The sequence below is a fragment of the Pseudoxanthomonas sp. Root630 genome, from assembly GCF_001427585.1.
Lineage (GTDB): Bacteria > Pseudomonadota > Gammaproteobacteria > Xanthomonadales > Xanthomonadaceae > Pseudoxanthomonas_A.
The window spans coordinates 398,757-440,862 of record NZ_LMGY01000017.1 but is presented as its reverse complement, the minus strand read 5'-3'; the positions used below and the strand labels follow the sequence as shown (position 1 = coordinate 440,862).

Sequence of the window (42,106 nt, the reverse complement as noted above, 5' to 3'; positions counted from 1 at the left end):
GTGCAGCGCGTGACCGACATCATGGCCGAGATTTCCGCGGCTTCGCAGGAACAGTCGGCCGGCATCGAGCAGGTCAACCAGACCATCACCCAGATGGACGAGACCACCCAGCAGAACGCCGCGCTGGTGGAGGAAGCGTCTGCCGCAGCCCGCTCGATGGAAGAGCAGGCGCAGGCGCTGGCCGACGCCATGTCCACCTTCCAGTTGGGCGACGGTGGCCAGGTGGCGCGGCTGGTGCAGGAACGCGTGACCCGCATCGCGGCCAGCGCGGCACCCCGTTCCACTCCGGCCCACCCTCCCTACTGACCCGCTAAAGAAACGCCGCCCGGGGCCGATCTAGGCCGTGACAGGCCCGCCCGGGCAACCCCACCCTCTTACCGGCTGCAACAGGAGCCCGACGAATGAGCGACAAGAAGAGCCAGGCCACGGCGACCGCCGAGGAATTCCTCAGCTTCACCCTGGGAGACGAGCACTACGGCGTCGATATCCTCAAGGTGCAGGAAATCCGCGGCTACGATTCCGTCACCCGCCTGCCGGATGCGCCGGACTACATCAAGGGCGTGATCAACCTGCGCGGCACCATCGTGCCGGTGATCGACCTGCGCCTGAAGCTGCGGCTGAAGGAAGCGCGCTACGACGCCTTCACCGTGATGATCGTGCTGAACGTCGAGGACCGCGTCGTCGGCATCGTCGTGGACAGCGTCTCCGACGTGATCGCCCTGGCCGCCGAGCAGATCCGCCCCACGCCCGAGTTCGGCGCCAGCGTCGACACGCGCTTCATTTCGGGCATCGGCACGGTGGACGACCGCATGCTGATCCTGCTCGACATCGAGACGCTGATCGACAGTGCCGATTTCGGCCAGCCGCTGCCGGATCAGGCCGCCGCCTGAGCCCGCCGCACCGCTGCACCCAGGGGGACCGCGGGCCGCGAGGCCCGTGGTCCCTTTTCGTTTGCGCCGCGGCAGTGCGCCGCGCATGCGTCTTTGGTCGTAATGGCCGCAAACACCCCTGAATTTCCTGCGACCAGCGCCGCTATTGCAGGTACGGGCAATCCGCCCGCGCAGGCCACGCGCCTGACCCCCGAGATCCCGCATGAACATCAACGCCAAGCTCGCCCACGCCCTCTCCAACGTTCCGCTCAAGCGCAAGTTCTTCCTCCAGACCCTCCTGGTCGCGGTCGGCACCATCGCGCTGGCCGTCGTCGCCGCCCGCATGCAGTACCTCGATCTGACCGGCACCCGCCAGGCGGGCCTGAAGGCGCAGACGGACATGGCGCTGGGCGTGATCGAAGGCTATGCCAAACAGGTCGAAGCCGGCACGCTGGACGAGGCCGCCGCGAAAGAGGGCGCGCTGGCCACGCTCGCCACCATGCAGGCGAACCAGGGCGTGGACTACTTCTTCGTGACCGACGAAGCGCCGGTGATGCTGATGCACCCCACCCGGCCGGACCTGATCGGCAAGCCGCTGCAGGATGTGCTGAGCCCGGACGGCAAGCGCATCTTCCCCGAGTTCGTGCGCGTGGCGAAGGCCGGCGGCGGCCACGTCGATTACAGCTGGGCCAAGGCCGGTGAAGAGGATCCCGTGCCGAAAACCTCGTACGCGGCGATGTACCAGCCGTGGGGCTGGGTCATCGGTACCGGCGTGTACATCGACGACACCCAGGCGCAGGCACTGCAGTTCACCTTCATCATGACCATCGCCGGCGGTGTGCTGGTGCTGCTGAACATGCTGATCGGCTTCGTCATCGGCCAGTCCATCCTGCAGCCGGTGTCCCGCGCGCTTGCCGCGATCAAGGGCGTGTCGCGCGGCGACCTGAGCGTGCGCATCGGCCAGCACGGGCGCGACGAAGTCGGCCAGATGCTCAAGGCGACCGACGAGATGGTCCACATGCTGGAGCGCTTCTCGCTGGAAACCCGCGAGATGATCCGCCTGCATGAAGCCGAGGACATCAGCCACCGCATGCCGGAGGATTTCCCGGGCGTGTACGGCGAACTGGCCACGGGCATCAACACGATGATGTTCGAGCACCTGGATGCCTTCCGCGATGCGATCGGCATCCTGCAGCGCTACGCCAATGGCGACCTGAGCCAGGATGCGCGCCGCCTGCCCGGCACGCGCGCCTTCCTGCACCAGGCCATGGACACGGCGAAGGCCAGTCTGCTGGCCATCAATGCCGAGATCAACCGGCTGGCCCAGGCCGCGGCGGCCGGTGATTTCGGCGTGCGCGGCGACGAAGCGCACTTCCGCGACGATTTCCTGGCGATGGTGAAAGGCCTGAACGCGATGATGGCCACCAGCGACCGCAACCTGGCGCAGCTGTCCGCGCTGCTACGCGCGATCGCCGACGGCGACCTGACCGCGCGCATGGAAGGCGACTTCCATGGCGTGTTCGCCACCATGCGCGACGATGCCAATGCCACGGTCACCCAGCTGACGGAGATCGTCGGTGGCATCCAGATGGCCGCCCTCAGCATCAACACCGCCGCGGGCGAAATCGCGTCGGGCAACAACGACCTCTCGCGCCGTACCGAGCAGCAGGCYGCCAAYCTGGAAGAAACCGCCGCCTCGATGGAGGAACTGACCTCCACCGTGCGCCAGAACGCCGAGTCSGCCCGCCAGGCCAACCAGCTGGCCATCGGTGCCGCCGGTGTCGCCTCGCARGGCGGTGAAGTCGTCGGCAAGGTCGTCTCCACGATGACCGACATCGAACAGTCCTCCAAGAAGATCGCCGAGATCATCTCGGTCATCGACGGCATCGCCTTCCAGACCAACATCCTGGCCTTGAACGCYGCGGTGGAAGCCGCCCGTGCCGGYGARCAGGGCCGCGGCTTCGCCGTGGTCGCCTCGGAAGTGCGCACGCTGGCCCAGCGTTCGGCCAGTGCGGCCAAGGAGATCAAGGGCCTGATCGAGACCTCGGTGGACAAGGTCGCCCCGAGATCATCTCGGTCATCGACGGCATCGCCTTCCAGACCAACATCCTGGCCTTGAACGCCGCGGTGGAAGCCGCCCGTGCCGGTGAGCAGGGCCGCGGTTTTGCGGTGGTCGCGAGCGAAGTCCGCACGCTGGCCCAGCGYTCGGCCAGTGCGGCCAAGGAGATCAAGGGCCTGATCGAGACCTCGGTGGACAAGGTCGCCGATGGYTCGGCCCTGGTGAACCAGGCCGGCGCCACGATGGGCGAGATCGTTGCCTCGGTGCAGCGCGTGACCGACATCATGGCCGAGATTTCCGCGGCTTCGCAGGAACAGTCGGCCGGCATCGAGCAGGTCAACCAGACCATCACCCAGATGGACGGTGCAGCGCGTGACCGACATCATGGCCGAGATTTCCGCGGCTTCGCAGGAACAGTCGGCCGGCATCGAGCAGGTCAACCAGACCATCACCCAGATGGACGAGACCACCCAGCAGAACGCYGCGCTGGTGGAAGAAGCCACCGCCGCCGCGCGCAGCATGGAAGAACAGGCGCAGGCSCTGACGGCGTCGGTGTCGGTGTTCAAGCTGCAGGCGACGGTGAGCGCCCCGGTCCGTCGCGTCGTTGCCGAGGCCGCACCGAAGGCCGCCGCGCCCAAGGCTGTGGCCCGCAAGCCGGCCCCGCGCAAGCCCGAGCCCGCCTTCGCCGACGGCGACTGGCAGGAGTTCTGAGCCTCTCCGGGGTGGTCGCGGCCCGCCGTGCCACCCCGCCGTCCTGTGACCGCCTTCAAGTAACGCCCTACCCGGCCGATATGTCACCAGAAGGCACTCTTCCCTGGCCCCCGATGATCGTCGCAGTTCCCGCCACCGCCGACGCCAGCCCCCCACGCAAGGACCTGCCATGCTCCGTCGCACGCTGACGTCGCTGACATCGTTGCGCGATGGCCCCGCGGCACCTGCGGAAGCGCCGCAGGGCAGCCTGTGGCAGGTGCTCGAGCAATCGGTGGATGCCGCGTTCGTCATCGACGGGCGTCACCGCATCGTGCTGTTCAACCCGGCCGCCGAAGCGCTCTGGCGGTGCCGTCGCGAAGACGTGCACGGCACCCCCTTCATGCGCCTGCTGTCCAGCCCGCAGGTGGACGCCAACGCGGCCCCGGAGGCGACGCTGGCGCAGCTGATGGGCAGCCACCGGGATGCGGTGATCCACCGCCCCGATGGCAGCGAGGGCGCGTGTTCGGTCTCGATGTCGAAGATGGTCGTCGACCAGCAGGTCTTCCACACCGCCTTCGTCCGCGACACCAGCGACCAGCAGCGGCAGCTCGAGCGCCTGCGCCAGTTGTCCATCGTCGTCGACAAGAGCGACAACGCGATCTTCGTCAGTTCGCCGGAGCGCGAAGTCGTCTACGTCAACAGCGGCTTCACCCGCATGCTGGGTTATCGGCTTGAGGAACTGCGGGGCATCAAGCCCGCGGAACTGTTGTCCGGCCCCCATACGGACGGAACGCTGGACGAACGCATCGGCCGTGCCATGGCCGCGGGCGAAGGCCTGCAGACCGAGGTCCTGCTCTATACCAAGGCGGGCCGCCCCTTGTGGCTGTCGGCCGCGATCAATCCCGTGCACGACGAGGACGGCTCCCTGCTGGGCCTGGTGAGCGTGCTGAGCGACATCACCCAGACCAAGATGCACCAGGTGCTGCACAACAAGGTGCTGGACGCGCTGGTGCACGAATGGAGCGTCGCCGACGTGATGACGCTGATCTGCCGCGAGGTGGAGCACATCGCGCCGGAGCTGGTGGTCTCCATCATCACGGTCGACAACGAGGGCCTGATGCATGCCCTCGCCTCGCCCAGCCTGCCCGAAGCCTGGGCGCGCAAGATCGACGGCATGTCGATCGGTCCGCGCGCGGGCATCTGCGGCGCCGCTGCGTGGCGCGGGCGCACCGTGCTGGTGAAGGACATCGCCAGCGACCCGCTGTGCGCCAACACGCGCCACCTGACCACCCCGCTCGGCCTGCGCGCCTGCTGGACGCATCCGATCAAGTCCAGCAGCGGCCGCGTGCTCGGCACGCTGTCGTTCTACTACCGCGAGAACCGCGGCCCCGACGAATTGCACGAACGCCTGGCGGACACCTGCCTGCACCTGTGCTCGCTGACGCTGGAACGCGAACAGACCAACGAACGCGTGCACCAGTTGGCGTTCTACGACACGCTGACCGGGCTGCCCAACCGCATCATGTTCAGTGCCAAGGCCGAACAGGCCCTGGCCAACGTCGCCCAGGCCAATGGCACGGCGGCCGTGCTTTTCATCGACCTCGACCGCTTCAAGCGGGTGAACGATGCGCAGGGCCACTCGGCCGGCGACGGACTGCTGCGCGACATCGCGGCGCGCCTGAGCGAGGAACTCGGCGGCGTCAGCATCGTCGGCCGCCAGGCCGGCGACGAATTCGTCGCGGTGCTGCCGATGTGCAGCGCCGAACAGGCCGGCAGCGTCGCCGAGCGCCTGCTGGGCGCCGTTGCCGCACCCACCGCCGCCGGCCTGATGACCCTGCATCCCAGCGCCAGCATCGGCGTGGCGATGTTCCCCGACGACGGCCGCGACATCGACCTGCTCGTGCGCCACGCCGACATGGCGATGTACCGCGCCAAGAGCGATGGCGGCGGCGGGTTCCGCTTCTTCAGCGTGGACATGAACCGGCTGGCGCAGGAACGCGTATCGCTGGAAACCGCGCTGCGCGAGGCCCTGCGCCTGGACCAGCTGCAACTGCAGTACCAGCCGCAGGTCGGCGGCTGCGACGGCCGCCAGCTGTATGGCGTGGAAGCCTTGCTGCGCTGGCACCACCCCGACCTCGGGGTGATCCCGCCGTCGCGCTTCGTGCCGGTGGCCGAAGAGTGCGGATTGATCGCCGACCTCAGCCTGTGGGTGCTCCGCCAGGCCTGCGTGCAGATGGCGGACTGGCGCCGGCGCGGCGTGGACATTCCGCGCGTCTCGATCAACGTCTCCGCCATCAACTTCCGCGACCCGCAGCTCTCGCTGCAGATCTCCGAACTGCTGGACGAACACGGGCTCGAGCCCCATCACCTGACGCTGGAGATCACCGAAAGCGTCATGCTGGACCCGGACCCGGACGTGCTCGAGAACATCGAGGCGATCTACGTGCTGGGCGTGCGCCTGTCGCTGGACGACTTCGGCACCGGCTATTCGAGCCTCAGCCATCTGCACCGCCTGCCGATCAGCGAGCTCAAGCTCGACCAGAGCTTCGTCCGCGACATCGACACCAGCGCCATCGCGCGCACGCTCACCACGTCCGTGCTGCGCATCGGCGAAAGCCTGGGCATGAAGGTCGTCGCCGAGGGCGTGGAGACCGAATCGCAGCATCGCTTCCTGACCGAGCAACGCTTCCCGGTGCTGCAGGGCTATCTGTTCTCCCCGCCGCTCCCGCCCGGACCGCTCGAACAATGGCTGCTGGCGCAGCAGTACACCGCGGCGCGCGAGGGCACCGCCGAACCCGTCGCCGCCGCCTGAACCTGGCGCCCGCACGAAAAACGTGACGCGTTTCGCAATCGAACCCTCGCCGCCCGTATCGGGCGAAAAGCGCTCTCAAGTTTGCGCCGTGCCCGCCGATCTCAGGCCTTGAACCCTTACCTGCCTTCTGGCCCTCCGGAGACACCACCATGAAAACCGCTTCCGCCCTGACCCTGTCCCTCGTCGTCGTCGGCGCCGCCCTGCTGATGCCGGCATCCCCGGCGAACAGCCAGTCGCAGGTCGACAATGCGATCCCGGCGGACATGGCCACCCGCTTCACCGGCAAGAGCGGCACGGTGTGCGGCAAGGTCGGCAAGGCGCGCTTCGCCGAGAACACCGAAGGCACCCCGACCTTCCTGTACATGGGCGGCAACTTCCCGCGCCACACCTTCACCGCGCGCATCCCGGGCGACGCCCGCGCCAAGTTCAAGCCGGCCCCGGAAGAACTGGAAGGCAAGGACGTCTGCGTGATCGGCACGATCGAGCGCGACAGCTCGCGCGCGGAAATCGTCGTCAACTCGCCGTCCAACCTGAAGCTGGCCACGATCCGCTGATCCGCTTCGCCGACGGGGCGCACGCGCCCCGTCTTGCCCTGGTCGCACCTGAGAGAGGCGCGTCGCGCGCCCGGTAAAGGACACAATTCCCATGCAGCGGATCAAGAACTTCAAACTGACGACGAAGATGATGCTGGCGTTCGGCGTCGTGCTGGCGCTGATGCTGGTCCAGGGCATCACCGCCTTCATCGGACTGAACTCGTTGAACGGCGCGACCACGCAGGTCACCGGCAACGTCCTGCCCAGCGTGAAGGCCGCGGGCGATCTGCAAAGCATGCTGGGCGAATACCGCACCAACTCCTACCGGCAGCACGTGCGCGCGAGCGATGCGGTGAAGTCGGAAGCCAAGGCGCTCGCCGCGACCACCGAGAAGAAGATCGAGCAGTCCATCAAGGACTACGCGAAGCTGATCGCCAGCGCCGAAGAGAAGAAGGCGTTCGACGCCTTCACCAAGGAATGGAAAGCGGCGCAACAGTCCTACACGGACGTGCAGGAAATGCTCGACCTGGGCCTGCCCGACGACGCCGTCGATACCTTCATCGGCGCCACCCGCGACCAGCACCGCAAGGCGACGGCTGCGCTGAGCACCCTGATCAATGTCGTCGACCAGCAGGCCAAGGCCGCCAGCGCCGACGCCAGCAGCACCTTCACCGCCTCCAGCACGCTGATGATCGTGATGCTGCTGGCCGGCATCGTGGGTGGCCTGGCCTTGGCCTGGTTCTTCGCCCGCGCGATCGCCAATGCCGTGGGCGAGGCCGTGCGCGTGGCCAACGACGTGTCCGCCGGCAAGCTCGACGGCAAGATCGACACCAGCCGCCAGGACGAAGTGGGCCAACTGCTCACCGCGATGCAGCGCATGCAGACGCAGGTGCAGTCGGTCATTTCCGCGCAGAGCGAAATGGCCACCCGCCATGACGAAGGCCAGATCAGCTACCGCATGGACGACAGCCGCTTCCCGGGCGAGTACGGCCGCATGGTGCGCGACACCAATGCCCTGGTGGCCTCGCACCTGCAGGCCATCGGCGACGCGCTGAAGATCATGCAGCGCTACTCCGTCGGCGACCTGAGCCAGGACATGCCGAAACTGCCCGGTGAGAAGGCCAACCTCACCGAGACGATGGACGCCACCAAGGCCAACCTCTCGGCGATCAACGTCGAGATCAAGCGCCTGGCGATGGCGGCGGCGTCCGGCGACTTCACCCAGCGCGGCGACGTCGACAAGTACCAGTACGACTTCCGCGAAATGATCGACGGTCTGAACCAGCTGATGGAGACCACCGACGAGAACCTGGGCGAAGTGTCCGAACTCCTGCAGGCCATCGCCCGCGGCGACCTGACCGCGCGCATGGAAGGCGATTTCCACGGCGTGTTCGCCACCATGCGCGACGACGCCAACGCCACCGTGGCCCAGCTGACCGACATCGTCGGCCGCATCCAGGATGCCTCGACCTCGATCAATACCGCCGCCGGCGAGATCGCGTCGGGCAACTCGGATCTGTCGCGTCGCACCGAGCAGCAGGCCGCCAACCTGGAAGAAACCGCCGCCTCGATGGAGGAACTGACCTCCACCGTGCGCCAGAACGCCGAATCCGCCCGCCAGGCCAACCAGCTGGCCATCGGCGCCGCCGGTGTCGCTTCGCAGGGCGGCGAGGTGGTGGGCAAGGTCGTCACGACGATGCGCGATATCGAGCATTCGTCGAAGAAGATCTCCGACATCATCTCCGTCATCGACGGCATCGCCTTCCAGACCAACATCCTGGCGCTGAATGCCGCGGTGGAAGCCGCGCGTGCCGGCGAACAGGGCCGCGGCTTCGCCGTGGTCGCCTCGGAAGTGCGCACGCTGGCCCAGCGTTCGGCCGGTGCGGCCAAGGAGATCAAGGGCCTGATCGAGACCTCGGTGGACAAGGTCGCGGACGGCTCCAAGCTCGTGAACCAGGCCGGTGCCACGATGGGCGAGATCGGCTTCGCAGGAACAGTCGGCCGGCATCGAGCAGGTCAACCAGACCATCACCCAGATGGACGAGACCACCCAGCAGAACGCCGCGCTGGTGGAAGAAGCGTCCGCCGCCGCCCGCTCGATGGAAGAGCAGGCCCTGGTGCTGTCCGAATCCGTGTCGGTCTTCAAGCTGCACCATGCCGCGGCGCCGCTGGCGGGCAAGCCTGCTGCCGCCAGCAGGCCGGCCATCGCCGTCGTCAAGCCGGCCGCGCGCCCCGCCCAGGCGACGCTGGAACCGGCCCTGGCCGATGGCGACGACTGGCAGGAATTCTGAGGCACACCGCTTGCATCGCTTCGAGCCAGCAGTCCCGGTTTCCTGTCCCCGCGACAGGGAACCGGCCATGGACCGGCCCTAGCCCTACCGTCCCGAGAATCCGATGTCCGTCAGTACCCGCCCCTCTCCCCCGGCTGCCACGACCCGACGGACGACGACCCCGCCCCTCCGTGACGGCGACGCGCCGTCGGCCGCGCGCGACTTCGAATTCGACGACCGTGATTTCCGTCGCGTCGTCGACCTGATCCGCCAGCGCGCCGGCATCGCCCTCGCCGACGGCAAGCGCGACATGGTCTACGGCCGGCTGTCGCGGCGCCTGCGTGCCCTGGGCCTGCGCAGCTTCAAGGATTACCTGGACCAGCTGGAACGCGATGGTGGCGACGAATGGCAGGCGTTCACCAACGCACTGACCACCAACCTCACGTCGTTCTACCGCGAACCGCACCATTTCGAACGGCTGCACGAGGAACTGCAGCGGCGCGCCCACGACGGCCCGCTCAAACTGTGGTCCTGCGCGTCGTCCACCGGCGAAGAACCGTATTCGATGGCGATCACGGCCTGCGAAGCCTACGGCACGCTGACGCCGCCGGTCCGCATCCTCGCCACCGATGTCGACACCCAGGTGCTGGCGACCGGCGAACGCGGGGTCTACCCCGTCGAACGCATCGCCAGCCTCGATGCCGGCCTGAAGAAGCGCTATTTCCAGCGCGGCACCGGGCCCCATGAAGGTTTCTGTCGCGTGCATCCCGCGCTGCGCCAGCTGATCGACTTCAGGCCGCTCAACCTGCTGTCGTCGCGTTACGAAGTCGCCGGGCCGTTCACCGCGGTGTTCTGCCGCAACGTGATGATCTATTTCGACAAGCCGACCCAGCGCGCGATCCTGACGCGACTGGTGCCGCACCTGGCCGACGACGGCATGCTGTACACCGGCCATTCGGAGAACTACCTGCACGCCGCGGACATCATCCAGCCCTGCGGGCGCACGCTGTACCGTCGCGCGACGAAGGCCGCATGAGCGCCGCCGCCGCCGCGATCGCCGAAGGCAGCGTGATGCGCTATCACGATGCCCGCTTCAAGACCGAAGCCGCCAAGCTGCTGCCCACCCAGTACCTGGTGATCGACAACGACACCGCGCTGGTCACCGTGCTGGGTTCGTGCGTGGCCGCCTGCATCCGCGACCCGCTGCTGAAGCTGGGTGGCATGAACCACTTCCTGCTGCCCGACGGCAACGTCGGCGATGGCGCGCCCGCGCGCTACGGCAGCTATGCGATGGAACTGCTGATCAACGACCTGCTGAAGCGCGGCGCGGCGCGCAGCCGGCTGGAGGCCAAGGTCTTCGGTGGCGCCAACGTGCTGAAAGGCTTCACCAGCAATCCGGTGGGTACGCGCAACGCGGAGTTCGTCCGCCGCTACCTGGATGCCGAGCGTATTCCCGTCGTCGCCGAAGACCTGCGCGGGATCCATCCGCGCAAGGTCTGGTATTTCCCCAATTCCGGGCGTGCGGTCGTGCAGCGGTTGCCGCATGCCCACGATGCCGAGGTGTTGGCCGCCGAGTCGGCCGCCCGCGCCCGCCTGTCCAGGGCCCCCGTCACCGGAGGCGTGGAGCTGTTCTGATGAGTAGTGCCTCTCCCTGCCGCGTCCTGATCGTCGACGACTCGGCGGTCGTGCGCCAGATCCTGACCGAGATCCTGTCGCGCGACCCCGGCATCGAGGTCGTCGGTTCCGCCGCCGATCCGTTGCTCGCCCGCGACAAGATCAAGCGCCTCAATCCCGACGTGATGACGCTCGACGTGGAAATGCCGCGCATGGACGGCCTGGCGTTCCTCGAGAACGTCATGCGGCTGCGTCCGATGCCGGTGGTGATGATCTCCTCGCTGACCGAACGCGGCGCCGACACCACGCTGCAGGCGCTGGCCCTCGGCGCGGTGGATTTCGTCTCCAAGCCCAAGCTCGATGTGGCCAGCGGGCTGCAGGCATACGGCGAGGAGATCATCGCCAAGGTCAAGGCCGCGTCGAAGGCGCGCGTGCGTCCGCTGGCCCGCACCAGCGCGCCGCGCGTCGATCTGGAGACGACGCTGCCGGCGCCGCCCGCCCTGCGCTTCCGCACCACCGACCGCCTGATCGCGATCGGCGCCTCCGCGGGCGGCACCGAGGCGCTGCGCGTCGTGCTCGAACAGATGCCGGCCGACGCGCCCGCCATCGTGCTGACCCAACACATCCCGGCCGGCTTCAGCCGCGCCTTCGCCGAGCGGCTGGACCGGCATTCGGCGATGGCCGTGCGCGAAGCCAGCGATGGCGAAGCCGTCCTGCCCGGCCACGCCTATCTGCCGCCGGGCGGCCAGCACATGCGCATCATCCGCGACGGCGCCCGCTGGCGCTGCCGCATCGACGACGGCCCGGCGGTCAACCGCCACAAGCCCGCCGTCGACGTGCTGTTCCGTTCCGTCGCCCAAAGCGCGGGCGGCAACGCGGTCGGCGCGATCCTGACCGGCATGGGCGATGACGGCGCACGCGGCCTGCTCGAGATGAGCCAGGCCGGCGCGCCGACCCTGGTCCAGGACGAAGCCAGCAGCGTGGTCTGGGGCATGCCGGGCGCCGCCATGCGCCTGGGCGCCGCCAAGGAAGCGCTCCCGCTGGAACGCATCGCCCAACGCCTGCTCGACCTGGCGGCGCAGATCGCCTGAGCCCGTCGCTCCCCTGTAGGAGCGACGTAAGTCGCGACCGCACGCCCTGCCCCCCCCCTTGCACCCACTACCTGCACGAAGCGTGGCGTCGGAGAACCAACGAATCTCCCAGCGCTCCGGACCCGTCGCCGCCACGGTCGCGACTCACGTCGCTCCTACAGAGGTTACGCATGCACCAACGCCCATCACAGTTCCCTTACCCGCGCAAAAACGCCGGGTTTCCTGCCTAAAGAGCCGTTGGCCACGGCCGATACTCACAGTGAGCTTCATCAGAGAGCATCCATGTACTCGCGCATCCTGGTTCGTCTGGCGGCACCCCTCATCCTGACCCTGCTGTTCCCGTTGTCGGTCGGCTTCGACTGGCCCAATGCCCTGCAATGGGCCCTGTTGACGTCGCTGACGCTGGCCTGGCTGATCTTCGCCTGGCTGACGGCGGTCAACAGCCATGTCGTGTCGCCGGAACACGCCTCCGTGATCCGCGAGCAGGACGCGCTGCTCACCGAGCTGCGCCGCTTCGTGAACAACGAGATCGAAGGCTCGCGCCATGAGATCGACCGCGCCCGCGAACTGATCCGCGAAGCGGTCAACAGCCTGGGTGGCAGCTTCGACGCCATGAACCGCAAGTCGCGGGAACAGAGCACGGCGATCTCCCGCATCATCGACCGCAACGGCGACGGCGACCGCGCCGGCGTGGACGTCGCGCGCTTCGCCCAGAACGCCAGCCAGCGCATGGAGCAGCTGGTCGAGGCGCTGGAACAGGTCGCCGGCCAGAGCGGCACGACGGTGCACCACATCGACGACATGGCCCAGCACCTCGATGGCATCTTCTCGCTGCTGGAGGACGTCAAGTCGATCGCCGACCAGACCAACCTGCTGGCGCTGAACGCCGCCATCGAAGCCGCCCGTGCCGGCGAAGCCGGTCGCGGATTCGCGGTGGTCGCCGACGAAGTGCGCAACCTGTCCGAGCGCTCGACGGCCTTCAACGAGCAGATCCGCAAGCTGGCGCACAGCTCGAAGGAATCCATCGCCAAGGTGCGCGATACCGTCTCCAACATGGCCTCGCGCGACCTCGACCGTTCCCGCGAGGCACGTTCCGAAGCCGCCGGGATGCTGAACCAGGTGGCCGCGATCAACGCCTCGCTGGGCGACGGCATGCGCGAAGTCTCGATGTGCGGCCACGCCATCGATGCCAGCGTCGCCGATGCGGTCCGTTCGCTGCAGTTCGAAGACATCGCCACCCAGTCGCTGGGCAGCGCGGTAACCCACCTGGACCGCCTGACCGCGATCAACAAGGAAGCGCTGGCCCTGCAGGAGCTGCTGCACCGCTCCGGCGGCGCGACCGACAACGAGCTGCTCAGCGCGCTGCGCCTGATCGGCAACCGCCTGCGCGACCAGCGCACGGAGTGGGAGCGTCCGCCGCACAAGCCGGTGGCGCAGCAGAACATGGGCGCGGGCACGGTCGAACTGTTCTGACCCCAGCGCCACGATTCGGCTGGAACCTCCACGGGGCGATCGCGATGCGGTCGCCCCGTCTTCGTTCCGGGACCGCGGTTTCGCATGCCTGTGCGGCACGGCTGGCATACTGCGGCGACTCTCCCGTCGTTCCCGCCGATGCCCACGCCACCGCCGCCTGCGCTGCTGCTCCAGTTGTTCCGCCTGCAGGAAGCCGAGCGCGCGCGTGTCGGCCGTGCCCTGCACAACCAGGTGGGCCAGGCGCTGTCGGCGATCAAGATGGGCGCGCACCTGGTGCAGTCCGAGGACGATGCCGCGACGCGCGCCGAGGACCTGAGCGAGATCATCCGCGCCAGCGACGAGACGGTGGCGATCCTCCGCGACCTGCACGCCACCCTGCATCCGCCGCAACTGGATGCCATCGGCCTGGACGCGGCACTGCGCGCGGAGATCGAGCGCACGTTCGCGCCCGGCACGGCGTCGTTCCAGCTCGATCCGCTGCCGCGGGCGCCCGATGCCGGGATCGCACTGGTGGCCTTCCGCATCGGCCAGGCGTTGATGCGTCAACGCGGCAGCATGCACGTGACCCTGGACGATGACGGCGACGGGTTCGTGCTGACCTTGCAGGACGTGGCGGGCGATCCTGCCGATATCGCGCTGTGGCAAGCCCTGGCGACCGCTGCTGGCGGACGCCTCGACGGGGAAGGCGGCACGCGCTGGCGACTTCGCCTACCCTATGGCCCCACGTCCGTCATGCCCGCCGATCCCGCGTGAACACCGAGCACGCCCACCTGCCCCGCCTGCCGCGCCTCGGCGCCGGCGAACCCGACCTGCAGCGGATGATCGATGCGGCGAACGCGGGCGGCACGCCGTTGATGTTGCTGTACCTGGACATCGACCATTTCCGCTCGATCAACGAGAACATGGGCGTCGAGGTCGGCGACGAAGCGCTCGCCATCCTCAGCGACCGCCTGCAGCGCGCGCTCGGCCCCGAGGCACGCGCCTGGCGCCATGGCAGCGACGAATACATCGTGGCGGTGCCGCGCCAGCCGGGCGCGCTGGCGCCGGAGGCGTTCGGCGATTTCCTGCGCGAGCAGATCGAACTGCCGATGACGGTGCTGCCGTACACGCTGTTCCTGACCGGCACGCTGGGCATCGCGCTGTGCCCGGAACACGCCGACAACGCCTCCAGCCTGCTCCAGTGCGCCGAAAGCGCCATGGAACAGGCCAAGCACGAAGGCATGAACCTGGTGCGCCTGTACCGCCGCGGCGCCGCGATCACCGCGCGCAGCGACAGCATCATCGCGCGGCAGATCGTCAACGCCATCCAGCACAACGAACTGCGCCTGTTCTACCAGCCGCAGATCAACGCGCACGACGGCCGCGTGGTCGGCATGGAAACCCTGCTGCGCTGGTATTCGCCGGCGCTCGGCCTGCTGGTCCCGGAGCGCTTCATGCACGTGGCCGAGAAGCTCGGCGTGATCGTGCAGATCGGCGACTGGGTGCTGCGCAATGCCTTCAAGCAGGCGCGGGTCTGGCGCGACTGGGGTTTCGACGACTTCGAGATCGCAGTCAACGTCTCCACCCTGCAGCTGCTGCGCCCCAGCTTCGTCTCCGAAGTGCTGGAAGCGCTGCAGGAGGCCGGCATTCCCGCGCAGATGGTGGTGCTGGAAGTCCGCCAGAACGCCCTGGCCAAGGACATGAACCTGGTCCACCGGACCCTGGCCCAGCTGCATCGCGAAGGCGTGCGCCTGACCCTGGACGATTTCGGCATGGGCGATTCCAACCTGGATTCGCTGGTCCGCTTCTCGGTGGACAAGATCAAGATCGACCGCAATTTCGTGAAGGGCGTGCCCTCGGGCAACCGCGAGGTCGCCATCACCTGCGCCATCATCGCGATGGGCCACCAGCTCGGCATGAAGGTGATCGCGCACGGCGTGGAGACCGACATGCAGCTGGGCTTCCTGCGCCGCAACCAGTGCGACATGTTCCAGGGCCACCTGTTCGGCGAACCGATGACGGCCGAGGACGCGGGCGCGGTGCTGCGCCGCCGCTACCTGCGCGCGGACGCCTTCGCCGCGACCAAGCCCGACCGCACCCTGTTGCTGCTCGACGACGAAGAAAACATCCTGCGCTCGCTGGTGCGCCTGTTCCGCCGCGACGGCTACCGCATCCTGGCCGCCAGCAACGTCACCGATGCCTTCGAACTGCTTGCGACCAACGACGTGCAGGTGATCCTGTCCGACCAGCGCATGTCCGACATGAGCGGCACCGAGTTCCTCGGCCGCGTGCGCATGCTGTATCCGGACACCGTCCGCCTGGTGCTGTCGGGCTACACCGACCTGGCCACGGTCACCGAGGCGATCAACCGCGGCGAGATCTACCGCTTCCTGACCAAGCCGTGGAACGACGACGACCTGCGCGAACACATCCGCCAGGCCTTCACCACCCACGAGAACCTGCCGCACCACCGCGCCCATGCCTGAGGCGGCACCCTGGTGCCTGTACCTGCTGGAGTGCCGCAACGGCGCGTACTACGCAGGCATCACCAATCGGCTGGAAACGCGTTACGCCGCGCACGTGGCCGGCACGGGCGCAAAGTACACGCGGGCGAATCCGCCCGTGCAGGTGCTGGCCAGCCGCACGTATCCCGACCGCAGCGCGGCATCGCGCGCGGAAGCGCAACTCAAGCGATTGCCGCGGGCGAAGAAGCTCGCGTTTTTCGAGCCCGACGTTTCCCCTCTCCCTGCGAAGCGGGGAGAGGGTGCCGAAGGCGGGTGAGGGGCGAACGGAGACGATAAGCTCTGCCCGCCTACTGCTCTACGAGAAGCGCGATCACGCTCGCCCCTCATCCGCCCTCCGGGCACCTTCTCCCCGCCCCGCGGGGAGAAGGATCTCAAACCACGCGAGCCCGACGTTTCCCCTCTCCCTGCGAAGCGGGGAGAGGGTGCCGAAGGCGGGTGAGGGGCGAACGGAGACGATAAGCTCTGCCCGTCTACTGCTCTACAAGAAGCGCGATCACGCTCGCCCCTCATCCGCCCTCCGGGCACCTTCTCCCCGCCCCGCGGGGAGAAGGATCTCACGCCGCGTCGGTGGTCGGCTGGCGGATCGGCAGGGTGATGCGGAAGCACGCGCCGGCGCCGGGGATGTTGCGCGCCTCGATGCGGCCGTTGTGCTTCTTCACGATGCCGTAGGAAATCGACAGGCCCAGGCCCGTGCCGCTACCGACCGGCTTGGTGGTGAAGAACGGGTCGAAGATCTTCTGCAGGATCTCGTCCGGGATGCCGTGGCCGCTGTCCTGCACGTCGATCCACACCTCGTCGCCTTCCACGCCGGTGCTGACGGTGATGGTGCCGCGTTCGTCGATGGCGTGGCTGGCATTGAGCAGGATGTTCATGAACACCTGGTTCAACTCGGAAGGACGGCACTGCACCAGCGGCAGCTTGGCATAGTGCTTCTCCAGCGTGACCTTGTACTTGAGCTCGTTCCAGATGATGTTGATCGTGGAATCCAGGCCCGCGTGCAGGTCGGTCGATTTCCAGCTGTCGTCGCGGCCGGAATAGGAGAAGTCCTTGAGGTTGCGCACGATCGCGGTAACGCGCTCGATGCCCTCGCGCGACTCCGACATCAGCTGCGGCAGGTCGCCGGTGATGAAGTCGATGTCGTAGCGGTCCCGCATCTCCTGGATCTCGGGCAGCATCACTTTCGGGTCGGGCAGGCGCAGGGCGCGCTCGTAGACTTCGATCAGCGAGAACAGGCTGTGCAGGTACTCCTGCAGCGAGCCGAGATTGGAATGGACGTAACCGATCGGGTTGTTGATCTCGTGCGCCACGCCGGCCGCGAGCTGGCCGATGGAGGCCATCTTCTCGGACTGCACCAGCTGTTCCTGCGCGCCCGCCAACCGCACCAGCGTCTGACGCAGCTGTGCGTGACGGCGCTGCAATTCCTGCTGGCGCGCATGCGCTTCGCTGACATCGTGGAAGACGATCAGGCAATAGCCGCCGTCGCCGGTGTCGTGGCAGTACGCGCGCACCTGCAGGACCAGGCCGTCGGCCAGGGTCAGGTCGCCGTTCCAGCGACCCTCTTCGCGGGCCACGCGGATCGCCTCCGGCGGCAGCAAGGCCACCAGTGCGGCGAGCGCATCGCCCTGCTCCGGCACCAGCGCGCGGGCCGATGCATTCGCATGCATCGGACGGCCATCGCCACGGCACAACAGATAGCCGTCGTCCATCAGCTCGCCCAGGGCCATCAGGTCGGCAAAGCGCGGCGCCCGCTCAGGCGGGAAGGCGTCATCGGAAGGTTGCGGGGTCGGTGCGGTGGCCACGGTCGCGATCGGCGGCGGCGATGGGGGGCCAGTATCGTGCGGTGCCGGGGAGCCGGCAAGTTGCGGCGTCGCAGTTCGCGATGCCGGAGGTACGGTGCTCAGGCGACGGCCAGCGGACGGACCGCGGAGACCGCCGTGGTCTGGCCCTGCGCGTCGTAGGCGCCGGTGCTTTCGCTGCGGCCCAGGTGGCGCAATGCCCAGTTCACTTCGCGGCGGCGGCGCGCCAGCAGGATGCCGTTGGCATGGTTCAGTTCGGCCAGTTCGGCCAGGCGCGCCTGCAGTTCGGCGGGAAAGCCGAAGCCTGCGGCGGCGGCTTCCAGTGCACGCAGGGCATCGAGCTTCTCCTGCGTGGAGCGGACGAGCGCTTCCACGTCGTGCTCGACGATGGCGCGACGCTCCTCTTCCAGGGCCGCGGACAGTCGCTGGAGGGGCGCAGTGCTCATCCGGTTCAGCCGCCCAGTTGGTCTTCCAGGCCAAGCATGCCGTCGGCGATGGCCTCGGCATTGATCTGGTACGTGCCGGACTGCAGCGCTTCACGCACGGCCTGCACGCGGGCCTGGTCGATCGCCGGAGCGGTCGACAGTTCGCGCTGCACGGCCTGGAGGCTGGCGGCCTCGCCGGTCAGACGCAGGCTGTCGCTGCCGCCGCTGGCTTCCACCGGCTGCGAACGGTCGGCACCCGCCGGGGCGACACGGCCGCCCACGGGACCGGTGCTGCGTACGGCGGCGGGGGGAGTGCCTTCGATTTTCTGGCTCATGTTGGTTCACCTGTAACAGGGTTCATCGAGGTTATCGGCTGCGGCCACGCCAACTTTAGTGACGGATTCCACAGTTCCGCAGAAGGCCGGATTGTCGCCGGTTCTTCCACCCGGCGTCGGTATCGGCCCCCCGCCGGACAACTTGAGGGGACATGCGATTTTTTTTCATCGGCTGACCCAGACGTCGCCGCCCGGCCCCACCACGCCCTGCACGACCCGGCGGGACGACAGGTTTTCCACGGTCACCCGTTCGTTCTCGCCTGCATCTCCGAGCGCCTTGCCGACCACGCGCACTTCCACCCCGCCGCGGCGGGACACCAGGGCGACGTTGTCGCCACGGCGGATCAGGCGTTGCGCGACCAAGTCGGACGCCGACAGCACGGCACCGGCCGACAACGTGCGGCGCGCCACGCGGCCGACGGCCTGGGCGGGATCGGCCACGGCCGCACCGACGATGCGCGAAGCGTCGCGGGTTTCGGGAATGAAGGCATCGGCGGTGATCGTTTCGCCCGGCGCGATGCCACGGCTCAGCACCAGTACGGTCTGGCTGCGGCGCACGCGCACGGGTACGAACAGGCGCCAGCCGTCGGGACAGCTGACCTCCACGCTGTTGCTGCCCTGCACGCGCGCGACCAGCGACCCGCTGCAACGCGGCAGGCGCAGCGCGGGATCCAGCGTCGCTTCGGCGTCGGCGCCCGCGGGCATCGCCCCGAGCGCCGCGGCCTTGATGCTGTCGACCGGCTGGAAATCCGTCGCCAGGACGGCGCACGCGGTCAGTCCGCCGATCAGGGCGGTGGCGAGGCGCAGCAGCATGGGCGGGCTCCGTCGGTTCATCGGCGGAGGAGGTGCAAGGGGTGTGCCAGTTCACTCCCCTCTCCCCGCGTGCGGGGAGAGGGTGCCGAAGGCGGGTGAGGGGCGAGCGGAGACACGCTGCACGCGTGATCGATCACGGACAACAAGAAGGATCGCGCGCGCCCCTCATCCGCCCTTCGGGCACCTTCTCCCCGCTTGCGGGGAGAAGGAAACGATGTGCCTCCCCGCTGCGTGGAGTAAGGAAGCGATGCGCCCCCCGCCCGCTTGCAGAGAGAAGGGACGTTGCGGTGCCCTCAAGGGGTTGCCCTGGAGGCCGATATGCTGGACATGACCCAGGACCTGCTCAACCGCATCGACCAGCGCACCCGCCTGGCCGGCCACAACCGCCTCGCCCTGCTGCTGTTCCGCCTGGGCGGGCGTCAGCTTTTTGGCGTCAACGTCTTCAAGGTGCAGGAAGTCCTGCGCCGGCCCGAGCTGTTCCAGCTGCCGGGCCTGCCCACCGAATTCGTCGGCGTCGCCGATGTCCGTGGCCGCTCGGTGCCCGTGCTGGACCTCGGCCTGAGCATCCGCCACCCCGAGCGCGACCCCAGCCCCGAGAACGCCCCGAACTACCTGGTCGTCACCGAGTTCAACCGCTCCATCCAGGGCTTCCTGGTCAGCGGCGTGGAGCGCATCGTCAACATCGCGGTGGAAGACATCCATCCCCCACCGGAACTGGGCGCGGAAAACAGCTTCCTGACCGCCGTGACGCGCTTCCAGGGCGAACTGATCCAGGTGATCGACGTGGAAAGCGTGCTGGCCGACATCTGCCAGTCGCGCATGGATGCCACCCTCGCCCCCGAAATGGCACTGTCGCCGGATGCCCCGCCGATGCAGGTGCTGGTGGTCGACGATTCCCGCGTGGCACGCTCGCAGATCCGCAGCGTGCTGGAGCAATTGGGCGTCACCGCTACCCTGCTCTCCGACGGCCGCCAGGCGTTGGACCACCTCTTGCAGGTGCACGCCGCCGGTGAGAACCCGGCCGAGCGGTATGCGATGGTCATCTCCGACATCGAGATGCCGGCCATGGACGGCTACACCCTGACGACGGAAATCCGGCGCCACCCGGGCCTGGCCGGCCTGTACGTGCTGCTGCACACCTCGCTGTCGGGCGTGTTCAACAACGCCATGGTCGAGCGCGTGGGCGCCAATGCCTTCGTGGCGAAGTACAGCCCGCACGAGCTGGCCGAGCACGTGCTGTTCCGGCTGAACCAGGTGGCCGCCGCGCAGATGGCGGCGTAAAGCGCCCCTCATCCGCCCTCCGGGCACCTTCTCCCCGCACCGCAGGGAGAAGGAAGAACACGTTCTGGCACACGCCTTGCAGCATCCCCGGCAACGGTCTGCCGGAGCGGTGCCATGTCCAATCCCATCTCCAATTACCTGGGCGTCCATGCCGCGGCGCTGCCGCTGCGTGAGCAGCGCATGCAGCTGATCGCCAGCAACCTGTCCAACGCGGACACACCCAACTTCAAGGCCAAGGACCTCAACTTCCAGGCCGCCCTGGAGCAGGCCGCCGCCAAGGCCTCGCCGCTGCAGACCACCCACGAGCAGCACCTCACTCTGCTCGATGCCGGCCCACGCGTGTTCGAGCGCGCCGGCGTACAGCCCAGCCTGGACGGCAACACCGTCGATGCCGACACCGAGCGCGCCGCCTATGGCCGTGCCGCGCTGGAGTACCGCGCCTCACTGAGCTTCATCGAATCCAAGGTGCGCACGATGCTCACCGCCATCACCGGCCAGTAAGGGGACGCGCCATGAGCAACCTGCCCATCTTCGACGTCGCCGGCTCCGCGCTGCAGGCGCAGTCGGTGCGCTTGAACACGATCGCCAGCAATCTTTCCAACGCGGATTCCATCGCGTCTTCGCCGGAAGCGGTCTACAAGCCGCTCGAACCGATCTTCCAGGCCCGCCCGCTCAACGCGGACGGGTCGCTGACGTCGGTGCAGGTGAAGGAAATCACCCAGAGCGACGCACCGCCGATCAAGCGCTACGAGCCCGGCCACCCGATGGCCGACGCCGATGGCTATGTGTATGCGCCGGACGTGGATCCGGTTGCGCAGATGGTCAACCTGATCTCCGCTTCGCGCGGTTACCAGGCGGGCGTGGAAGTACTGAACACCGCCAAGGAACTCGCCCTGGCCACCCTGACCATGGGCCGCTGACGCCCCGCCGACTGAGCGAACACGCACATGACCACCGTCAACGGCGATCCCTTCGCCGCGATCAACACCAGCACCACCGGCACCGCGACCACGGCGAAGAAAGCCGACACGCTGGGCCAGGCCGACTTCATGCGGCTGATGACCCAGCAGCTGGCCAACCAGGATCCGCTGAAGCCGCTGTCCAACAGCGAGTTCGTCGCCCAGTTGGCGCAGTTCTCCACCGTGCAGGGCATCAGCGACCTCAATTCCACCGTCACCGGCTTCACCGCCGCACTCACCGGCGACCAGGTGCTCAAGGGCGCCTCGCTAGTGGGCCACTCCGTCGTGGTGCCCTCGGATTCGGTGGCCCTCCCGGCCACGGGCACGACCACCGGCCTGGTGATGGCGCCGGGCGCCGGCAAGGTGACCTTCGAGATCACCGACGCCAGCGGCGTGGTGGTGGACACCATCGAAGTCGATGCCACCGCCAAGGGCGAGACCGCGTTCTCGTGGGATGGCGTGAAGGCCAACGGTGAGCGGGCACCCGAGGGCACCTACTCGATCAAGGCCACCCACACGGCCACCGACGGCACCGCCACCGCACTCAACACCTACGTCGATGCCACCGTCGACAGCGTGACCATCGGCTCCGATGGGCTGTACCTCAACCTGCCCGGCCTGGGCACCGCCCCGCTCGACTACGTGCTGCGCATCGGCAAGTCGGCGATCTGACACCCACGCTCCCACCGTACCCCGCAAGGAGTCTTCCATGGCATTCAACAGCTCGCTGTCCGGCATGAGGGCGGCCAATGCCGACCTCAACGTCACGTCCCACAACATCGCCAACGTCAACACGACCGGCTTCAAGGAGTCGCGCGCGGAGTTCGCCGAGGTGTTCTCCACCACCGGCTACGGCCTGACGCGCAACAACATCGGTGCGGGCGTGCGCCTGTCCAACGTGGCCCAGCAGTTCTCGCAGGGCGACATCAACCAGACCGGCCGCTACCTGGACATGGCGATCGACCGCGAAGGCTTCTTCACGGTCAGCAACAACGGCACCAACGTCTACACGCGCGCAGGCAACTTCCAGCGCGACCCCAACGGCTACGTCACCACGCCGGAAGGCTACCGCCTGCAGGTGTTCCCGCCGCGCGCCGACGGCGTGGGTTTCGACACCGGCAACATGACCGACCTGCGCCTGCTGACCACCGACAGCCCGCCGTCGCCGACCACCAACGTCGAACTCGGCGTCACCCTGCCCGGCAACGCCGCGCAGCCGACGATCACGCCGTTCTCGCCGACGGACAGCGCCAGCTACAACGAGACCACCTCGGTCACCGTGTACGACTCGCTGGGCGTGGCCCACCAGCAGACCGTCTACTACGTGAAGACGCCGAACCCGAACGAATGGAACATGCACGTCTACGTGGACGGCACCTCGATGGGCGCGGCGACTCCGGTGCAGTTCGACAACAACGGCGCGCTCACCGCGCCGACCAACGGCCAGGTCGCACTGGCGCCGTTCACGCCGAGCACCGGCGCGGGCGTGCTGAACATGACGCTCGACATCAGCGGCACCACCCAGTACGGCGAGCAGTTCTCCAAGCGCATCCAAAACCAGGATGGCTACGCCACCGGCAAGCTCAACGAATTCAGCGTGTCGGAAACCGGCGTGGTCTACGCCCGCTACTCCAACGGCGTGGACCGTGCGCTGGGCCAGGTGGCGCTGGCCAACTTCTCCAATCCGCAGGGCCTGGTGTCGCAGGGCAACAACACCTGGACGCACAGCTACGCCTCGGGCGAGCCGCGCATCGGTGCGCCGGGCACCTCCGACTTCGGCCAGGTAGCCTCGGGCGCGCTCGAAGCCTCGACGGTCGACCTGACCGAGCAGCTGGTCAACATGATCGTGGCGCAGCGCAATTTCCAGGCGAACTCGCAGGCGCTGTCCACCCAGGACCAGATCACCCAGGCGGTGATCAACATCCGTTGATGACAAGGGAACGGGGAACCGGGAACCGGGAATGAAAGTTTCCGGAAGTCCTTGAGTACACCGACCCCGTAACGGTTCATTCCCCGTTCCCTGCTCCCACCCCATCACTCTTCCCGGACCCTCGCTGCCATGGACAAAGCCCTCTACGTCGCCATGACCGGCGCCCGCGCCTCACTGCAGGCGCAGGGCACCGTGTCGCACAACCTGGCCAACGTGGACACCAAGGGCTTCAAGGCCCCGCTGGCCGGCACCGAGGCGTTCAAGATCCAGGGCGAAGGATTCCCTTCACGCGTGGACGCGGTGTTGATCGATCCCGGCTTCGACGGCCGCACCGGTTCGCAGATGGTCACCGGCCGGTCGCTGGATATGTCGTTGCAGCCGAACCGCTGGCTGGCCGTGCAGGCCGCCGACGGCGGTGTGGCCTATACGCGCAACGGCGAGCTGAGCGTCACGCCGAACGGCCAGCTGGTCACGGCCGGCGGCCGCGCGGTGCTGGACGACAACGGCAATCCGATCGCGGTGCCGCCGGCGCAGTCGATCGATGTCGGCGCCGATGGCACGGTCTCGATCGTGCCGCAGGGCGAAGGCCCGCAGACGATGGCGATCGTCGGCCGCATGCGCATCGTGGAAGCCGCGCAGTCGCAACTGGCGCGTGGCGGCGATGGCCTGATGCGGCCGTCGGATCCGCAGGCACCGGCCCTGGCGCCGGCGACGGGCAACAGTCTGACGGTCGGTGTGCTGGAAGGCAGCAACGTGGATGCGGCCGGTGCGCTGGTGCAGATGATCCAGTTGCAGCGGCAGTTCGAGATGCAGGTGAAGGTGATCCGCACGGGCGACGAGATGGCGCAGTCGTCGAACCAGTTGCTGCGGTTGGGTGGTTGATCAACAAGCACCATGAGCGCGATGCGCTCATGGATTCTGAGCGCACGACGTTCGCTCGTTGGATGCGTTCAGTCGGTTCAAGCATGGTGCCGCTCGCCGCGGAGGCCGCCGCGGAGGCATTCTTTCTTTGCTTGTGCAAAGAAAGAATCAAAGAAACACACCCCAGGCGGCACGCCCTGCGCTTCGCTCCGGGTCCGCGAGCGGGCCGGGAATTTCCGTAAGGCACATCCATGTGCCATACGGAAACGCCGTCATCCATGACGGCGCCCTTCGGGTTTTACCCGCCCCACTCGCCGTGCCTCATGGGGACCCGAAGGCAACATCAACGGCAAAGACACGCGCTGATCTTTCAGTTGCGGCTCTCGGGGCCCCTGAGGTCCGGCAGTCACGGCGGGTAAAACCCGCAGGGCGGCGCACAGGACGTGCGCCGTTTTCGTATGGGGCAGGATGCCCCTTACGAAAATTCCCGCCGGGACTGCGCACCCGCCGCATGCGGCGGGCGGACCGCCGGGGTGTGTTTCTTTTGCCTACTTTTCTTTGCACAAGCAAAGAAAAGTAGGGCCCCCGCGGCCAGCGGCGCCATGCCAGCCCGCCAATAAGCTTACCGGCCCCGCCGCCCGCCATCTTTCCGCCACACAGGCCCGGCGCCTGCGCCGGACTTACGGCGCCCGTTTCGGCACAGGACTTGCCTGAGAGGGGGCGAGGAACCGTATCGCGCGGTTCCACCCCTTCACCCGCGAGGAACCACGCCATGAACCAAGCCCTCTGGGTCGCCAAGACCGGACTGGACGCGCAACAGACGCGCATGTCCGTGGTCTCCAACAACCTGGCGAACGCCAACACCAACGGCTTCAAGCGCGACCGCGCCAGCTTCGAAGACCTCCTGTACCAACAGGTCCGCCAACCCGGCGGCTCCACCTCCTCCCAGACCCAACTGCCGTCCGGCCTGCAACTCGGCACCGGCGTGCGCGTCGTATCGACCTCCAAGGACTTCCAGCAGGGCAACCCGCAACAGACCGGCCGCTCGCTGGACGTCATGGTCAACGGCCGCGGCTTCTTCGAAGTGCTGCTGCCCGACGGCTCGCCGGCCTACACCCGCGACGGCTCGTTCCAGATCAACGCCCAGGGCGAACTGGTCACCAACAGCGGCTACCCCGTGCAGCCCGGCATCCAGGTGCCCGAAGGCGCGCAGTCGATGACCATCGGCAACGACGGCACCGTCAGCGTAACGATGGCGGGCCAGGCGCAGGCGCTGGAAATCGGTTCGCTGACGCTCACCGACTTCGTCAATCCGTCCGGCCTGCAGGCCAAGGGCGAGAACCTCTACGTCGAGACCACCGCCTCCGGCCCCGCGCAGAACGGCACCCCCGGCCTCAACGGCCTGGGCAGCGTCGTGCAGGGCTCGCTGGAAGGCTCCAACGTCAACGTCGTGGAAGAGCTGGTGAGCATGATCGAAACCCAGCGCGCCTACGAAATGAACGCCAAGGCCATCTCCACCACCGACTCCATGCTCGGTTACCTCAACAACAACGTCTGATCCGCCTGACGCTCCCTTCATCGAGGCTCGCCATGAAGCGCTCCACGTCCGCCACCACCCTCGCCTGCGCCCTGGTCCTGTTGCCCGGTTGCGCGCGCTATTACGGCGACGTGCGTCCCTACGCACCGATGCAGCCCATCCAGCCGGTGGTCGCCGCGCAGGCGCCGGCCACGGGCGGTTCCATCTACCGCGCGGGTCCCGGCCTGAATCTGTACGCCGACCGTCGCGCGCGCGACGTGGGCGACCTGCTGACGATCAACCTGGTGGAGAACACCACCGCGCAGACCTCGGCCACCACCTCGGTGGACAAGCAGAGCGAAGTCAGCCTGGCCGCACCCAACATCGCCGGTGCACCGCTCACGCTCAACGGCCGCGACCTGCTCAGCGCATCGATCAATGGCGACCGCGGTTTCAGCGGCGCCGGCAACAGCGCGCAGAGCAACAAGCTGCAGGGCAGCGTGACGGTCACCGTGATCCAGCGCCTGCCCAACGGCAACCTCGTCGTGCAGGGCCAGAAGAACATGCGCCTGAACCAGGGCGACGAGCTGGTGCAGATCCAGGGCATCGTCCGCCCGGCCGACATCAATCCGGACAACAGCATCTCCTCCGGCAAGGTCGCCGACGCACGCATCGCCTACGGCGGCCGCGGCGCGATCGCGCAGTCCAACTCGATGGGCTGGCTGGGCCGCTTCTTCAACTCTCCGATCTTCCCGAACTGAGCATCGTGATGGACGCCAACGAAGCCAACCGCGCTGCACCGGCACCCGCGAAGAAGCCGCGCCGCATCGACACCTACACGCTGCTGGGCCTGCTGGCCTGGATCGGCCTGGTGCTGATCTGCCTGGCACCGGCTGCGCGCGCCGAGCGCATCAAGGATCTTGCCCAGGTCGGCGGCGTGCGCAGCAATCCGCTGGTCGGCTACGGCCTGGTCGTCGGCCTCGACGGCACCGGCGACCGCACCAGCCAGGCGCCCTTCACCGTACAGAGCCTGAAGAACATGCTGGGCGAACTGGGCGTCAACGTCCCGGCCAACGTCAATCCGCAGCTGAAGAACGTCGCGGCGGTCGCCATCCATGCCGACCTGCCCGCCTTCGCCAAGCCGGGCCAGCCGATCGACATCACCGTGTCTTCCATCGGCAACGCCACCTCGCTGCGCGGCGGCAGCCTGCTGATGGCGCCGCTGCGCGGTGCCGACGGCGAGGTCTACGCGATCGCCCAGGGCAACCTGGTGGTCGGCGGCTTCGGCGCGCAAGGCAAGGACGGCTCGCGCGTGTCGGTCAACGTGCCCAGCGTGGGCCGCATCCCGAACGGCGCCACCGTCGAGCGCGCGATCCCCAATGCGCTGGACAGCGGCGAAGGCACCATCACGCTGAACCTGCACCGCGCCGACTTCACCACGGTGTCGCGCATGGTCGCGGCGCTGGAGCAGAACTTCGGCGCCGGCAATGCCTATGCGCTGGATGCGGTCACCGTCGCCGTGCGCGCGCCCGCCGACATCTCGCGCCGGGTGAATTTCCTCGCCCAGATCGAGAACCTGGAACTCACCCCCGGCAGCGCGCCGGCCAAGGTCATCGTCAACGCGCGCACCGGCACCGTGGTGATCGGCGCGCAGGTGAAGGTGATGCCGGCGGCGGTCACGCACGGCTCGCTGACCGTGACGATCACCGAATCGGCGAACGTCAGCCAGCCGAACGAATTCTCGCGCGGCGGCACCACCGTGGTGACCCCGCAGTCCAGCGTGTCGGTCAGCCAGGAAGGCAACCGCATGTTCAAGTTCGAAGGCGGCACCTCGCTGGACGAGATCGTCCGCGCGGTGAACGAAGTCGGTGCCGCACCCGGCGACCTGATCGCGATCCTGGAAGCCCTGAAGCAGGCCGGCGCCTTGCGCGCGGAGCTCGAGGTGATCTGACATGGCCAGTGCCCCGCTCAGCGCCCTCACTCCCTCACTGCCGCTGGCCGACGCCAGCGCGAAGGCCGTCAACGCGCGCATCCACGAAGTCGCGCGCAAGCTCGAGGGCCAGTTCGCGCAGATGATGATCAAGTGCATGCGCGAGGCGGGCTTCGGCGATTCGCTGTTCCCGGGCGAGAACCAGGTCTTCCGCGACATGTACGACCAGCAGATCGCCACCGCGATGTCGCAGGGGCGTGGCCTGGGGCTCGCGCCGATGATCGCGCGCCAGCTGGGCGCCACCGATGCGGCCACGCCCGCCGTGCCCGCCACCACCGCGCTGTCGGCGTACAAGCGCCTGCTGCCCGGCACCGACGCCGATTCCATGTTCGACGCCATCGCCGGCCGCGGTATCGGCAGCAGCGCGCAGGCGTCGTCCGGCATGCCGGATACGATCACCCTCGACACCATCACCGTGCGCCCCGATGCGGCATGCGACGACGTCGAACAGGTCGCCTCGGCCGACCCGTCCCAGTACGCCCGCAATACGCCGGAACGCTTCGTCGCCGAGATCTGGGACCACGCGAAGCAGGCCGCGAAGGAACTCGGCGTCGATCCGCGCGCGCTCGTCGCGCAGGCGGCGTTGGAAACCGGCTGGGGCAAGCGCCAGATCAAGACCGGCGACGGCGACAGCGCGCACAACCTGTTCGGCATCAAGGCCACCGGCTGGAAGGGCGAGCGCGCCCGCACCGCCACCCACGAGTACACGAACGGCGTGAAGCACACCGAGACCGCGGACTTCCGCGCCTATGCCTCGCCTGCCGAGAGCTTCGCCGACTACGTGCGGATGCTGAAGAACAACCCGCGTTACCAGCAGGCGCTGTCGGCCGGCAAGGACATCGTGGGCTTCGCCCGCGGCCTGCAGCGCGCCGGCTACGCGACCGACCCGACCTACGCCAACAAGATCGCCTCCATCGCCAACGGCCCCACGCTGGGCAAGGTGCTGTCGACGATCGGCACCACGGTGGCCGGCCCGGTCGGCAATGCCGTGGGCAACGCGATCGGCAACGCGCTGCGGCGCTGACCAGGGGATAACGCATGTCGAACCTTCTCGCCACCGGCAGCAGCGCCCTGATCGCGTTCCAGCGGGCGCTGTCGACCGTCGGCCACAACGTCGCCAACATCAACACGCCGGGCTACTCGCGCCAGCGCACCGAGTTCGAAGCACGTGACGGTACGTACTTCGGATACGGCTACCAGGGCAACGGCGTGCAGATCGTCGATGTGCGCCGGATGGCCGACTCGCTGGCCACCTCGCGCCTGCTCGACAGCGGCGGCGAACTCTCGCGCCTGCAACAGCTGTCGGTGATGTCCACGCGCCTGGACCAGCTGTTCTCCGAGAAAGCCACCGGCATCAGCGCGCCGTGGTCGAGCTTCTTCGATTCGGTCAACGCGCTGTCGTCGAATGCGGCCGGCTCGGCCGACCGCGAAAGTGTGCTCGCGCAGGCGAACGCACTGGTCACCCGCTTCCGCCAGATCGACCAGCACCTCGACGGCCTGGACACCGAGGTCAACGCCGGCCTCACCGCCGCGACGGGCGAAGTGAACCGGCTGGCCAAGGAAATCGCCCAGCTCAACGGCCAGATCGGCGGCAGCAGCAGCCCCTCGGGCGACCTGCTGGACCGTCGCGACCAGCTGATCACCGAACTCGTCGCCTTCACCGGTGGCAATGCGATCACCCAGGACGGCGGGCTGGTGAACGTCTTCAGCGCGGGCGGCCAACCGCTGGTGGTCGGCACCTCCGCCAGCACGCTGGTCACCGTGGCCGATCCGTATCGCCCGGAACGCCTGCAGGTCGCGCTGGAAACCAATGGCCAGCGCGTGACGCTCGACAAGCGCGCGCTCGGCGGCCAGATCGGTGGCCTGGTCGAGTTCCGCACCACCGTGCTGGACCCGGCGATGGCCGAACTCGGCCGCGTCGCCACGTCGCTCGCGCAGACCTTCAACGAAGGCCACCGCGCGGGCATGGACCAGTACGGGCAGATGGGTGCGGACTTCTTCACCCTGCCCGCCCCGCGCATTTCGTCCAACGCCAACAACGCCGGCAACGCCACCCTGACCACCTCGGTCGGCAGCGTGGCCGGCCTCAATGCCCAGAACGTGCTGCTGCGCTTCGACGGCACCGGCTGGGTGGCGACGCATCCGGATACCGGCGCCAGCATCCCGACGACGGGCACCGGCACCGCTGCCGATCCGCTGGTGGTCAACGGCATCGAAGTCGTGCTCGCTTCCGGCACGCCGGCGACCAACGACCGCTTCCTGCTGCAGCCCACCGCCGGCGCGGCCGGCAGCCTGAGCGTGGCGATCACCGACCCCAGCCGCATCGCCGCCGCGACGCCGGTGAAGGCCACCACCGACCTGACCAACACCGGCACCGGCAAACTCAGTGGCCTGAAGGTCACCGACGCCGCGAACGCCGGCCTGCTGGCGCCGGTCGACATCGAGTTCATCGACGCCACCCAGTACACGATCAACGGCACCGGCCCGTTCGCCTACACACCGGGCCAGACCGTCGCCTACAACGGCTGGAGCGTGGTGCTCGACGGCGCGCCCGCCGCCGGCGACACCTTCAGCGTGGGCCCGACCGGCGCCAACTCCAGCGACAACGGCAACGCCAAGCTGCTGGCCAACCTGGACGACGCGCGCGTGCTCAACGGCGGCACGCTGACGCTCAACGGCGCGATCGGCGGGCTGACCACGCAGGTCGGTTCCGCAGCGCGCCAGGCGGATTACTCCGCGCAGGCGCAGCAGGTCATCCACGACCAGGCGCAGGCCGCGCGCGATGCGATTTCCGGCGTGAACCTGGACGAAGAAGCCGCCGACCTGATGCGCCTGCAGCAGGCCTACCAGGCGGCGTCGCAGATCATCGCCACCGCCGACACGCTCTTCCAATCCCTCCTGGCCGCGACCCGCCGATGAACTACCGCATCTCCACCGGCATGATGTACCAGCAGTCGATCACGACGATGCTGGCCAAGCAGGCGAAGCTGGCGCACACGCAGCAGCAATTGGCCAGCGGCCAGCGCCTGGTCACCGCGAAGGACGATCCCGTGGCCGCCGGCACGGCCGTCGGCCTGGACCGCGCCGTGGCCGAACTCGAGCGTTTCGGCTTGAACGCCAACGCCGTGCAGAACCGCCTGGGCTTGCAGGAAAACGCGCTGACCCAGGTCGGCGATGCGATGGCGCGCGTCAACGAACTCGTCATCCAGGCCAACAACGCCGCGATGGGCGAAGACAGCCGCAAGGCGATCAGCACGGAGCTGAAGGCGATCTACGCCGGCCTGCTCGACCTGGCCAACAGCACCGACGGCGCCGGGCGCTATCTGTTCGGCGGCACCAGCGACGGCAGCGCGCCGTTCGCGATTTCCGGCGGCAGCGTGATCTACAGCGGCGACCAGACCCAGCGGCAGGTGGAAGTGGCGCCGGACATGTTCGTCGCCGACACGCTGCCGGGCAGCGAGGTGTTCCTGCGCCTGCGCACGGGTGATGGCCGCATCGACGGTCAGGCCGCCGCGGGCAACACCGGTACCGGCCTCCTGATGGGCTTCAGCGTCACCGATTCCACGGCCTGGGACGGCGGCACCTACACGCTCAGCTTCGGCGCCGGCGACACTTACCAGGTACTGGACAGCGGCGGCAATCCGGTTGCCTCCGGCACCTACGCCAAGGGCGAAAGCATCGCCTTCGCCGGCGTGCAGATGAAGATCGACGGGCAACCGGCCAACGGCGACAGCTTCACCCTCGGCCCGGCCGGCTCGCGCGACATCTTCGCCACGGTGCAGGGGCTGATCACCACGCTGGAGAGCAACCCCACCACCGACGCGCAGCGCGCCGCCATGCAGAACAACCTGCAAGCCGCGATGCGCGACGTGGCCACCGCGCAGAGCAAGATGATCGACGCGCGCGCCAGCGGCGGCGCGCAGCTGTCGGCCATCGACGATGCGGCGGCGCTGCGCGAAGCGAACAACGTCACCCTGCAGGGCACGCTGTCCACCCTGCGCGACCTGGACTGGGCCGAGGCCATCGGCCGCTACCAGATGGAGAACACCGCATTGCAGGCCGCGCAGACGGTCTTCATGCAGATGCAGTCGCTGTCGCTGTTCAAGCTGATGGGCTGACGACGGCGCACGCCCCCCTTTTCAAGCAGTCCTTGCCCTCACGCCGCGATCCCTCGCGGCGATTTTTTCTTTGCTTTCTGTAGGAGCGACGTAAGTCGCGACCGTGCAGCGTCGTGGCCCGGAGTGCGTCTGCAACATGCGCTAACTGACCGTCATTGCTTACCGAGCGTGCGGTCGCGACTTACGTCGCTCCTACAGGGATTCTCCTCAGGCGGGCCGCACCCGGAACACCACACTGATCCTCGCGCCCTGCGCGCGCCGCGTCTTCGGGATCCCATGCTCGTGCGTGGTCTGCGAGGCATGGCTCATCGTGTGCTTTTCCTTCTCCCCGCATGCGGGGAGAAGGTGCCCAGAGGGCGGATGAGGGGCTAGCGCGGTACTGGATCAGGCGCAGGACCCATCATCTCTCCGCTCGCCCCTCACCCGCCTTCGNGGCTAGCGCGGTACTGGATCAGGCGCAGGACCCATCATCTCTCCGCTCGCCCCTCACCCGCCTTCGGCACCCTCTCCCCGCTGCGCAGGGAGAGGGGCGCTATCGGGCCGCACCCGGAACACAACACTGATCCTCGCACCCTGCGCGCGCCGCGTCTTCGGGATGCCATGCTCGTGCGTGGTCTGCGAGGCATGGCTCATCGTGTGCTTTTCCTTCTCCCCGCACGCGGGGAGAAGGTGCCCAGAGGGCGGATGAGGGGCTAGCGCGGTACTGGATCAGGCGCAGGACCCATCATCTCTCCGCTCGCCCCTCACCCGCCTTCGNGCTAGCGGGGAGAAGGTGCCCAGAGGGCGGATGAGGGGCTAGCGCGGTACTGGATCAGGCGCAGGACCCATCATCTCTCCGCTCGCCCCTCACCCGCCTTCGGCACCCTCTCCCCGCTGCGCAGGGAGAGGGGCTCTATCGGGCCGCACCCGGAACACCACACTGATCCTCGCGCCCTGCGCGCGCCGCGTCTTCGGGATCCCATGCTCGTGCGTGCTCTGCGAGGCATGGCTCATCGACAGCACGCTGCCCGGCGCGAGATCCACCGCCAGCGTCTCGCGACGGCCTCCACGGGCGCGGATCAGCATGCGCCGTGGCGCGCCCAGCGACACCAGGGTGATCGGATGGCCCGCCGCCACGGTATGCAGCTTGTCGCCGTGCATGGCGACGCTGTCGTGGCCGTCGCGGTACAGGTTCATGCCGATGCGCGAGTACGGCGCGGGCGCACGCGCCTGCACGCAGGCCAGCAGATGCGTCAGCGGCAGGTCGGCCGGCAGCGCATCGACGGCGTAGTTCGCCAGCAGCCGCGGCACGTCGACGATGCGGTCGTACATCGGGCGCTGCAGGTGCGTCCAGGCCGCGCCCGCGTGCAGCAGATCGAACCAGCGTCGTGCGGTCGCGGCGTCGATGGCGTCCGGCCAGTAACGGATGCCGCCTTCGGCATCGTCCACCAGCGGCACCATCGCGGGGGCGAACAGGTCGTCGGCCAGCGAGGAAAGCGCGTGCATCGTCGTCCTCAGTGGAAATCGCGCGAACTGGTCTGCAGCTCGCCCAGAAGATGACTGAAGTCGTGCAGGTCGTGGGCGATCAGGTGACGCACGCCATCGACGTGCTCCCAGCGTCCCCGCACGCCCAGCAGGCGCGCACCCAGCAGGGCCTTGCGCCGGCGTTCGGCGATGCGGGCCCAGACCACCACATTGACCACGCCATGCTCGTCTTCCAGGGTGACGAAGATGACGCCGCTGGCTGTCCCCGGCCGCTGGCGCTGGGTGACGATGCCGGCCACGTGCACACCCCGTCCGTGTGGCAGGTCCTGCAACTGGCGCGAATCGACCACGCGCTGCTGGCGCAGCCGCTCTCGCAGCAACGCCAGCGGATGCACGCCCAGCGTCAGTCCGGTAACGCGGTAATCCGACAGCACGTCTTCGACCGGGCTCGGCGCGGGGAGCACGATCTCGTCCTCGTCGGGACTTCCGGGCAACAGCGGGCGCTGGCGCTCGACGCCGGACACCGCCCAGCGCGCTGCATGGCGATGGCCGGCCAGCGCCTGCAGCGCGCCCGCTTCCGCCAGCGCATGCCGGGCCTTTTCATCCAGGTTCGCGCGCAGGCAGAGGTCGCGCACGTCGGCGAACGGCCGCTGCGCGCGGGCCGCGACGATCGCATTCGCCGTCGCCTCGGACAGGCCGTTGACCTGGCGCATGCCCAGCCGCAATGCGGCCTGCCCGCCATCGTCCTGTCGGATGCGCGCATGCCCGCCTTCCAGCGTGTTGTCCCACGCGCTGCAGGTCACATCGACCGGGCGCACTTCGATGCCGACCCGCCCGCCCTGCCCTCGACGCGCGTCCTGCACGATCTGGCTGGCCGAATAGAACCCCATCGGCTGCGCATTGAGCAGCGCGCAGACGAAAGCCGCCGGCTCGTGCCGCTTCAGCCAGCAACTGATGTAGACCAGCTTGGCGAACGAGGCCGCGTGGCTTTGCGGGAAGCCATAGGAACCGAAGCCCTTGATCTGCTCGAAGATCTGGTCGATGAAGTCGGATGAATAGCTCTTCTCTTCCATCAACCGACGGATCTTGTCGCGATGCGGCGCCATGTCGCCGCCCCTGCCCCAGGCCGCCATCGAACGGCGCAGACCGTCGGCTTCGGACGGTGTGTAGCCGGCATGGATCACCAGTTCCATCACCTGTTCCTGGAACAGCGGAATGCCGAGCGTGTTGCCGAGGATGGCCTCGATGCCCTCTGACGGATACGTCACCGGCTCCTTGCCCTGCCGTCGCCGCAGGTACGGATGCACCATGCCGCCCTGGATGGGGCCGGGGCGCACGATGGCCACTTCGATCACCAGGTCGTAGAAATTCTTCGGCTTCAGCCGCGGCAGCATGCTCATCTGCGCGCGCGACTCGATCTGGAACACGCCGACGGTGTCGGCGGCCTGGATCATGGCGTAGGTGGGGCCGTCCCCTGCAGGCGGCGCATGCGCCAGGTCGATCGTGTAACCGCGGTGCTTCGCCACCAGGTCCACGGCCTTCTGGATGCAGGTCAGCATGCCGAGGGCCAGGCAATCGACCTTGAGCAGCTTCATCGTCTCCAGGTCGTCCTTGTCCCACTGGATGATGGTGCGGTCGTCCATCGCCGCGTTTTCCACCGGCACGACCTCGGACAGCGGTCCGTCGTTGATGACGAAGCCACCGACATGCTGAGAGAGATGGCGCGGATGCCCGCGCAGCTGCGTCGTCACCGCCAGTACGCGGTGGATCAGCGGGTTCTCCGGATCGAACCCGGCTTCGCGCAGGCGCTGTTCCATCGGCGTCTCGCCATTGCCCCAGCCGAAGCATTCGGCCAGCAACGCGATCTGGTCCGGCGGCAGGCCGAATGCCTTGGCCACGTCGCGCACCGCGCTCTTGCCGCGATAGCGGATGACGGTGGCGGCCAGCGCCGCACGGCGGCGACCGTACTTGCCATAGACGTACTGCAGCACTTCCTCGCGCCGCGCGTGTTCGAAATCGACATCGATGTCCGGCGGTTCGCCGCGTTCCTCAGACAGGAAGCGCGCCATCAGCAGCCGGCTTTCGGCCGGATTCACCACGGTGATGCCCAGTGCGAAGCAGACCGCCGAATTGGCCGAGGAACCACGGCCCTGGCACAGGATGTCCTTCGACCTGGCGAAGCGGACGATGTCCTCGACCGTCAGGAAGAACGCTTCGTACTTCAACCGGGCGATGAGCGCGAGCTCCTCGTCGATCTGCGCGACGATCGCCGGTGGCACGCCGTCCTTCCAGCGTTCCCGCATACCCCGCTCGGTCAGCGCGCGCAGCCAGCTGGCCGGCGTGTGGCCGTCCGGCACCAGTTCGGCCGGATAGCGATAGCGCACTTCATCCATCGAGAACGTGCAGCGCCGCGCCAGCGCGGCCGCCCCTTCGAGCAGCGCATGCGGATGGATGTTGCCCAATGCCCGCCGCGTGCGCAGATGGCGTTCGCCGTTGCGGAACAGGTGCCCGCCGCACTCGGCCAGCGGCACCGTATGGCGGATCGCCGTCATCGTGTCCTGCAACACCCGCTGCCGGCGCACGTCCATGTGCACGTCGCCGGCGGCCACGGCCTGCATCGCCAGCCGTGCCGACAGATCAAGCAGTTGCTGAAGACGTGCGGCATCGTCCTGCTCCCGATGCAGCTCCACCGCCAAGTGCGCACGCGCGCCGAACACCTGTTGCAGCCAACGCCCCTGCGCTTCGTCCGGCATGCGCGCCGGCAGCCACAGCGCGAACAGCCCGCCCGCTTCCGGATCGCCCTCGCCCAGCACCCGCTCCACATCCTGTCGGGTCAACGCATACGTGCCCTTCGGGCTCGCGCGGCGCGCGGTGGTGATCACCTCGCACAGGCGCGCATACCCTGCGAGGGTTTCCACCAGCAGCACGCACTTCAGGCCGCACTTCAAGGTGAACTCACTGCCGACGATCAGCTTCAGCCCCGTGGCGCGCGAGGCTTCCAGTCCGCGCACGATGCCGGCCAGCGAGCATTCGTCGGTGATCGCCAGCGCGTCGTAACCGCAATGCCTGGCGCGGACGAACAGCGCCTCCGCACTGGAGGCGCCACGCAGGAAAGAGAAATCCGACAGGCAGTGCAGTTCGGCATAGGCCGGCAGGCCGTCGGCGGCGGGTGCGTCGTCGTTGGCCGCCGCATGCGCGCGCAGACGGTGCGCGGTCTCCCAGGCGCGTGGTACGTGCGCGCCCGGGTAGTCGCCGCGTTCCTCGTCGCGGCTCACGCAAACCACCCGTGCAGCATCCAGCCGGCCTGCTCGCCCGGCGGCGCGAAGGCCCAGGCGCGCTGGCCCTGCGAGGTCTCCAGCACGTAATAGTCGCGGCGCGCGTCCTCGCCGTCCCACCAGCCGCTTTCCAGCCGCTCCGGGCCGGAGACGATGCGCGGATGCGGATCGCGCAGCGGCACCGGTTGCGGCAGCAGCCAGGTCGGTCGCGGCGGACGCAGCGGCGCCTGCTCGATGCGTCCGCCATCGCCCTGCACGCGTCGCCACGCGCGTTCCGGGCGTGGATCGCCGGCCGGTGCCACGCGGTGCACCGCCTCATCGCCCAGGCGCGCACGCAGGCGTTCGCGCAACTGCGGCCACGGCAGTTGCTGCTGCGGTCGCGTATCGAACAGATCGCGCGCAGCCGGCACGAACGGCGGCAGTTCGCGCGCCAACAGGCGCACGCCCACCACCGGCTGCGCGATCTGCACGCGCTCCAGGCGGTTGCGGGTGAGTTCGAACAGCATCGCCGGCTCGCGCTCGGCGGCCAGCAGGCCCACCTCGACATCGGTGTGGCCCTCCTCGTGCTCCAGCCGCAGGACGAAGCGCTGCACGCCCCCGTCGCGGATGGACAGGTAGGTGCACAGATCGCCGATCAGGCGCCGGAGCGGAAACAGCAGCGCCATGTGGCTCTCGACTTCGTAGCCGAGTTCGATGCGCGCATCGAAGTGGTCCGGTGGCGCGTAGTACGCCAGTGCGTCGTCGGCCTGGCCGTACAGGCGATCCAGGTGGTCGAGCACCGGCAGGCCGAAGCGACGACGCAGGCTGTCGCGCGGCAGGCCGCGCAGCGTGCGCAGGTCGCGGATACCCATGCGGTGCAGGCGCTCGCCGGTGTCGTCCGGCAGGCGCGCACGGCGCACCGGCACGCGGTCCAGCATGTCCGCCATCGCCGCCGGCTGCATCACCGCCAGTCCGTCGCGCAGGCCGGCGAACACATGCGCCGCGCGCGGCGTGGGCGCGAGCGCGAGGCGATGCTGGAAACCCAGCAGCCCGAGTTCCTCGCGCAGCCGCGCCTCGATGCGCGGCCAGGGCCCCAGCAAACGAAAACTGGCGCGCACCTCCAGCACCAGGCAGCCCGGCCACTGCGCGCTGACCAGCGAGCTATGGCGATATGCCCAGGCGGCGAGGAAACGCTGCCAGCGCGCTTCGGCCGGCGGATCGTGTTCGACCATCGCGAACTCCGGCAGCAGCGCGTGCGCTGCCGTCAGCCGCATGCCGGCCCGCAGGCCCGCCTGCGCGGCAGCGGCATTCACCGCATGCAGGGTACGCAGTTGCACGGCACCGCCGACCAGCGCCAGCGGCGCATCGGGGTCAGGCAAACGCCGGAGGACGGCGTCCAGCGCCAGCTGCGGCAGCAGTACACAGGCCCAGAGCATATGCGGGCCTCAATGCGCGACCAGCGCGAACGGTTGCGCAGGCGCCGGCCCACCCCGGCATTTGCGTACCTGCCATTGCGTGCCGCCCTGCGCATCGCGCGTGGCTTCCACGCGCAGCGCGGCGGCAGAGGGATTGGCCGCGTGGCGACGGTCGCGCAACGCGAAGCCCAGGCACTCGCCGCTGTCGGCCGCCACCTGCAGCCGGCGCAGCGCAGGCCCGTCGGCGTGCGTGGGCCAGCCCAGCACGGCGGCGCAGGCACCGCTGCGCAGGCATTGCTCGAACGCCCACAACGCATCGCGTGGCGCGGCTTCGACGATCTCCAGCATCGCCAGGTCCACGCCCGCGGCCTGCCAGGCCGGCGCATACGGCACGTAGGGCGGCGCGATCACCGCCACCGCGCTGCCCGCCTGCGTCATCCGCGCCAGCGTGGGCAGCAGCAACGCCAGTTCGCCCACGCCGTCGGCGGGCAGCAGCAGTTCGGTCAGGGCGCGGCGTGGCCAGCCACCTTGCGGCAACAGTGCGTCGAGCGCGGCATGGCCGGTGGGTTCGCCATCGGCGGCGACGGCCGCACTGCGGCCCGCGTGCCACAGCGTGCGCGCGGCCAACAGCGTGTCGAGGGCGACGACGGCGCCCATCTCAGCCGCGACGCACCAGGCCGCAGTACACGCCTTCGATGGCGAAGTCCTGCCCCGGTTGCACGTCGATCGGCGCGTGCGCGGGATTGCGCGGCAGCAGGCGGATGCGCCGGCGTTCGCGTTGCAGGCGCTTGATGGTCAGCTCGCCGTCGATGCGGGCCACGACGGTCTGGCCGTCGCGTGCCTCCGGCGTGCGGTGCACGCCGACCAGATCGCCGTCGACGATGCCGTCGTCGATCATCGAATCGCCCTGCACCTTGAGCAGGTAATCGGGTTGCGGCGAAAACAGCCGGCGGTCGAGCCACAGCTGCTCGTCCAGGCCGATGTCGGCGCCGATCGGCTGGCCGGCGGCCACCCGGCCCAGCACCGGCAACGGCAGCAGATCGGCCATGCCGCCGGGCAGGCGCAGGCCGCGTTTCTGGCCCGGCGCCTGTTCCAGCAGGCCATCGGCGACCAGCGCCTGGACGTGCTTCTGCGCGGCATTGCGGGAGGCGAAACCGAAGGCCCCGGCGATGTCCGCCAGGCTGGGCGCGCGCCCGGCCGCCAGCTCCCGGCGCAGGAAGGCCAGGACGGCGGCACGTTGGGGAGGCAGGTTGACGAAGTTCATGGGTGTACATTTGTACACCCATCCGTCGCGCAAGGCGAGACTGGCGGGGGCGCCGTATATCGGCTAGCGGGCCCCTGCCAACCGCGCGGTCAGGCGGCCTGTTCCTCGGCGCGCTCGACCAGGGTTTCGGCCATCTGGCGCCCGTTGGGCAACGGGTCCAGCACGCCCAGCGACCTCACTGCACGGCACCGGATTCCGCGCCTGGAACTACTCCGATGTCCTTTGCGCTTCAAGTGTTCCGATTACTCATTCGCTATGAATATCGGGATGAGTATGGCTTTCACCGTATTACGAGGGCGCTGGGGGCTGGCTATCACGCTCTTGTTCTGGCTGGCGATGGCGCCTGCCGGCGCACAGAACCTGGTGACCAACGGCTCGATGACTGGCCCGAAGGGGCAGATCATGGTCGTCCCCGGCTGGACTGGGGTGACGGCCACGCCCGACACCAACGATGCGAACGGACCGTTGCAGACCTCGCCGGGCTACATATGGTTTGGTGGCGTCCCGGTCGCCTCGCCCGACGGAGGGACGTGGCAGAACGCATTCTCCACCGAATCCTTCTCGCAGACCGTCACGGGCCTTACCGTGGGCAGGCAGTATGTCTTCAGCTACCACTATGCCTCGCAGGGCATCTATGACCCCACCTGGGGCACCGGCCCCTTTGTGACCCCCGATGTCCCGAACGTCGTTATCACGGGCGCCACGGGTTACGTCAATCCTGGCGCCCCGAGTGCGCTGTTTGCGTGGAATACCTATACCGGCACCCTCACCGCCACCTCGACGTCCATCACCATCCTGATGCGAGGTCCTGTCAACTTCGCCGGTTACATGGCGTATGACGGGGTTGTCTTGCGCGCGGCTGTCAGCGACCTCGCGATCACCAAGACCAGCAACCTGCCCACCGTGATGTCCGGCCAGCCTGTGGAGTTCACGCTATCCGTCACCAACAACGGGCCGTTCGCGGCCAATGGTGCACGGGTGCACGATCCGGCGTTACCAGGTCTGGCGTGCACCGCATTGACGTGCCAAGCGACAGGCGGCGCCGCGTGTACGGCTTCGCCCACGATAGCCAGCCTGCAAGCCTCGCCCGGCCTTGATATACCGGTACTGCCGTCAGGTGGCGGAGTCACCCTGCAGCTCACATGCACCGTAACCGCCAGCCCTTGAGCGTAGCGAATAGCCAGGGAATACGAGCCCGGGCATAGCCGCTGGCCTTGTCTGGGCTATTCGCCGATTCAGGCGGCCTGTTCCTCGGCGCGCTCGACCAGGGTTTCGGCCATCTGGCGCCAGTTGGGCAACTGGTCCAGCACGCCCAGCGACTTCAGGTAGCCCTCGTCCACCGGCTCGTTGCTGGCCAGCGCGCCGGCCACGTGCACGGCACCGGGCACCCAGAAGCTGCGCAGGCTGGAACGCTGCGGCTGGCGGTGGAAGGCGACCGCTTCGACGATCGGCATCGGCAGGCCCCACAGGCCCAGCAGGTAGGCGCCCGCCTCGGTGTGGCCGGGACGGTCGTCGTCCTCGCTCGCCGGGGTATCGCGCTCGTCGCGCACGCCCGGCAGCAGCAGGCCGATGTCGGCCAGCAGCGCCGCGGTGGCGCCGAGTTCGGAGCTGGTGCGCGGCAGGATCTTCGCCGCCAGGCGCGAGGCCAGCAGCGCACGGTTCTGCAGCGCGGCGCGGTCGACGCTGGAGGTGGTCTTCATCGAGAACACCTCGCTGGCCAGCACCAGGTCGCGCAACGTGCCCAGGCCGAGCCGCGTCACGGCGGCGCGCAGGTCGGTGACCGAGCGGCCATTGGAGAAGTAGGCCGAGTTGCACAGCTGCAACACCTTGGCCGCGATGGCCGGGTCGCCCGCCACCAGGGTGGCGATGTCGTTGGCGGTGCCTTCGTCTTCTTCCAGCGCGCGAGTCAGCGCGAAATAGAGATGCGGCGGCGACGGCAGGTGCTCCACGCGGCCGATGGCCCGGCGCAGGCGCGGACTGTCCAGCAGGTCGCGCAGCTCTTCCAGGCTGTGGATCGATTCCAGCACCGTTTCCGACGACAACGGCAGCGGCAGGAAGCGGTGCGCCACGCCGATCAGCTTGATCGGTGCGGACAGGCTGTCGGCGCTACCTTCCAGCAATGCGATGCGGATCGTCTCCGGACGCAGCGTGCGGATCTGGCCCAGCAGCGTCGCCGGCGGCAGGTCCGGCAAGCCGGGGCCGACCATCACCACGTCGACCGGCCCGTTGGCGACCGCGAACATCGCCGATTTGCCGTCGACGACCGTCTCCACGGTCCATTCGTCCCCCATGTCGCCGATGTAGTCGGCCAGGTCGTCAGGCAGGCAGGCGGTATCGCCAACGTACAGAATGCGCAAGGCACGGCCCCTTTTTTCTTGCAGGTTCAATGCGTGCCACGCGGTCGCGGGGCACGGACGGGATGAAATCTAGCAAGGATGTCGGCCGCCCCTGCCGCTTCTTGAACGGCGATGTGGCGGACTGCGCAGCGCTTCACATTCCGCTGTCGGTGGATCCCCGACAGCGCGGCGGTTCAGAACCGCAGCTTCCCCAGCAACTGCGGTCCGCGGTTGTTGAGGTTGAGGTTGCCGTCGAAGCGGGAACGCTCGAAATCGAGGTCCACGTCGTTGTAGTTGTAGCGCAGCGAGAAGCCGAAACGCTCCCACGGGAAGTACTCCAGCTCCACCTGCGCATCCAGCGCATCGCCGGTGACGTTGCCGCTGTTCTTCCGCGTATAGGCCAGCGACGCACCCCAGCGCCAGTGGGCGGACAG

General features: G+C 68.3%; 34 protein-coding genes and 6 pseudogenes (1 of these 40 running past the window's edge). 28 read left to right on the top strand and 12 right to left on the bottom strand.

The genetic code is table 11. The annotated features are described in order from the left end of the window. The 15 genes and pseudogenes from ASD72_RS16720 to ASD72_RS16655 all read left to right on the top strand — a co-directional run. A pseudogene (locus tag ASD72_RS16720) lies at nt 1-306 on the top strand (methyl-accepting chemotaxis protein); the annotation flags it as partial. 95 nt (nt 307-401) lie between these two features. Beyond that, nucleotides 402-890 (top strand): chemotaxis protein CheW, encoded by a 489-nt coding sequence (locus ASD72_RS16715; protein ID WP_056881053.1) that lies wholly within the window; start codon nt 402-404, stop codon nt 888-890. 202 nt (nt 891-1,092) lie between these two features. Then, a pseudogene (locus ASD72_RS21705) lies at nt 1,093-2,931 on the top strand (methyl-accepting chemotaxis protein); the annotation flags it as partial. Nucleotides 2,932-2,984: 53 nt separating this feature from the next. After that, nucleotides 2,985-3,233 (top strand): annotated as a pseudogene (locus ASD72_RS21700) (methyl-accepting chemotaxis protein); the annotation flags it as partial. A 39-nt stretch (nt 3,234-3,272) separates the two neighbouring features. Continuing rightward, nucleotides 3,273-3,639, top strand: a pseudogene (locus tag ASD72_RS21095) (methyl-accepting chemotaxis protein); the annotation flags it as partial. Between the two features lie 169 nt (nt 3,640-3,808). Further along, on the top strand, nt 3,809-6,430 hold the full coding sequence (locus ASD72_RS16700) for an EAL domain-containing protein (RefSeq protein ID WP_081420405.1): 2,622 nt from the start codon (nt 3,809-3,811) through the stop codon (nt 6,428-6,430). Between the two features lie 149 nt (nt 6,431-6,579). Continuing rightward, entirely contained in the window at nt 6,580-6,984 is a 405-nt protein-coding gene (locus ASD72_RS16695; protein WP_056881051.1) for a hypothetical protein, read from the top strand. A 91-nt stretch (nt 6,985-7,075) separates the two neighbouring features. Further along, a pseudogene (locus ASD72_RS16690) lies at nt 7,076-9,254 on the top strand (methyl-accepting chemotaxis protein). A 103-nt stretch (nt 9,255-9,357) separates the two neighbouring features. Continuing rightward, a complete protein-coding gene (locus ASD72_RS16685) occupies nt 9,358-10,269 on the top strand; it encodes a CheR family methyltransferase (RefSeq protein ID WP_081420404.1) in 912 nt (303 codons plus the stop codon). Next, nucleotides 10,266-10,868, top strand: a complete 603-nt coding sequence (gene cheD / locus ASD72_RS16680) for a chemoreceptor glutamine deamidase CheD (RefSeq protein ID WP_056881050.1) — start codon at nt 10,266-10,268, stop codon at nt 10,866-10,868. The genes ASD72_RS16685 and cheD overlap by 4 nt, the downstream gene beginning before the upstream one ends. After that, nucleotides 10,868-11,938 (top strand): chemotaxis response regulator protein-glutamate methylesterase, encoded by a 1,071-nt coding sequence (locus ASD72_RS16675; protein ID WP_056881049.1) that lies wholly within the window; start codon nt 10,868-10,870, stop codon nt 11,936-11,938. The genes cheD and ASD72_RS16675 overlap by 1 nt, the downstream gene beginning before the upstream one ends. A 282-nt stretch (nt 11,939-12,220) precedes the next feature. Further along, nucleotides 12,221-13,411, top strand: a complete 1,191-nt coding sequence (locus ASD72_RS16670; RefSeq protein WP_056881048.1) for a methyl-accepting chemotaxis protein — start codon at nt 12,221-12,223, stop codon at nt 13,409-13,411. A gap of 138 nt (nt 13,412-13,549) precedes the next feature. Then, a complete protein-coding gene (locus ASD72_RS16665) occupies nt 13,550-14,164 on the top strand; it encodes a histidine kinase (protein ID WP_056881047.1) in 615 nt (204 codons plus the stop codon). A gap of 65 nt (nt 14,165-14,229) precedes the next feature. Beyond that, nucleotides 14,230-15,876 (top strand): EAL domain-containing protein, encoded by a 1,647-nt coding sequence (locus tag ASD72_RS16660; protein WP_081420418.1) that lies wholly within the window; start codon nt 14,230-14,232, stop codon nt 15,874-15,876. After that, entirely contained in the window at nt 15,869-16,171 is a 303-nt protein-coding gene (locus tag ASD72_RS16655; RefSeq protein ID WP_056881045.1) for a GIY-YIG nuclease family protein, read from the top strand. The genes ASD72_RS16660 and ASD72_RS16655 overlap by 8 nt, the downstream gene beginning before the upstream one ends. Nucleotides 16,172-16,469: 298 nt before the next feature. On the opposite strand, the gene ASD72_RS16650 is transcribed toward ASD72_RS16655, so the two are convergent. The 4 genes from ASD72_RS16650 to flgA form a co-directional block, all read right to left on the bottom strand. Continuing rightward, nucleotides 16,470-17,639, bottom strand: coding sequence for an ATP-binding protein (locus tag ASD72_RS16650; protein WP_056881044.1), 1,170 nt, complete (start codon nt 17,637-17,639; stop codon nt 16,470-16,472). Nucleotides 17,640-17,812: 173 nt separating this feature from the next. Further along, nucleotides 17,813-18,157, bottom strand: coding sequence for a flagella protein (locus tag ASD72_RS16645; RefSeq protein WP_056881043.1), 345 nt, complete (start codon nt 18,155-18,157; stop codon nt 17,813-17,815). Between the two features lie 5 nt (nt 18,158-18,162). After that, nucleotides 18,163-18,471: a flagellar biosynthesis anti-sigma factor FlgM gene (gene flgM, locus ASD72_RS16640; protein ID WP_056881042.1), complete on the bottom strand. Its 309-nt coding sequence runs from the start codon at nt 18,469-18,471 to the stop codon at nt 18,163-18,165. Between the two features lie 165 nt (nt 18,472-18,636). Then, entirely contained in the window at nt 18,637-19,284 is a 648-nt protein-coding gene (gene flgA, locus ASD72_RS16635) for a flagellar basal body P-ring formation chaperone FlgA (RefSeq protein ID WP_155944705.1), read from the bottom strand. Nucleotides 19,285-19,611: 327 nt separating this feature from the next. Between flgA and ASD72_RS16630 the strand changes: the two genes are divergently transcribed. From ASD72_RS16630 to flgL, 12 genes are all read left to right on the top strand, one after another. After that, a complete protein-coding gene (locus ASD72_RS16630; protein WP_056881101.1) occupies nt 19,612-20,565 on the top strand; it encodes a chemotaxis protein in 954 nt (317 codons plus the stop codon). A 114-nt stretch (nt 20,566-20,679) separates the two neighbouring features. Then, nucleotides 20,680-21,066, top strand: a complete 387-nt coding sequence (flgB, locus tag ASD72_RS16625; RefSeq protein WP_056881041.1) for a flagellar basal body rod protein FlgB — start codon at nt 20,680-20,682, stop codon at nt 21,064-21,066. An 11-nt stretch (nt 21,067-21,077) separates the two neighbouring features. Further along, the gene (flgC, locus tag ASD72_RS16620) at nt 21,078-21,485 is read left to right on the top strand and encodes a flagellar basal body rod protein FlgC (protein WP_056881040.1); all 408 of its coding nucleotides are present in this window, start codon (nt 21,078-21,080) and stop codon (nt 21,483-21,485) included. A 27-nt stretch (nt 21,486-21,512) separates the two neighbouring features. After that, a complete protein-coding gene (locus tag ASD72_RS16615; RefSeq protein WP_056881039.1) occupies nt 21,513-22,196 on the top strand; it encodes a flagellar hook capping FlgD N-terminal domain-containing protein in 684 nt (227 codons plus the stop codon). A gap of 37 nt (nt 22,197-22,233) precedes the next feature. Continuing rightward, on the top strand, nt 22,234-23,454 hold the full coding sequence (flgE, locus tag ASD72_RS16610; RefSeq protein WP_056881038.1) for a flagellar hook protein FlgE: 1,221 nt from the start codon (nt 22,234-22,236) through the stop codon (nt 23,452-23,454). A 129-nt stretch (nt 23,455-23,583) separates the two neighbouring features. Beyond that, on the top strand, nt 23,584-24,336 hold the full coding sequence (locus ASD72_RS16605) for a flagellar basal body rod protein FlgF (RefSeq protein WP_056881037.1): 753 nt from the start codon (nt 23,584-23,586) through the stop codon (nt 24,334-24,336). 751 nt (nt 24,337-25,087) lie between these two features. Then, nucleotides 25,088-25,873: a flagellar basal-body rod protein FlgG gene (gene flgG, locus ASD72_RS16600; protein WP_056881036.1), complete on the top strand. Its 786-nt coding sequence runs from the start codon at nt 25,088-25,090 to the stop codon at nt 25,871-25,873. Nucleotides 25,874-25,905: 32 nt separating this feature from the next. Further along, nucleotides 25,906-26,592, top strand: coding sequence for a flagellar basal body L-ring protein FlgH (flgH, locus tag ASD72_RS16595; RefSeq protein ID WP_056881035.1), 687 nt, complete (start codon nt 25,906-25,908; stop codon nt 26,590-26,592). An 8-nt stretch (nt 26,593-26,600) separates the two neighbouring features. After that, nucleotides 26,601-27,782 carry a flagellar basal body P-ring protein FlgI gene (locus tag ASD72_RS16590; RefSeq protein ID WP_081420402.1) on the top strand — a complete coding sequence of 394 codons (1,182 nt, stop codon included), beginning with the start codon at nt 26,601-26,603 and terminating at the stop codon, nt 27,780-27,782. A gap of 1 nt (nt 27,783) precedes the next feature. Continuing rightward, the gene (gene flgJ, locus ASD72_RS16585) at nt 27,784-28,845 is read left to right on the top strand and encodes a flagellar assembly peptidoglycan hydrolase FlgJ (protein ID WP_081420401.1); all 1,062 of its coding nucleotides are present in this window, start codon (nt 27,784-27,786) and stop codon (nt 28,843-28,845) included. A 14-nt stretch (nt 28,846-28,859) separates the two neighbouring features. After that, the gene (gene flgK, locus ASD72_RS16580; RefSeq protein ID WP_056881034.1) at nt 28,860-30,740 is read left to right on the top strand and encodes a flagellar hook-associated protein FlgK; all 1,881 of its coding nucleotides are present in this window, start codon (nt 28,860-28,862) and stop codon (nt 30,738-30,740) included. After that, the gene (gene flgL / locus ASD72_RS16575; RefSeq protein ID WP_056881033.1) at nt 30,737-31,939 is read left to right on the top strand and encodes a flagellar hook-associated protein FlgL; all 1,203 of its coding nucleotides are present in this window, start codon (nt 30,737-30,739) and stop codon (nt 31,937-31,939) included. Before flgK ends, flgL begins: the two co-directional genes overlap by 4 nt. Nucleotides 31,940-32,146: 207 nt before the next feature. Here flgL and ASD72_RS21090 read toward each other — a convergent pair. From ASD72_RS21090 to lexA, 6 genes and pseudogenes are all read right to left on the bottom strand, one after another. Further along, nucleotides 32,147-32,248: pseudogene (locus ASD72_RS21090) on the bottom strand (alpha-ketoglutarate-dependent dioxygenase AlkB); the annotation flags it as partial. A 537-nt stretch (nt 32,249-32,785) separates the two neighbouring features. Continuing rightward, nucleotides 32,786-33,424 (bottom strand): alpha-ketoglutarate-dependent dioxygenase AlkB, encoded by a 639-nt coding sequence (locus tag ASD72_RS16570; RefSeq protein WP_056881032.1) that lies wholly within the window; start codon nt 33,422-33,424, stop codon nt 32,786-32,788. Between the two features lie 8 nt (nt 33,425-33,432). Beyond that, entirely contained in the window at nt 33,433-36,678 is a 3,246-nt protein-coding gene (locus tag ASD72_RS16565) for an error-prone DNA polymerase (RefSeq protein ID WP_081420400.1), read from the bottom strand. Beyond that, nucleotides 36,675-38,093, bottom strand: a complete 1,419-nt coding sequence (locus ASD72_RS16560) for a DNA polymerase Y family protein (protein WP_056881030.1) — start codon at nt 38,091-38,093, stop codon at nt 36,675-36,677. Before ASD72_RS16560 ends, ASD72_RS16565 begins: the two co-directional genes overlap by 4 nt. A gap of 9 nt (nt 38,094-38,102) precedes the next feature. After that, complete coding sequence (gene imuA / locus ASD72_RS16555; RefSeq protein WP_056881029.1) at nt 38,103-38,729, bottom strand: translesion DNA synthesis-associated protein ImuA; 627 nt, start codon at nt 38,727-38,729, stop codon at nt 38,103-38,105. Nucleotide 38,730: 1 nt separating this feature from the next. Next, the gene (gene lexA / locus ASD72_RS16550; RefSeq protein WP_056881028.1) at nt 38,731-39,336 is read right to left on the bottom strand and encodes a transcriptional repressor LexA; all 606 of its coding nucleotides are present in this window, start codon (nt 39,334-39,336) and stop codon (nt 38,731-38,733) included. A gap of 267 nt (nt 39,337-39,603) precedes the next feature. Between lexA and ASD72_RS16545 the strand changes: the two genes are divergently transcribed. Continuing rightward, a complete protein-coding gene (locus tag ASD72_RS16545; protein ID WP_162250401.1) occupies nt 39,604-40,503 on the top strand; it encodes a DUF11 domain-containing protein in 900 nt (299 codons plus the stop codon). A 68-nt stretch (nt 40,504-40,571) separates the two neighbouring features. Here the strand turns inward: ASD72_RS16545 and ASD72_RS16540 are convergent, their stop codons facing one another. After that, complete coding sequence (locus tag ASD72_RS16540; protein ID WP_056881026.1) at nt 40,572-41,693, bottom strand: HDOD domain-containing protein; 1,122 nt, start codon at nt 41,691-41,693, stop codon at nt 40,572-40,574. Nucleotides 41,694-41,866: 173 nt separating this feature from the next. Next, a protein-coding gene (locus ASD72_RS16535; protein ID WP_155944704.1) for a hypothetical protein crosses the window boundary here: on the bottom strand, nt 41,867-42,106 show its final stretch. The gene runs 582 nt beyond the window's last position; the window shows 240 of its 822 coding nt (coding positions 583-822); its start codon lies beyond the right edge, outside the window — the gene reads right to left on this strand; the stop codon is at nt 41,867-41,869.

What these genes read in the sequence shown, in the direction of transcription:
- flgM (WP_056881042.1), bottom strand. Translation starts at nt 18,471, where the DNA reads ATGAGCCAGAAAATCGAAGGCACTCCCCCCGCCGCCGTACGCAGCACC.
- ASD72_RS16645 (WP_056881043.1), bottom strand. Translation starts at nt 18,157, where the DNA reads ATGAGCACTGCGCCCCTCCAGCGACTGTCCGCGGCCCTGGAAGAGGAG.
- flgH (WP_056881035.1), top strand. Translation starts at nt 25,906, where the DNA reads ATGAAGCGCTCCACGTCCGCCACCACCCTCGCCTGCGCCCTGGTCCTG.
- ASD72_RS16615 (WP_056881039.1), top strand. Translation starts at nt 21,513, where the DNA reads ATGACCACCGTCAACGGCGATCCCTTCGCCGCGATCAACACCAGCACC.
- ASD72_RS16570 (WP_056881032.1), bottom strand. Translation starts at nt 33,424, where the DNA reads ATGCACGCGCTTTCCTCGCTGGCCGACGACCTGTTCGCCCCCGCGATG.
- ASD72_RS16695 (WP_056881051.1), top strand. Translation starts at nt 6,580, where the DNA reads ATGAAAACCGCTTCCGCCCTGACCCTGTCCCTCGTCGTCGTCGGCGCC.
- ASD72_RS16560 (WP_056881030.1), bottom strand. Translation starts at nt 38,093, where the DNA reads ATGCTCTGGGCCTGTGTACTGCTGCCGCAGCTGGCGCTGGACGCCGTC.
- flgG (WP_056881036.1), top strand. Translation starts at nt 25,088, where the DNA reads ATGAACCAAGCCCTCTGGGTCGCCAAGACCGGACTGGACGCGCAACAG.
- ASD72_RS16675 (WP_056881049.1), top strand. Translation starts at nt 10,868, where the DNA reads ATGAGTAGTGCCTCTCCCTGCCGCGTCCTGATCGTCGACGACTCGGCG.
- flgL (WP_056881033.1), top strand. Translation starts at nt 30,737, where the DNA reads ATGAACTACCGCATCTCCACCGGCATGATGTACCAGCAGTCGATCACG.
- flgJ (WP_081420401.1), top strand. Translation starts at nt 27,784, where the DNA reads ATGGCCAGTGCCCCGCTCAGCGCCCTCACTCCCTCACTGCCGCTGGCC.
- ASD72_RS16590 (WP_081420402.1), top strand. Translation starts at nt 26,601, where the DNA reads ATGGACGCCAACGAAGCCAACCGCGCTGCACCGGCACCCGCGAAGAAG.
- imuA (WP_056881029.1), bottom strand. Translation starts at nt 38,729, where the DNA reads ATGGGCGCCGTCGTCGCCCTCGACACGCTGTTGGCCGCGCGCACGCTG.
- flgB (WP_056881041.1), top strand. Translation starts at nt 20,680, where the DNA reads ATGTCCAATCCCATCTCCAATTACCTGGGCGTCCATGCCGCGGCGCTG.
- ASD72_RS16700 (WP_081420405.1), top strand. Translation starts at nt 3,809, where the DNA reads ATGCTCCGTCGCACGCTGACGTCGCTGACATCGTTGCGCGATGGCCCC.
- ASD72_RS16605 (WP_056881037.1), top strand. Translation starts at nt 23,584, where the DNA reads ATGGACAAAGCCCTCTACGTCGCCATGACCGGCGCCCGCGCCTCACTG.
- cheD (WP_056881050.1), top strand. Translation starts at nt 10,266, where the DNA reads ATGAGCGCCGCCGCCGCCGCGATCGCCGAAGGCAGCGTGATGCGCTAT.
- flgK (WP_056881034.1), top strand. Translation starts at nt 28,860, where the DNA reads ATGTCGAACCTTCTCGCCACCGGCAGCAGCGCCCTGATCGCGTTCCAG.
- ASD72_RS16685 (WP_081420404.1), top strand. Translation starts at nt 9,358, where the DNA reads ATGTCCGTCAGTACCCGCCCCTCTCCCCCGGCTGCCACGACCCGACGG.
- flgE (WP_056881038.1), top strand. Translation starts at nt 22,234, where the DNA reads ATGGCATTCAACAGCTCGCTGTCCGGCATGAGGGCGGCCAATGCCGAC.
- ASD72_RS16545 (WP_162250401.1), top strand. Translation starts at nt 39,604, where the DNA reads ATGAGTATGGCTTTCACCGTATTACGAGGGCGCTGGGGGCTGGCTATC.
- ASD72_RS16715 (WP_056881053.1), top strand. Translation starts at nt 402, where the DNA reads ATGAGCGACAAGAAGAGCCAGGCCACGGCGACCGCCGAGGAATTCCTC.
- ASD72_RS16670 (WP_056881048.1), top strand. Translation starts at nt 12,221, where the DNA reads ATGTACTCGCGCATCCTGGTTCGTCTGGCGGCACCCCTCATCCTGACC.
- lexA (WP_056881028.1), bottom strand. Translation starts at nt 39,336, where the DNA reads ATGAACTTCGTCAACCTGCCTCCCCAACGTGCCGCCGTCCTGGCCTTC.
- ASD72_RS16650 (WP_056881044.1), bottom strand. Translation starts at nt 17,639, where the DNA reads ATGGCCCTGGGCGAGCTGATGGACGACGGCTATCTGTTGTGCCGTGGC.
- ASD72_RS16665 (WP_056881047.1), top strand. Translation starts at nt 13,550, where the DNA reads ATGCCCACGCCACCGCCGCCTGCGCTGCTGCTCCAGTTGTTCCGCCTG.
- ASD72_RS16655 (WP_056881045.1), top strand. Translation starts at nt 15,869, where the DNA reads ATGCCTGAGGCGGCACCCTGGTGCCTGTACCTGCTGGAGTGCCGCAAC.
- flgA (WP_155944705.1), bottom strand. Translation starts at nt 19,284, where the DNA reads ATGCTGCTGCGCCTCGCCACCGCCCTGATCGGCGGACTGACCGCGTGC.
- ASD72_RS16630 (WP_056881101.1), top strand. Translation starts at nt 19,612, where the DNA reads ATGACCCAGGACCTGCTCAACCGCATCGACCAGCGCACCCGCCTGGCC.
- flgC (WP_056881040.1), top strand. Translation starts at nt 21,078, where the DNA reads ATGAGCAACCTGCCCATCTTCGACGTCGCCGGCTCCGCGCTGCAGGCG.
- ASD72_RS16660 (WP_081420418.1), top strand. Translation starts at nt 14,230, where the DNA reads ATGATCGATGCGGCGAACGCGGGCGGCACGCCGTTGATGTTGCTGTAC.